General features: G+C 39.6%; 59 protein-coding genes, 1 tRNA gene and 2 other annotated features. Of the genes, 11 read left to right on the top strand and 49 right to left on the bottom strand.

Translation table 11 applies throughout. The annotated features are described in order from the left end of the window. On the bottom strand, nucleotides 1-199 hold a 199-nt coding region (locus tag HMPREF0549_RS05725; RefSeq protein ID WP_003717318.1), incomplete at its 3' end, for a TetR/AcrR family transcriptional regulator. Nucleotides 200-381: 182 nt separating this feature from the next. Here HMPREF0549_RS05725 and HMPREF0549_RS05720 point away from each other — a divergent pair. Both HMPREF0549_RS05720 and HMPREF0549_RS09885 read left to right on the top strand, forming a co-directional pair. Further along, nucleotides 382-455 (top strand) — tRNA-Arg (locus tag HMPREF0549_RS05720). 369 nt (nucleotides 456-824) lie between these two features. Beyond that, nucleotides 825-968 carry a hypothetical protein gene (locus HMPREF0549_RS09885; protein WP_003717317.1) on the top strand — a complete coding sequence of 48 codons (144 nt, stop codon included), beginning with the start codon at nucleotides 825-827 and terminating at the stop codon, nucleotides 966-968. 66 nt (nucleotides 969-1,034) lie between these two features. Here HMPREF0549_RS09885 and HMPREF0549_RS05715 read toward each other — a convergent pair whose 3' ends face one another. From HMPREF0549_RS05715 to HMPREF0549_RS05705, 3 genes are read right to left on the bottom strand one after another with little or no spacing between them, the layout of a single operon-like run. Beyond that, complete coding sequence (locus HMPREF0549_RS05715; protein WP_040531395.1) at nucleotides 1,035-1,562, bottom strand: hypothetical protein; 528 nt, start codon at nucleotides 1,560-1,562, stop codon at nucleotides 1,035-1,037. Next, complete coding sequence (locus HMPREF0549_RS05710) at nucleotides 1,555-2,553, bottom strand: hypothetical protein (protein ID WP_269291067.1); 999 nt, start codon at nucleotides 2,551-2,553, stop codon at nucleotides 1,555-1,557. Before HMPREF0549_RS05710 ends, HMPREF0549_RS05715 begins: the two co-directional genes overlap by 8 nt. Then, nucleotides 2,543-3,430, bottom strand: a complete 888-nt coding sequence (locus HMPREF0549_RS05705; protein ID WP_003717314.1) for a hypothetical protein — start codon at nucleotides 3,428-3,430, stop codon at nucleotides 2,543-2,545. The genes HMPREF0549_RS05710 and HMPREF0549_RS05705 overlap by 11 nt, the downstream gene beginning before the upstream one ends. Before the next feature lie 209 nt (nucleotides 3,431-3,639). Between HMPREF0549_RS05705 and HMPREF0549_RS10130 the strand changes: the two genes are divergently transcribed. Further along, nucleotides 3,640-3,765: a hypothetical protein gene (locus tag HMPREF0549_RS10130; RefSeq protein ID WP_003717313.1), complete on the top strand. Its 126-nt coding sequence runs from the start codon at nucleotides 3,640-3,642 to the stop codon at nucleotides 3,763-3,765. 142 nt (nucleotides 3,766-3,907) lie between these two features. On the opposite strand, the gene HMPREF0549_RS05700 is transcribed toward HMPREF0549_RS10130, so the two are convergent. From HMPREF0549_RS05700 to miaA, 4 genes are all read right to left on the bottom strand, one after another. After that, nucleotides 3,908-5,083 (bottom strand): pyridoxal phosphate-dependent aminotransferase, encoded by a 1,176-nt coding sequence (locus tag HMPREF0549_RS05700; protein WP_003717312.1) that lies wholly within the window; start codon nucleotides 5,081-5,083, stop codon nucleotides 3,908-3,910. Between the two features lie 166 nt (nucleotides 5,084-5,249). After that, complete coding sequence (gltX, locus tag HMPREF0549_RS05695) at nucleotides 5,250-6,752, bottom strand: glutamate--tRNA ligase (protein WP_003717311.1); 1,503 nt, start codon at nucleotides 6,750-6,752, stop codon at nucleotides 5,250-5,252. A 171-nt stretch (nucleotides 6,753-6,923) separates the two neighbouring features. Next, on the bottom strand, nucleotides 6,924-8,267 hold the full coding sequence (gene glnA, locus HMPREF0549_RS05690) for a type I glutamate--ammonia ligase (RefSeq protein WP_003717310.1): 1,344 nt from the start codon (nucleotides 8,265-8,267) through the stop codon (nucleotides 6,924-6,926). Nucleotides 8,268-8,505: 238 nt separating this feature from the next. Further along, nucleotides 8,506-9,429, bottom strand: coding sequence for a tRNA (adenosine(37)-N6)-dimethylallyltransferase MiaA (gene miaA, locus HMPREF0549_RS05685; protein ID WP_003717309.1), 924 nt, complete (start codon nucleotides 9,427-9,429; stop codon nucleotides 8,506-8,508). Between the two features lie 99 nt (nucleotides 9,430-9,528). Here miaA and HMPREF0549_RS09520 point away from each other — a divergent pair, with 99 nt between their 5' ends. After that, complete coding sequence (locus tag HMPREF0549_RS09520) at nucleotides 9,529-9,705, top strand: DUF3042 family protein (RefSeq protein ID WP_003717308.1); 177 nt, start codon at nucleotides 9,529-9,531, stop codon at nucleotides 9,703-9,705. Nucleotides 9,706-9,826: 121 nt separating this feature from the next. Here the strand turns inward: HMPREF0549_RS09520 and HMPREF0549_RS05675 are convergent, their stop codons facing one another. The 7 genes from HMPREF0549_RS05675 to HMPREF0549_RS05645 form a co-directional block, all read right to left on the bottom strand. Further along, the gene (locus tag HMPREF0549_RS05675; RefSeq protein WP_003717307.1) at nucleotides 9,827-10,255 is read right to left on the bottom strand and encodes a rhodanese-like domain-containing protein; all 429 of its coding nucleotides are present in this window, start codon (nucleotides 10,253-10,255) and stop codon (nucleotides 9,827-9,829) included. A 3-nt stretch (nucleotides 10,256-10,258) separates the two neighbouring features. Beyond that, nucleotides 10,259-11,221: an ROK family glucokinase gene (locus tag HMPREF0549_RS05670; RefSeq protein ID WP_003717306.1), complete on the bottom strand. Its 963-nt coding sequence runs from the start codon at nucleotides 11,219-11,221 to the stop codon at nucleotides 10,259-10,261. A gap of 26 nt (nucleotides 11,222-11,247) precedes the next feature. After that, a complete protein-coding gene (locus HMPREF0549_RS05665) occupies nucleotides 11,248-11,484 on the bottom strand; it encodes a YqgQ family protein (RefSeq protein WP_003717305.1) in 237 nt (78 codons plus the stop codon). A gap of 6 nt (nucleotides 11,485-11,490) precedes the next feature. Further along, nucleotides 11,491-12,153, bottom strand: coding sequence for a rhomboid family intramembrane serine protease (locus HMPREF0549_RS05660; protein ID WP_003717304.1), 663 nt, complete (start codon nucleotides 12,151-12,153; stop codon nucleotides 11,491-11,493). After that, a complete protein-coding gene (locus HMPREF0549_RS05655) occupies nucleotides 12,153-12,710 on the bottom strand; it encodes a 5-formyltetrahydrofolate cyclo-ligase (RefSeq protein WP_003717303.1) in 558 nt (185 codons plus the stop codon). The genes HMPREF0549_RS05660 and HMPREF0549_RS05655 overlap by 1 nt, the downstream gene beginning before the upstream one ends. Nucleotides 12,711-12,829: 119 nt before the next feature. After that, nucleotides 12,830-12,979 (bottom strand): 50S ribosomal protein L33, encoded by a 150-nt coding sequence (rpmG, locus tag HMPREF0549_RS05650; RefSeq protein WP_003717302.1) that lies wholly within the window; start codon nucleotides 12,977-12,979, stop codon nucleotides 12,830-12,832. Between the two features lie 136 nt (nucleotides 12,980-13,115). Next, entirely contained in the window at nucleotides 13,116-15,197 is a 2,082-nt protein-coding gene (locus HMPREF0549_RS05645) for a peptidoglycan D,D-transpeptidase FtsI family protein (protein WP_003717301.1), read from the bottom strand. Nucleotides 15,198-15,383: 186 nt separating this feature from the next. Here HMPREF0549_RS05645 and HMPREF0549_RS05640 point away from each other — a divergent pair, with 186 nt between their 5' ends. Then, nucleotides 15,384-18,011, top strand: coding sequence for a YfhO family protein (locus HMPREF0549_RS05640; RefSeq protein WP_003717300.1), 2,628 nt, complete (start codon nucleotides 15,384-15,386; stop codon nucleotides 18,009-18,011). A 78-nt stretch (nucleotides 18,012-18,089) separates the two neighbouring features. Here the strand turns inward: HMPREF0549_RS05640 and HMPREF0549_RS05635 are convergent, their stop codons facing one another. The 8 genes from HMPREF0549_RS05635 to HMPREF0549_RS05600 all read right to left on the bottom strand — a co-directional run bounded on the left by HMPREF0549_RS05635 (nucleotide 18,090) and on the right by HMPREF0549_RS05600 (nucleotide 25,031). Next, the gene (locus tag HMPREF0549_RS05635; protein ID WP_003717299.1) at nucleotides 18,090-18,488 is read right to left on the bottom strand and encodes a HesB/YadR/YfhF family protein; all 399 of its coding nucleotides are present in this window, start codon (nucleotides 18,486-18,488) and stop codon (nucleotides 18,090-18,092) included. Between the two features lie 170 nt (nucleotides 18,489-18,658). Continuing rightward, on the bottom strand, nucleotides 18,659-19,135 hold the full coding sequence (gene greA, locus HMPREF0549_RS05630) for a transcription elongation factor GreA (RefSeq protein ID WP_003717298.1): 477 nt from the start codon (nucleotides 19,133-19,135) through the stop codon (nucleotides 18,659-18,661). 82 nt (nucleotides 19,136-19,217) lie between these two features. Continuing rightward, nucleotides 19,218-19,562 carry an MltG/YceG/YrrL family protein gene (locus HMPREF0549_RS05625; RefSeq protein WP_003717297.1) on the bottom strand — a complete coding sequence of 115 codons (345 nt, stop codon included), beginning with the start codon at nucleotides 19,560-19,562 and terminating at the stop codon, nucleotides 19,218-19,220. Nucleotides 19,563-19,564: 2 nt separating this feature from the next. Continuing rightward, the gene (pheT, locus tag HMPREF0549_RS05620) at nucleotides 19,565-21,982 is read right to left on the bottom strand and encodes a phenylalanine--tRNA ligase subunit beta (RefSeq protein ID WP_003717296.1); all 2,418 of its coding nucleotides are present in this window, start codon (nucleotides 21,980-21,982) and stop codon (nucleotides 19,565-19,567) included. 5 nt (nucleotides 21,983-21,987) lie between these two features. Then, a complete protein-coding gene (gene pheS / locus HMPREF0549_RS05615; protein WP_003717295.1) occupies nucleotides 21,988-23,034 on the bottom strand; it encodes a phenylalanine--tRNA ligase subunit alpha in 1,047 nt (348 codons plus the stop codon). 38 nt (nucleotides 23,035-23,072) lie between these two features. Continuing rightward, nucleotides 23,073-23,271 (bottom strand) — a binding site (T-box leader). Between the two features lie 48 nt (nucleotides 23,272-23,319). After that, entirely contained in the window at nucleotides 23,320-23,658 is a 339-nt protein-coding gene (locus HMPREF0549_RS05610; RefSeq protein ID WP_003717294.1) for a winged helix-turn-helix transcriptional regulator, read from the bottom strand. A gap of 22 nt (nucleotides 23,659-23,680) precedes the next feature. Next, nucleotides 23,681-24,187: an HD domain-containing protein gene (locus HMPREF0549_RS05605; RefSeq protein WP_003717293.1), complete on the bottom strand. Its 507-nt coding sequence runs from the start codon at nucleotides 24,185-24,187 to the stop codon at nucleotides 23,681-23,683. A 67-nt stretch (nucleotides 24,188-24,254) separates the two neighbouring features. Continuing rightward, a complete protein-coding gene (locus HMPREF0549_RS05600; protein WP_003717292.1) occupies nucleotides 24,255-25,031 on the bottom strand; it encodes a TrmH family RNA methyltransferase in 777 nt (258 codons plus the stop codon). Nucleotides 25,032-25,129: 98 nt separating this feature from the next. On the opposite strand from HMPREF0549_RS05600, the gene HMPREF0549_RS05595 reads away from it, so the two are divergent. The 4 genes from HMPREF0549_RS05595 (at nucleotide 25,130) to HMPREF0549_RS05580 (ending at nucleotide 28,398) form a co-directional block, all read left to right on the top strand. Continuing rightward, nucleotides 25,130-25,405 (top strand): acylphosphatase, encoded by a 276-nt coding sequence (locus HMPREF0549_RS05595; RefSeq protein WP_003717291.1) that lies wholly within the window; start codon nucleotides 25,130-25,132, stop codon nucleotides 25,403-25,405. A 98-nt stretch (nucleotides 25,406-25,503) separates the two neighbouring features. Next, nucleotides 25,504-26,472 (top strand): membrane protein insertase YidC, encoded by a 969-nt coding sequence (gene yidC, locus HMPREF0549_RS05590; protein WP_003717290.1) that lies wholly within the window; start codon nucleotides 25,504-25,506, stop codon nucleotides 26,470-26,472. Between the two features lie 53 nt (nucleotides 26,473-26,525). Then, nucleotides 26,526-26,936 carry a peptide deformylase gene (locus HMPREF0549_RS05585; protein WP_003717289.1) on the top strand — a complete coding sequence of 137 codons (411 nt, stop codon included), beginning with the start codon at nucleotides 26,526-26,528 and terminating at the stop codon, nucleotides 26,934-26,936. 205 nt (nucleotides 26,937-27,141) lie between these two features. Next, nucleotides 27,142-28,398 carry an MATE family efflux transporter gene (locus HMPREF0549_RS05580; protein WP_152378565.1) on the top strand — a complete coding sequence of 419 codons (1,257 nt, stop codon included), beginning with the start codon at nucleotides 27,142-27,144 and terminating at the stop codon, nucleotides 28,396-28,398. 55 nt (nucleotides 28,399-28,453) lie between these two features. Here HMPREF0549_RS05580 and yjeM read toward each other — a convergent pair whose 3' ends face one another. From yjeM to polA, 22 genes are all read right to left on the bottom strand, one after another. Beyond that, entirely contained in the window at nucleotides 28,454-29,944 is a 1,491-nt protein-coding gene (yjeM, locus tag HMPREF0549_RS05575) for a glutamate/gamma-aminobutyrate family transporter YjeM (RefSeq protein ID WP_003717287.1), read from the bottom strand. Between the two features lie 225 nt (nucleotides 29,945-30,169). Beyond that, nucleotides 30,170-31,678, bottom strand: coding sequence for a HAMP domain-containing sensor histidine kinase (locus tag HMPREF0549_RS05570; protein ID WP_003717286.1), 1,509 nt, complete (start codon nucleotides 31,676-31,678; stop codon nucleotides 30,170-30,172). A gap of 9 nt (nucleotides 31,679-31,687) precedes the next feature. Beyond that, nucleotides 31,688-32,374 (bottom strand): response regulator transcription factor, encoded by a 687-nt coding sequence (locus HMPREF0549_RS05565; RefSeq protein WP_003717285.1) that lies wholly within the window; start codon nucleotides 32,372-32,374, stop codon nucleotides 31,688-31,690. 194 nt (nucleotides 32,375-32,568) lie between these two features. Then, a complete protein-coding gene (rpmF, locus tag HMPREF0549_RS05560) occupies nucleotides 32,569-32,748 on the bottom strand; it encodes a 50S ribosomal protein L32 (RefSeq protein ID WP_003717284.1) in 180 nt (59 codons plus the stop codon). Between the two features lie 52 nt (nucleotides 32,749-32,800). Then, a complete protein-coding gene (locus HMPREF0549_RS05555) occupies nucleotides 32,801-33,367 on the bottom strand; it encodes a YceD family protein (protein ID WP_003717283.1) in 567 nt (188 codons plus the stop codon). 77 nt (nucleotides 33,368-33,444) lie between these two features. Continuing rightward, nucleotides 33,445-34,587 carry a nucleotidyltransferase gene (locus tag HMPREF0549_RS05550; protein ID WP_040531490.1) on the bottom strand — a complete coding sequence of 381 codons (1,143 nt, stop codon included), beginning with the start codon at nucleotides 34,585-34,587 and terminating at the stop codon, nucleotides 33,445-33,447. An 8-nt stretch (nucleotides 34,588-34,595) separates the two neighbouring features. Beyond that, nucleotides 34,596-35,339, bottom strand: a complete 744-nt coding sequence (locus tag HMPREF0549_RS05545; protein WP_003717281.1) for a class I SAM-dependent DNA methyltransferase — start codon at nucleotides 35,337-35,339, stop codon at nucleotides 34,596-34,598. After that, nucleotides 35,339-35,695, bottom strand: a complete 357-nt coding sequence (gene rsfS, locus HMPREF0549_RS05540) for a ribosome silencing factor (RefSeq protein ID WP_003717280.1) — start codon at nucleotides 35,693-35,695, stop codon at nucleotides 35,339-35,341. Before rsfS ends, HMPREF0549_RS05545 begins: the two co-directional genes overlap by 1 nt. Next, nucleotides 35,696-36,313 (bottom strand): bis(5'-nucleosyl)-tetraphosphatase (symmetrical) YqeK, encoded by a 618-nt coding sequence (yqeK, locus tag HMPREF0549_RS05535; RefSeq protein WP_003717279.1) that lies wholly within the window; start codon nucleotides 36,311-36,313, stop codon nucleotides 35,696-35,698. After that, nucleotides 36,306-36,956 carry a nicotinate-nucleotide adenylyltransferase gene (locus HMPREF0549_RS05530; RefSeq protein ID WP_003717278.1) on the bottom strand — a complete coding sequence of 217 codons (651 nt, stop codon included), beginning with the start codon at nucleotides 36,954-36,956 and terminating at the stop codon, nucleotides 36,306-36,308. The genes yqeK and HMPREF0549_RS05530 overlap by 8 nt, the downstream gene beginning before the upstream one ends. A gap of 15 nt (nucleotides 36,957-36,971) precedes the next feature. After that, on the bottom strand, nucleotides 36,972-37,283 hold the full coding sequence (gene yhbY, locus HMPREF0549_RS05525) for a ribosome assembly RNA-binding protein YhbY (protein WP_003717277.1): 312 nt from the start codon (nucleotides 37,281-37,283) through the stop codon (nucleotides 36,972-36,974). Nucleotides 37,284-37,296: 13 nt separating this feature from the next. Then, nucleotides 37,297-38,424, bottom strand: coding sequence for a ribosome biogenesis GTPase YqeH (yqeH, locus tag HMPREF0549_RS05520; protein WP_003717276.1), 1,128 nt, complete (start codon nucleotides 38,422-38,424; stop codon nucleotides 37,297-37,299). Then, nucleotides 38,417-38,947 (bottom strand): YqeG family HAD IIIA-type phosphatase, encoded by a 531-nt coding sequence (locus HMPREF0549_RS05515; RefSeq protein ID WP_040531383.1) that lies wholly within the window; start codon nucleotides 38,945-38,947, stop codon nucleotides 38,417-38,419. Before HMPREF0549_RS05515 ends, yqeH begins: the two co-directional genes overlap by 8 nt. A gap of 149 nt (nucleotides 38,948-39,096) precedes the next feature. Next, the gene (rplT, locus tag HMPREF0549_RS05510) at nucleotides 39,097-39,450 is read right to left on the bottom strand and encodes a 50S ribosomal protein L20 (protein WP_003717274.1); all 354 of its coding nucleotides are present in this window, start codon (nucleotides 39,448-39,450) and stop codon (nucleotides 39,097-39,099) included. A 41-nt stretch (nucleotides 39,451-39,491) separates the two neighbouring features. Further along, the gene (gene rpmI, locus HMPREF0549_RS05505; protein WP_003715352.1) at nucleotides 39,492-39,689 is read right to left on the bottom strand and encodes a 50S ribosomal protein L35; all 198 of its coding nucleotides are present in this window, start codon (nucleotides 39,687-39,689) and stop codon (nucleotides 39,492-39,494) included. Nucleotides 39,690-39,714: 25 nt separating this feature from the next. Then, complete coding sequence (infC, locus tag HMPREF0549_RS05500) at nucleotides 39,715-40,227, bottom strand: translation initiation factor IF-3 (RefSeq protein WP_003717273.1); 513 nt, start codon at nucleotides 40,225-40,227, stop codon at nucleotides 39,715-39,717. A gap of 41 nt (nucleotides 40,228-40,268) precedes the next feature. Further along, nucleotides 40,269-40,399, bottom strand: a sequence feature (ribosomal protein L20 leader region). 63 nt (nucleotides 40,400-40,462) lie between these two features. Continuing rightward, entirely contained in the window at nucleotides 40,463-41,398 is a 936-nt protein-coding gene (dnaI, locus tag HMPREF0549_RS05495) for a primosomal protein DnaI (protein ID WP_003717272.1), read from the bottom strand. Further along, a complete protein-coding gene (locus tag HMPREF0549_RS05490) occupies nucleotides 41,395-42,774 on the bottom strand; it encodes a replication initiation and membrane attachment family protein (protein WP_003717271.1) in 1,380 nt (459 codons plus the stop codon). Before HMPREF0549_RS05490 ends, dnaI begins: the two co-directional genes overlap by 4 nt. A 17-nt stretch (nucleotides 42,775-42,791) precedes the next feature. Further along, nucleotides 42,792-43,253 (bottom strand): transcriptional regulator NrdR, encoded by a 462-nt coding sequence (gene nrdR / locus HMPREF0549_RS05485; RefSeq protein ID WP_040531378.1) that lies wholly within the window; start codon nucleotides 43,251-43,253, stop codon nucleotides 42,792-42,794. A gap of 42 nt (nucleotides 43,254-43,295) precedes the next feature. Then, nucleotides 43,296-43,901, bottom strand: coding sequence for a dephospho-CoA kinase (gene coaE / locus HMPREF0549_RS05480; RefSeq protein WP_003717269.1), 606 nt, complete (start codon nucleotides 43,899-43,901; stop codon nucleotides 43,296-43,298). Next, the gene (gene mutM, locus HMPREF0549_RS05475; protein WP_003717268.1) at nucleotides 43,894-44,736 is read right to left on the bottom strand and encodes a DNA-formamidopyrimidine glycosylase; all 843 of its coding nucleotides are present in this window, start codon (nucleotides 44,734-44,736) and stop codon (nucleotides 43,894-43,896) included. Before mutM ends, coaE begins: the two co-directional genes overlap by 8 nt. An 18-nt stretch (nucleotides 44,737-44,754) precedes the next feature. Next, nucleotides 44,755-47,415: a DNA polymerase I gene (gene polA, locus HMPREF0549_RS05470; RefSeq protein WP_003717267.1), complete on the bottom strand. Its 2,661-nt coding sequence runs from the start codon at nucleotides 47,413-47,415 to the stop codon at nucleotides 44,755-44,757. A gap of 123 nt (nucleotides 47,416-47,538) precedes the next feature. Here polA and HMPREF0549_RS05465 point away from each other — a divergent pair, with 123 nt between their 5' ends. Then, complete coding sequence (locus tag HMPREF0549_RS05465; RefSeq protein ID WP_003717266.1) at nucleotides 47,539-48,207, top strand: YoaK family protein; 669 nt, start codon at nucleotides 47,539-47,541, stop codon at nucleotides 48,205-48,207. A gap of 61 nt (nucleotides 48,208-48,268) precedes the next feature. Here HMPREF0549_RS05465 and HMPREF0549_RS05460 read toward each other — a convergent pair whose 3' ends face one another. From HMPREF0549_RS05460 to HMPREF0549_RS05445, 4 genes are all read right to left on the bottom strand, one after another. Next, on the bottom strand, nucleotides 48,269-48,982 hold the full coding sequence (locus HMPREF0549_RS05460) for a Bax inhibitor-1/YccA family protein (protein WP_003717265.1): 714 nt from the start codon (nucleotides 48,980-48,982) through the stop codon (nucleotides 48,269-48,271). 80 nt (nucleotides 48,983-49,062) lie between these two features. Continuing rightward, complete coding sequence (gene murC / locus HMPREF0549_RS05455) at nucleotides 49,063-50,370, bottom strand: UDP-N-acetylmuramate--L-alanine ligase (RefSeq protein ID WP_003717264.1); 1,308 nt, start codon at nucleotides 50,368-50,370, stop codon at nucleotides 49,063-49,065. 40 nt (nucleotides 50,371-50,410) lie between these two features. After that, nucleotides 50,411-51,061 (bottom strand): YtpR family tRNA-binding protein, encoded by a 651-nt coding sequence (ytpR, locus tag HMPREF0549_RS05450; protein WP_003717263.1) that lies wholly within the window; start codon nucleotides 51,059-51,061, stop codon nucleotides 50,411-50,413. A gap of 89 nt (nucleotides 51,062-51,150) precedes the next feature. Then, a complete protein-coding gene (locus tag HMPREF0549_RS05445; protein WP_003717262.1) occupies nucleotides 51,151-51,471 on the bottom strand; it encodes a thioredoxin family protein in 321 nt (106 codons plus the stop codon). A gap of 140 nt (nucleotides 51,472-51,611) precedes the next feature. Here HMPREF0549_RS05445 and HMPREF0549_RS05440 point away from each other — a divergent pair. After that, nucleotides 51,612-51,958, top strand: a 347-nt coding sequence (locus tag HMPREF0549_RS05440) for a PepSY domain-containing protein (protein WP_003717261.1), incomplete at its 3' end; no start/stop codon positions are given.

Raw genomic sequence — 51,958 nt, 5'->3', positions numbered from 1 at the left:
CCTCATTAATTGCGGATCTGATGAAGTCCTTTTTATCTTTATAGTGAAGATAGAAAGTTCCCCGGGTGATGTTGGCGGTTTCAGTAATTTTTTGAACACTGATGTCTTCTAATTTTTCTCTTCGCATCAGATAGACTAATGCTTTACGAAGACTATTACGTGTCTTCACTACACGTGGATCCGTCTTATTACCTGCCATAAATCATCATCCCTTCGATTTCAGCTTAAGTTCCCCTCGCTTTCGTACTTCTACTAATTTAAAGTATAGGCTTTGAAAGCGTTTCAGTCAAACGATCAAAGTAATCATTATATAAAAAATGCAATATATAATCAAACTACATTGACAATTATAGATGTAAAATTATATACTATAATCTGTCTGAAACGGTAGCTCAACTGGATAGAGCATCGGTCTTCTAAACCGAGGGTTGAGGGTTCAAGTCCCTCTCGTTTCATTAAATAGTACGTTAGAAGTCTGTTATATCAGGCTTCTTTTTTTATTCTGTGTGCAGGTAGTGTGCAGAGTAAAAAATATTTTCAATATATGATTAATTTATCAATCTATTAGCTATCATTTCAATTAATTAAGCGTTAAATAAATAATCTTCTCACAAATATGCATCTTTCAATAATTTAATAATAATCTCTCGATAACCCAAAAAATACAAAATCAGTCATAATTAGACCTTTTATATTAAATCTTTTAAAATTGATAATATTTTAAACATTTAATAAAGATTAGGTCAGTTTATTAATTATTAATTGCAAAATAATGAAAAAGTCTAATAATAAAAAACAGAGAATGCTTTTTGAGGTGATTTATCATGTTACCATTCTTTGTTATTATAATAATTTTAATTGGTTCAGTTGTTGGTCAAATTATGTTTGGTAACAAAGCCGATAATGATGATCAAGCAGCTGGCAAACATGTTGCTTCTCGTAACAGTTATAATAGTCGAAAAGCATGATCGTTTTCGATTCAACAAATAAGGGACTGGCGTTTTGGCCAGTCCCTTTTTTTGCTATTAACGGGTTTAATCTTTTAACCAATGAGCTCGTTGTTGCTCAATTAATTCTTTATACTTAGTAGTAATTTCTTCGCTACTAAATCCTAAATCAACCATTCCCCATTTTATTAGGAGATGCCAAGCATGTCGAAAACTTTCTTGACGATGATTGTAGTAAGGATCATTAAGGAAGTGTTTAATTGCTAAGTACTGCTTATTAAGATCGGCAAGTTTTGTTGTTGGTTTAGTTCGTTTAATTAAATCCCATTGTTTTTGGTCCATAACAATCAAATGTGTCCACTGCTGCTTAGCACTGAATAGCAACAATAATTCAAGTGATTTCAAGTAGTGCTCAAAGGCTTTTGGGGCATCTTCCGTCGGCTGGTCAAGAACATTAAACCAACCATTGCTATTGGCAAGCTTTGCTAATTCTACATCCAACGCAACAAAGATCGTTTGCTTCCGTGCTTCTGGACCGATCGTCAGCTCCTTTGCCTCGTCCACATCGAGTTCCAAATCGATTACTTGATGAAGTAATGTTGTCCAATTAATCATTTTGCTCATCATCCTCAAGAACTGGCTCATCAGTTATTGTCTCACCCTGTTCAACTTGCTCATCATCGGCAAACATTAACGGATCCGACTTAACTGCTAATTCATCACGATTACTTAAGTACCAATCACGAATCAACTGGTAATGAAGCAATAAATCGAAAAACGAAACCTGGGCGTCAGGATCTTGAACAGAGAAGAACCATTGTTGACTATAGTCATCAGGATCAAACGAAAGATCAAGGTTAACCTGACGTTCAAGCCGCAATTCAGCACCATTATTCTTTGGCAAATTAAATAGCATGTAATCAGTTTCAGCCGTAGCAACAAACAACCGATCGATTACAGTTAATGATAGTTCAGGCTGCGCTAAATCATAGTGCTGTTGGTTACTTGTACCGAGGATCCCCCGATCAATTACAAAGTTCAAATCGTCGTGAAGTGCCTGAGCGAAAAGTAACAACGGTTTAATTGCCGAACGCAAGTCAAGATCAGAATACTTTTTCAACCCATTAATAATAAAGTAGTTTACAAGTGCCTTATTATTAAACCGCAGCATTTGATGCTTGAGGTTTAAAGAAAAAATTGGTTCATTATCATTGACATCCGTAAAAGCAGCATTTCCTTCCGCATCCTTAATAAAATGAAAGAGAACCTTTTCACCTAATGCAGAAATTGTTGCGTAAAAACGGTGACTCGTTGGATCTTCAGTAATTTTGAATTCCGCATTAGAGTGCATTTCTAGCAATCGTCCCATTAACAGCAAATAATAATCAGCAACCTGATAGTGCTGAGGAAACTTAACAAACGCATCCTCTAAATCTAGATTTACTAAATCATTTGTTGCGGTGAGGAGATCATGAGCGTCATCTGTTTGAGCTAGTTTAGTTAAAAGTTTAACGTAATGTTGACCAATTTCTAGACCGTGATCAAAAGAATGGGCCAAGGCATTTAACTGTTCAGATGGTTGATTCAACATTTGTTTATTGTTCATCATCTGTCACCTGCTTTTCTTGGTCATCAGATAAGCTCTTAATGTAGTTAGCATATAAATTGCGATTGGCTAACTCAAAGTCTTCAAAGGAACCAAACGTGTCTAAAATACTCTTTTGCTCATAGCTCAAAATCGTATTTTCTTTTGAAAGCGACAAAACTACCTGCTCATTATCCTTGATTGTTTGAGCAGCTGTTCGTGATTCTTCCTCTTCATCTTCTAATTTTTGAAGAGCATCAATCAGACTTTGTCGACTTTCCTTATTCTTAGTACTTTCCCAAATTCCTGAACGTGAGCTAACATCCTTTAGTTGTTCTTGTAACTTTGTCCGCTGCTCTTCACGTTCACGCTGATGATCGATTAAGTCTTGTAGCCGATCGTTCTCAGCAGAAATCTTATCAATTTTATCACTATTGTACCGCTTATTATCACGGGACAATTCAAATGTCTTCTTCAACTTATCATATTCATCATCATTAAACAGGAAGCGAACATTGAGAACGTCCAATTCACCAAATTCACGGCGATCCCACCAATTACCAAAATAGATCCGGTAATGGCCAGTCTCGTATTCCTCATAATAAAAGAATGGGTACTTCTTTCCTAAATAATCAATTAATTTAATGCTTAAGAAGTTGCTTAAGTAATTAGTAATATCATCAACTAAGCTCATTACGCTTTGGTTATTGGGTTTTTGTTCCCGATGTTCAATCTCCTTAGCATAACGTTGATTATCCAATAACTGATAAATTTTTTTATCATGGTGATCTTTTACTGCTTCATCAACCTGGCGCAGGAAGGAAACCTTTTCAGCGATTCGCTGATTAATAATTCCGCTTACGTCATGAGCAACCTGTTCGTGTCCTGAAATTGCCATTATGCACCGCTCCTCACTTTAATAACTAGTTTTTATCTTAATCGACTTGCTGTAAGATTTAAAGAACTTCATAAATTATTGAAGAGTTTCTTTACATTTACCCACCGATCGTTGAATTTAAAATAAAATAGGTTATAATTATTGTATAGATATAACACATTTGTGTATTATCTATGTTGTTGAAGCGTTTCGGAAAGAGGCGAAGTTAGATGGCACTTAGTAAGCAAGAACGTAAGGAAATGGCACGTAAAGCCATGGAAAAGCGTAGCAACAAGAAGCCAGATGGTTCTGGTTTTGCAAAGATTGATGCTGACGCCAAGAAGCTGAGCGATTAACTTTTTTTGAAGCAATTCACTCTTTATTCAAGAGGCTTACTCCAGAGCCTCTTGAATTCTTTTAAACTATAGAAAAGATCCTAAAACGGCCCATGGTACTTGAGTAACATCAAATACTATGAGTCGTTTTTTGAATTAAATATTACTGACGTGCCTGATTAACGTACTGCTCTAAGCGATCCATTCCCTCTTTAATTTGGTCCATACTAGTTGCATAGCTAAACCGTAAGTAGCCATTGCCACCCTTGCCAAAGTAAGAACCTGCTGTAACCGCAACCCGCGCATTCTTAACAAGATCATAAACAAGCTTAGTATCATCTTGCTCTAAGAAGTCAGGAATTTTAGCAAAAATATAGAATGCTCCCATCGGTCGGCTGCAATCAAACCCCATTGCTGCCAACCGTTTCTTCATATAATCACGCCGTTGAATATATTTTTCGTCCATTTTCTTAGTTGCCGCCGTACCACCCTTTAAGGCCGCTTCAGCAGCATCCTGAGTAAAGGTTGCAACGTCCGTCATTACAAACGAGTGAACCTTAAAAATTTCATTAGTAATTGCTTCTGGTGCACAAAGGTAACCAATCCGCCAACCAGTCATTGCGTATGATTTGGAAAGACCATTTGTTAAAATTGTCTGCTCAGGTAACGCCCGCGCCATCGAAGCATACCCGCCATCATAAATTAGTTCACTATAAATCTCATCACTAATTGCAAAAATTGGTTTACCCTTAATTAATTTAGCAAGAGCATCCAGTTCTTCTTGAGTATAAGCTATTCCGGTTGGGTTTGATGGATTAACGAAAACAACCCCTTTAACTCGGTCACCATACTTATCCAAATAGGACTTCAATAATTCGGGAGTTAATTTAAAATCCGTCTTTGAGGTATCAACCTCAACAGCGGTCCCGCCAGCAATCACCGCATCAGGACTATAGATCGAAAAAGTTGGTGTTGGAACTAAAATTACATCACCGGGATTAGTGATTGCAGTAATTGCTGAATAGACTCCCTCAGTTACCCCGTTAGTAATTAAAATCTCGGTTTGGGGATTATAATGCAAATCATAGTTTTGAGCTAAGAAATTTGCAACCGCTTTTAGAAGGCCTGCAGTCCCTCGTTGCGGTGCATAGTGAGTTCGATTATTCTTAATGCTCTTAATTGCTGCATCTTTAATATATTCTGGCGTATTAAAATCTGGTTCGCCAATTGTAAATTTAATCACATTGTCAAATTGTGAGGCATAATTACTAAATTCAAAAATTTTTAGCTTAGGAACATCATTTAATGATTTCCGCATGTATTGTTTCATCTCAACCATCTTTAACAACCTCGTTTTTAAATTTTATCGTCATTTACTAGGTTACGTCTTTTGTTCAGTAATGGTCAAGTTTCTTAGTTAAGTTTTAAAAATAAAATAGAAGAAGCTATAGTATAGTCTCTCTTAGACCCTACTCATAGTTTCTTCTATCATTTATATTTTAAGATTAAGCTTGAAGTGCCTTGATCATCCGGTCAAGCAATTCAATATCTGTATCACGAGAATAGATATCCATAATCTCATAAATTTGTGGAGCAGAAGTTGAACCAGTAAATGCTAAATTAAGTGGGAAGTACAAACCACGTCCCTTAACACCAGTAGCTTTACCGACTTCCTTAATTGCTTGACTGTAGTCATCCGCACCGTTTTCAAGTTTTTCTTTCAATCCAGTTAAGACAGCTAAAACATCATCATTATTGAAGTCTTCATTGTCCTTAATTAGATCGTAATTGAAGTTTTTATCAAGAACGTTGTAGTAGGACCAAACATATTCAATCACTTCGAGCAACTTATTAACATCACGTTGATGAACATGGATTGTCTTCATAATCAAGTTCTTTAACTGTTCTTCTGGGATTGATTGAAGGCGCTTAGCTTCTTCAGTCTCGCCTTCCTTAACCAATTCCATAGTCCGGTCAGTCAATTCCTCAACAGACATACTCTTAATGTATTGGGCATTCATCCAATCAAGCTTCTTTTGGTCAAAGTAAGCTGGTGCCTTAGACATCCGCTTAGGATCATAAACCTTGATCAATTCGTCCTTGGAGTAGATTTCGCGTTCGCCAACTGGTGACCAACCCAAGAATGCAATGAAGTTAAAGATTGCTTCATGAAGGTAACCGTGCTTCTTGTATTCGCTAATGAATTGCAAAGTATCCTTGTCACGCTTACTCAACTTCTTCCGTGTCTTTGGGTTAAAGATCAATGGAATATGGCAGAAAGTTGGGTGTTCCCAGCCTAATGCTTCATAAATTGCAATTTGCTTTGGTGTGTTTGAAATATGATCAGCACCACGTAATACGTGAGTAATGTCCATCGTGTGATCATCAACAACAACCGCGAAATTGTAAGTAGGCATTCCGTCACTCTTTTCAATGATGAAATCTCCACCAAGATTATCAGAATTGAATGAAACGTGTCCCCGAGCAATATCATTCCATTCGTATTCGTGGTCCTTAGGTAAGTGGAAACGAATAGTTGGCTTTAAGCCCTTTGCTTCGGCAGCCTTTTGTTCTTCTTTACTCTTGCCATACCAACGGCCATCATAATGAGGTGCTTCATTGTTAGCGCGTTGCCGTTCACGCATTTCAGCAAGCTCTTCTTCAGTTGAGTAGTCTTTGTAGGCTAAACCCTTATCAAGAAGTTCTTGAATGTATTTATGGTAAATTCCCTTCTTGTTCCGTTCACTTTGACGGTATGGGGCATACTTTGGATTAGGCTTGTTAGGACCTTCATCCCAATCAATTCCTAACCAATGCAAGTTTTCCCGTTGACTTTCTTCTCCGTCTTTAACGTTTCGCTTGGTATCAGTATCTTCAATCCGTAATACCATTGTGCCGTTAAAGTGACGAGCAAATAAATAATTAAAAAGGGCTGACTGCGCATTACCAATGTGTAAGAAACCTGTTGGACTAGGTGCGTAGCGAACTCTGACCTTCTTGTCATCCATGTTTGCGATTCTCCTTTATATCTGTTTCACGAACGAATTCGTGACTGCAACATGTTTAATTGTATCGGAATGTTGCCATTTGTCAATTTCATTCAAGCACAGATAATGAGGGACCGCAAGCACTATCACTCAGTCCCTCATTATTTGCTATTTTATTATGGCGCGAAACTATTAATATTGTTCCATGTAGCGTTGCCGTTCCCAATCAGAAACATGAGCACGGTAAGCGTCATATTCACGGGTCTTAGCCTCTTCAAAGCTTTGGTATAGGTGTTCACCCATTGAGCCCTTAATCACTTCATCATCAGCTAAGTCCTTTAATGCACTGTGTAAGGTATCAGGTAAGTTAACAATTCCCTTGCTCTTCCGTTCCTTAACAGTCATGTCATAGATATTTTCATCAACATTGTGAACCGGTGGCAAGTTGTTCCGCAGGCCATCAAGTCCCGCTTCAAGAACTGCAGCAATTGCTAAGTATGGGTTAGCTGCAGGATCAGCTGACCGCAATTCAAGCCGTGTTCCCATTCCCCGGTCATTTGGAATCCGGACTAATGGTGAACGATTAGAGGTTGACCAAGCAACATAAACCGGTGCTTCATAACCTGGAACTAACCGCTTATAAGAGTTAACAATTGGGTTGACAATTGCGGTATAACTCCGTGCGTGCTTCATCAAACCGCCTAAGAAATGGTAAGCAGTTTCTGATAATTGGTCCTTATCGTTTTCGTCATAGAATGCATTCTTGCCATCTTGAGTAAAGAGTGACATGTTAAGGTGCATTCCTGAGCCATTAATTCCAGACAATGGTTTTGGCATAAACGTTGCGTGTAAGCCGTACTTCTTGGCAATTGTCTTAACAACCAGCTTGAATGTTTGAATATTATCAGCCGCTTCAAGTGCATTAGAGTACTTGAAATCAACTTCATGCTGACCAGGAGCAACTTCATGGTGCGCTGCTTCAACATCAAAGCCCATCTTTTCTAATGCCAGGACAATATCACGCCGGCAATCTTCACCAATATCTGCTGGTTCCATATCAAAGTAATTTTCAGAATCGTTAACCTTAGTAGTTGGGTTACCGTTATCATCCGTCTTAAAAAGGAAGAATTCTGGTTCAGGGCCAATATTGAATGACTTGAAGCCCATCTTTTGCATTTCTTTTACAACTCGTTTGAGGTTGTTCCGTGGATCACCTGAGAATGGCGTACCATCTGTCATGTGAACACTGCAAATCACCCGAGCAACCTTTCCGTGATCAGCTCCCCAAGGGAAGACTAACCAAGTTGACATATCAGGGTAAAGGTACATGTCACTTTCCTCAATCCGCACAAAACCATCGATTGAAGAACCATCAAACATGATTTTATTATCCATTAACTTATCAAGTTGGCTAACCGGTAAGTCAACACTCTTAATTGTTCCTAACAAATCAGTGAACATCACCCGTAAGAAGCGAATATCCTCATCTTTAACCATTTGACGTATTTCATCTTTGGTATATAAATGTCTAGCCATAAATTCATTCCCTTTCTTGAAGACACCTTGACCAAGTCACTTAATAAAAGAAAGTAAATAATAATTTTGCTGGCCAGTTTCAATTTAAAATTTAGACTAGACCAATCTAAATTAAATAACTTGTTTTCATTAAGCAACCCTGTTTCCTTAGTACTGCTTAAGGATACCAATTGAAAATCATTAAGTCAATTTACTGAAAACGTTTTAACCTGATTATAACCAAATCAGCACAAAAACTTTAATTTTTTAACCATGAAGAAATAAATTGTTTAATTTCGTTAGTATTATTTTGACCGCTTACCAGATCAAACCAGTGAACATCCATCTTATTTCTAAACCAAGTCAGTTGCCGTTTAGCATAATGACGTGAATCTTGTTTAATTTTATTAACAGCATCATCAAGAGAACACTTACCAGCAAAGTAAGGAAATAACTCATGATAGCCAATTCCCTTCCCAGCTGGTAATTCAATTCCGCCCTTATCATATAACCATTTAGCTTCATCAATTAATCCAGATTTCATCATCAGGTCAACCCGGTGATTAATACGGTCATACAATACTGGCCGAGCTGTGGTAAGGCCAATCAGTAGGAAATCATCCATTGATTGTGCCTGATGCTGTTGAGAGAATAGCCGACCACTGGTTTCGATTACTTCCAGTGCGCGAATCACCCTCCGTGAATTATTTTCAGGGATTGCCATTGCTGCCTGGCGGTCCTTCTTTTCCAGTTGTTGCCAGAGGTAATGAGCACCATTTGCTTCTAAAATTTTTTGCCAATGTTGGCGGATTATTGCCGAACGATCATTATCCTGGTGACCACCTAATGAAAGGTTATTCGTTAATGACTGCAAATAAAATCCGGTTCCGCCAACGATTAGTGGTAACCGTTTAGCGTTACTGATCTTTTCAATCCAGGAATTGGCTTCCTGTTTAAACTTAGCAACTGAATATTGCTGTTCAACATCACAAATATCAATCAGGTGATGAGGAATTCCTGCCATTTCTTCAGTCGTTACCTTAGCTGTACCAATATCCAAGTGCTTATACACTTGCATTGAATCACCTGATATTACTTCACCATTAAGGGCGGTTGCTATTTCGATTGATAGGGCAGTTTTACCTACCGCTGTAGGGCCAACAATTGCCACAACTTTAGACATTTTTTATCTCCTTAATATAAATTTTGATCCTTCTGACTGGTAAAAAGGCGCTAAGTCTTGCATAATAGAGGTAACATAGTAACAAGAGGAGGCTATATTATGAAAAACTTTGCTAAGGGTGTCTTAATTGGAACTTTCGGTACTCTCGCCGCAATTGCTAGCGGAGTATTCACCTTCCACAAGACCGTTGTTAAACCAATTGAAGATCAAGAAGAAAAATTTGATGAAAACCGGAAAGCTGCCACTCGAAAGAGTCGTTCAGCTCACCAAGCTTAATCAATTCTATTATAAAAAAGAGGCCGGAAAAAACGAAACGTTTTTTCCGGCCTCTCTCTGTAACTAATAGTTTCCGAACTTAGCGAGCCTAACTCCGAAAACATTAATCTTGAGTTTCTTCTTAGTACTTAGACTTCTTGGTCTTCCCTTTCCAACCATTATAGCCACCCTTAAGGATGTATAGTTGGTGGTAACCATGTTTAGCAAGAAATGCAGCAGCTTGGGTGCTAATTGCAATTCCTTGATCATACATATATACAGGAAGATCAGGACGCAATTCACCATATTGTTGTTTCAGGTAAATATATGGCAAATTCCGTGCCCCTAAGATATGGCCCTTTTTAAAGTCATTGGGCTGCCGAAGGTCGATTACTTGCGCTTTACGCATCCCCTCATGAAAGGCATCTTGATCCAAGACCGTTGCATACTTCTTTCGACGGTAGTATTGGAAAAGCCAAGTAAGACCCCAAGCAATCAAAAGGACAATAATAACAATATTAAAGGTTAACAAACCATTACTAACTCCAAGAATCACGTTAACGCTCCTCATCTTTTACATGAATTGCCGAGCCAAAGAAGCAGCACCGATAACCCCGGCATCATTACCAAGTTCAGCCAACTTTAATTGAGTTGATGTCCGAACAGTTGGGAAAGCAAACTTCTTGAAGTTCTCATTAACCCGCTTCAAAAGGAAGTCACCAGCAGCTGAAACCCCACCACCAATAACAAGGTATTCAGGGTTAAGTGCATTACTTAAGTTAGCAGCAGCTAATCCCAAGTAAAATGCAACTTCATCAACAACTGTGTTTGCTAAATAATCGTTTTGCTTAGCTAAATCAAAGACAATCTTAGCAGTAATTTCGTCACCATTATCAATCATTGCCTTCAGACGACTGTCACCTTCGTATTCTTCAGCCTTATCTTGAGCAATGTGAACAATCCCCGTAGCGGAAGCGTATTGTTCAAGGCAACCACGATTACCACAAGTACAAAGGTAACCATTAGGCTTTACGATCATATGACCAACTTCACCACCGGCACCAACCATACCATGAACTAACTTACCGTTGGAGATTAATCCACCACCAACACCAGTACCAAGAGTAATAAAGGCAACATCATCACCTTCATTACCAGCACCCTTCCAGCGTTCACCAAGGGCAGCAACGTTGGCGTCGTTATCAAGGGAGAACTTCATGCCGGTTCCCTCTTCAATTTGTTCCTTAACCTTTTGAGTAGTCTTCCAGTTAAGGTTATAGGCACCGACAACAGTTCCCTTATCACGGTCAATTGTCCCTGGGGTTCCCATTCCGATACCAACAAATTGATCACGATCCATCTTGTACAAGTCAAGGTGGTGGTTGATTGAATCAATAATATCAGGAACAATATGCGAACCTTCATCTAAAATATTAGTCCGCAAAGACCACTTTTGTTGAATTTCACCATTTTCAGTTAAGATCGCAAACTTAATAGTAGTTCCACCAAGATCAACACCAATTAATTTTTTAGCCATTTTTTCATTTCCTTTCTTATAACAGCTTAAATAGCTGTTCCATTTTTTTCACGTAGTTCTTCTTCACGATGTTCTTTCCGAAGAACGATTTTTGCCTTCATGTAGGTCGCGTTATCAACAACCCCAGCTTGATATAAGTGATCTAGCTCGATCGCAATTAACTCAATATCATATAACCGTTTACCAACATAAACATAAACATTAAATTCTTTTAGTAACTGTTGAACATCATATAGGGTTCGATATTCTCGCGGTCGTGTCACCTTAAATCACCTGCCAATTGCAATTATCATAGCAATAATACCAAAGAACAATACGAGACTGCCAATCATCCGTTTATAAAGACGAACATGCCCAACAAACGGTGCACCAACAACATACGATATTAGGAATCCACCGAGAAGACCACCAATATGGCCAGCAAGATCCACTCCAGGAAGGAAGAAATCCATCACGATATTAATTCCTACTAAAATCAAAAATTGTCGGCTTAAATCCTGAATCAATTCGTTATCGTGAAATGATTCCCCCAACATTAAGAATGCACCAAACAAGCCGAAAAGTGCCGTACTCGCACCAGCTGAAATTGTGTTAGGCAAGAAATAGGCACTTGCCAGGTTACCGGTAAAGGCACTCACTAAATAAATCACTAGCATTCGCCAATGACTAAATAATTCTTCGATATACATTCCCAAGAAATAAAGGGTAATACTATTAATAATTAGGTGGGCAATTCCGATATGGAGAAATACCGGTGTTATCAACCGCCACCACTGACCTTCATGGATCAATGACGTAACCCGTGCACCACACTCTATTAGAACACTAAAATTCGTTGAACCACCTAATAGTGTCATTATGATAAACGCAACTATTTGAATAATCAAGAGGACAACGGTTACTGGTGCTCTTCGCCAAATTTGATCCCTCATTAATCAGTCTCCGGTAAAGAAAGCACTTTATTAACGTGTCTATCGTATTGGTCGCTTTGCCACTCATTTTCATTTGCCAGCTGGGTAGTAAAGGATAGTGAGACCGTATCACCATTATATTTGTCTAAGTAACGATCATAGTAACCCCCGCCAAAACCAATCCGACGACCAGATAGAGTAAATGCAACCCCAGGGACAATCATCAGATCAATCTCATCGGGTTGGTACACTCGACCATCTTTCGGCTCTAAGATACCAAAAGTTGTTTCCACAAATTCGGTATCTTCATTTAACGCCACAAACTCCATTTGACGATCTGGCAAGGTTCGCGGGACAACAATTTGACGGTTTTCATGACGAGCATGAAGTATGATTGGAGAAGTATCCAATTCTAAGGACTGACTTAATGTTGTTGCGATAACCTTAGCATTCATCCACTCAGGTTGGTCAAATAGCAATGAAGTTAATCTTTTTTCTTCATGTAAACGCGTATTAAGATCAAGTTGTTGCAGTCGTGCGATATACGCTTGACGCAACTCCTTCTTTGAATACGTCATTATCCTACAATCTCTCCTTTTAAACGTTTTCAATCTATAATTATCACAGCTCATGACTATTTATGCAAGCGTTTTTTCACTAAGTAATAAAAAAGGCACCTAAAAAGGTGCTTTTTTTATTACTTAGTTTCACGGTGTAAAGTAACCTTACGTTCCCGAGGGCAGTACTTGTTTAATTCAAGACGGTCGGGATTGTGACGACGGTTCTTACTAGTTAAGTAAGTCCGTTCGTGGCATGATGTGCATTCAAGGATAATGTTGACACGCATTGTCATGACCTCCTATTTTTTTATTATTTAACGTGGTTATTAACCCTAACTCGTACAACTATATCATTAATTAACTAGTTTGACCAGTCTTTTGTGATAATTGTTAAGGAAAAATACTTGACAGATAATCTAGTAGCTAGTCATTGCTGGTACTCTTAGAATCCTGAACCATCTTCCAGTAAGCACTGAATATTTGCTTAGCCATGTTCAAGTTAGCACCACCATTTTCATTAGTTACCCCTGGAATTGCAAGAGCAACAACAACTTGCGGGTTCTTTGATGGCGAGTAACCAGCAAAACTAATTGTTGAAGTCTGATGACCATTAGTAACAGTTTCAGCAGTCCCCGTTTTCCCTGAGATTGATGGTTTAGCAGTTCCCAAGGACTTGGCAGTTACATAAGAACTTGTTCCGTGAGTAACCAGATATAGCCCCTGACGTACTAGATCAAAGTCTTCCTTTGAAGCAGGAATTGTAAACTGAACTTGTGGTTGGGTTGTGTATTCAACTCTTCCCAACTTACCATTAGACTTACTGCCACGGATCTCTTTAACTACATACGGCCGCATCCGGTTTCCACCGTTAGCAATCGTTGACATATATTGAGCCAACTGAATAACAGTATAACCATCATAGTTCCCATAAGATAAGTCAAGTGCTGATCCAATATGCTTCTGAGTAGATGGCCCATTATAACCAGCCGTTTCTCCGGGAAGATCAATCCCAGTCTTTTGCCCCAAACCAAACATGTTAAAGTACTGACGTTCCTTAGCAAAGATGCTTGGCTTCAATGTTAACTGAGCACCTGATTTATAATTCATTCCACCCTCCTTCATGATTAACTGCATCATGTAAGAGTTTGATGAAACTTCCAGTGCCATTGGAGCACTTAAAGCCATGTTGGCAGAACCGGTTTTGTTAAACCATGAACTCTTCGATGAAGTTCCTGCAACCTTAATCGGCTGATCGGTTAAGGTATTATTGGTTGGTGTAATAACACCACTCATTAAACCACCCATGATAGTGGCACCCTTAACAACGGACCCCATTGTAATTGGGTGGTTAATCGCACCAATTTCATCGACAGTTTGCTTACCGGTCTTAATATTCCGGTCGATTCCAGCCATAGCATAAATTGCCCCGGTATGTGGATTCATAACTACCGCATAAACACCCGATGAATATGAGATTCCTGCAGAAGAATAATTCTGTTTCAAAATTTCCTGAACACGCTTTTGGAACTTAGAATTAATCGTTAAGACAAGGTTATCCCCCTTCTTACCAGGATACTTAACTACCTCATCAGTTACCTTATTTCCACTAGTAGTTACCTGTGTTTGTGACTTAGAACCAGCTAAAGTTCCCTGGAACATCTTTTCCAAGTAACTTTGACCAACACTATCACTTCTGGAATAACCCTGAGAAAGCAAACTATTAATCTGGTCACTCGGCAACCCAGTTGTTGAAACAGTCCCAGTTAGTGATTGAAAATCCTTCCCTTGTGGATAGTTTCTTGTCCAAGCCGTTCCAATTTTGACACCAGGCATTTGGTTTAGGTGCTCACCAACTTCGGCAAGCTCTTTACTAGTAACTCCGGATTTTTTAATGTAAGTTGTTGATAGTGAATATGCCCCGGTCATCGCAGCATATATCCGGGCATTGCTCTTTTCGTGATCTGACAACCGCAATTCATTCGGATGACTCTTTAAATACTTTAGTGCAGCATTATATTGGTCGTCATCACTAGCATCTTTAGAGAGGTTTAGCTTTTTAGTAATCCGCTTAAGATTATCCTTATTTGCTAAGTAGTAATCTTCTTCATTCCGGACTGTTAACCGCGTATCACTGTTACTTACGGTAATGTATTTTCCTAAGCGATTGGCAATCTGATAAAGCTGAGCCGTCGTTACGTCAGAACTCTTAGTATAGGTAATTGCTTGGTGAGTCTGGTTACCAACTATTACCTTACCGCGACTATCGTAAATCATTCCCCGTTGAACATTATTTGTTTGAATCGTAGTATCCGATCGTTTAACCTCTGCCTTATAGGATGACCCGTTAAGGACTTGCAAGTAAAACAAACGACCAGCAAGCATTAATAGCAAAATTCCGACAATCCAAAGCAACAAGTTCAACCGTGAGGGGATTATAGATTGAGCATTCTTATGTTTTCCTTTGTTTGAACTAAAATAGTTCGTAATTCGATCAAAAAACTTCACAGTATTAAACTTCTCCTTTTACCGTGATGAATTCTATTGTAGCAAATTTTACTTCATTTGACAGTTAAAGCTGACTTACCAAAATGAAATCATACACTTTATTGATACAAAAATGAATACGTAAATCGGCAAATCACGGAAACTTAACAGAACCTTCATATTCATTGGGGATTAATTCGGTATATAATGACAAGGATATTTTATTTAGGAGGACATTTTGTGCAATTTCGTTCTCAATTTAAAAAACAGCATATTTTATTAATCAGTTTTCTCCTTCCCGTAATTATAATGGGGAGCTATTTTGCCTATCGCTCAATGGCGCCTTTTGGGCAAAACAGTTTGCTAACCGTCGACCTTGGGCAGCAATATATTGATTTTTTCTCGTACTTTCGACGAACCTTGCTGCATCACCCAAGTGAGTTTATCTATTCATTTAGCAAGGGGCTCGGTGGAGAGATGTGGGGGACAAACGCTTACTATCTTTGGAGCCCTTTAAACCTAATTCTCATTTTCTTCCCGGCCGCCCATCTTTCTAGTGGCGTCTTGGTGTTAACCCTATTAAAGTATGGTCTCTCCGGTCTTGCATTTGCTTGGCTGCTAACAAAGACTAAACTGCAAACCGGAATTCGTATTCTTGCATTTAGTACCGCCTATGCTCTCAATGGTTGGATCGTTGCTAATCAGCTAAACTTACTCTGGCTTGATGCAATGATCATTTTACCGCTAGTTGTCTGGGGACTTCACCAGGTTATTTTTGCCCGTAAATTTGCTTGTTATATTTGCTGGCTTACCGTGATGATGCTCGATAACTACTATATGGCTTGGATGATCTGCATCTTTACAATTCTTCTTTTTATCTGGCAGCTTCCATTAATTAATAATTGGCGGGAACGGTTGTGGGCTTTTAGTCGTTACATAATTGCTTCATTAATCGCTACAGGCATCAGTTGCATTGTCTTATTGCCAACCATCTATACCCTTCTTCAAAGCAAGGGAACTTATACTAACAACCATATTCGAAACCGCTTCGAATATAATCCGCTAAAACTGCTTGCTAAGCTTGTTCCCGGATCATTTAATTTCAATCAAATGCCTAGTGGTCAAGCAAATATTTATGTGGGAATGCTAATGATGTTTGGCTTGGGATTATACGTTTTAAACCACCATATCAACTTGCGTCAGCGAATTCTCGCTCTGCTCATTACGATCTTTTTCATTCTTTCATTCTGTTATGAACCGCTTGATCTTCTTTGGCATATCGGCCAATTTCCTGTATGGTACCCTTCACGATTTTCATTTATCTTTTGTTTTTGGACGATTCTTCTTGCTGCTACTTGTCTGCAAAAAGATTTTCAACCAGAAAAATGGCAACTTGCAACCTTACTGATAATCACGTTAGCAATTTTTGCATATGTTGAAACCCTAACTGTTTCTTATATTAATAACAGTCAGAAATTGATCGGACTGGGTATCGCGATTATCAGTATTATCTTTTTGGCGATCCCTCACGCGGCTTCCCCCAACCTAAACAACCTTTTACTAGTGCTGATCACGGTTTGTGATGTTTCAACCAGCACCTATACTGCCCTCAACCAAATATCATACGTTAGTCAAACCGAATTTGGGCAATATACCACGGCACTTAATAACGCTACTACAAAAATCAAAAATAGTGATCATGGCTTTTATCGGATTGCTAAAACCTTCATGCGAACTAAAGATGACCCAATGCAAAGCGGCTTTAACGGTGGTGACCACTTCGGCTCAACGATTGTTCCTAGTCTTCCAACGTTTATGGGAGCAATTGGACAACCGGCCGGCGATGGTTTCGTATCATACGATAATGGCACTCAAGTAACGGATTCGTTATTAGGTTTCCGCTATACAATGGCGGTTATTGATCCAAATCGTTCAACGCCATTTCTCCCCTTATCAGGGTATCGTCCTGATTGGAATACTCAGGTTCCTGTAGCGGTAACTAATAATATTGGAATACGAAAGAACAAGGATACCTTACCAATTGCGTTTGGTGCTAATTCACGAATTCTCAGCTTAAGTCATGATACTTATGACCCTGTGGCTTATCAGTCTGAAATTTTCCAAGACTTAGCTAACTCTCCACAACCACTATTTGAAATTCAGAACTTTAACCAAGTCGATTTTCAAAACGTTCAAAGCGCAAAACAAATTACCGGAACCGTTTTTCAAAAAGAGCAAAAATCTGCCGGAGCGACCGTCAAATTAGAATTCACCCCTAACAGTAATGATTCATACTATTTAACCGTTGGGCCGAATGTTAAGGATGATGCGTCAATCACGGTAAATAACCGGCACTTTAGCCAATATCAAACTTATCGGGATACAATCGTTATGAACGTTGCCCATCACCAAAAAGGGCAAAAAGTTGTAATTACCTTCCATTTGAAACACGCAGAATTATGGATGCAAAATGTGAGTCTATATCGCCTTAACCAGCAAGCATTTAATCACGATCTCAAAACGTTGCAACGATCGCCATTAAAGCTCAGTCATGCTAGTGCAACAACCCTTAAAGGAAAAGTTAATATTAAAAAGGATCAAGGAGTACTGATGACAACGATTCCTTATGATCGCGGCTGGCATGCTAAAATTGATGGTCATCCGGTAAAATGTCAAAAAGCTATTAGTACATTCCTAGCACTGAAGATTAAACCAGGAACCCATCAGGTAACCCTTCATTACCGACCACCATACTTAATTACCGGAATGATTATTAGTGCGCTAAGCTTATTAGCAGCATTTTTCTTGATTAAATTTAACGTTCGCCATCAATAAAAGAAAAAAGCAGAGACGTAAATCAGAGGCTAAATTAACCTCTGTAATCGTTTCTGCTTTTTCTTCACCTTAAATTATTTATTTCCATTGTGCAGAAGCACCAGTCGAAGCATCAGCCTTACTATCCGCATGATCATCAGAATCTTTATCTAACCCAGCAACATCAGGCGTTGAGTCACCGTCTTCATGCTTGAAATGAAAAACTGGGCCATCAGACTTTTTATCATAATCAATAGTCATTATTAATCCCTTGAAAAACCATTCATCAAGGTTATCAATATGATAATTAACGTTTCCCTTTTTTACTTCCAGGATTGGTGAAACCGGAACATCCTCACGCGTAAAACCCTGTGAAAATCCGTGGTGAACTTCTGTTGAGCCATAAGTCTTTCCGTAGAATTTTACTCCACCACCATTTTCCAAGCCTAGGTTAGTTCTAAACCAATTATCTGCAGCATCGGTTATAATCATCTTCATTAACTTCACATCCCTTCGATTACTATACTTTATGATAGCACTTTCATTAGGGAGAAAGATATGATTTTCGGTTAATAAAGCTAAAACTTAATAGATTAGACAATTGATCATAAAAGGTCCAAACTCCACTTGCGGAATTTGGACCTTTAATCATACTGAGATTAGTTTGATTATTCTACACTCAAAATTTTAACCTTCATCGTACCATTAGGGATTTCAATCTCGACTTCTTCGCCGACCTTGTGTCCAAGGAGACCCTTTGCCATTGGTGACTCATTAGAAATCTTACCGTTAAATGGATCAGATTCTGATTCCCCAACGATTTGGTAACTTTCAGGTTCTTCATCGGGAAGTTCCTTGATCGTTACTTTTCGTCCCATTGATACTTCATCTTTGTCAACATCATCATTATCAATGATTTCAGCATATTGAAGCATATTTTCAATTTGTGAAATTCGTCCTTCAACAAAGGCTTGTTCATCCTTTGCTGACTCATATTCAGAGTTTTCAGAAAGGTCACCATAGCTTCGCGCAATTTTAATTCGCTTGATAACTTCTGGACGACGCTTCATTTTAAGGTCTTCAAGTTCTTGTTCAAGTTTTTGTTTTCCTTCCAGCGTCATTGGAAAAGTTTTTTCTTCAGCCATTTAATTACACACTCCTATCTTATATCCATTGGTAAATTACCATTTGTTTAGATAAATGTAAATAATTATTCTAAAAATATTTTTAATGACTTTCACGGGATTCTTGCAAAAGACTAACAATCTGCGGTGTCGAGTACGAAGCTTTTAGTTTAAATGTTCCGGCCTTTACTCCCGATTCCTTATGAGTTTGCAAATAGTAATCACAGACGAAACTACTCCGCACTAATCGTTTTCTTTTTAAAATCACACCCACTTGATGATCAGTCGCACTCTGCGGTATTTTAACGCTTATTACTTGATTTGCTGAAGAATCAACTGGTCTTAAAGCATAGTTAAAATATTGGTGAATCCCTAAGCCACAACAAATTAAAAGAATTAGGATAATCAGAACAACCCGATTTTGCCGACGTAATTTTTCGTTAGTCATTATTAACGAATCTCAGCATTTAATTGTTCTTGAAGGTGTTTTGTTACCTTATCAAATGCCTGGTTAACCTGATCCTCAGTCAAGGTTGCATTGGTATCCTGGTAAGTTAATGTGTATGCCAATGACTTCTTTCCAGAAGAAAGGTGGGCACCGCTATAAACATCAAACAAGTGGACATCTTTCAAGAAGGCACCCCCGCGCTTCTTAATTAAATCAACAATCTCTTCATTTGTAACGTTGGTATCAACTAATAGAGCAATATCACGCGTGATTGTTGGGAACTTGCTAATTGGCGTGTATTCATTTTCGATCTTCTTAGCCTTCATTAGCTGTTCAAGGTTTAATTCAAAGACGTAGGTTTCGGGAACCTTATATTCTTTTGCTGTTTGTGGATGAACCTGACCAACAAAACCGACTAACTCGCCATCAATTAGGATATTAGCTGTCCGTCCAGGATGCATCTCTTCTCGAGAATGATCAGCAACGTATTCAATCTTCCCTGCAATTCCCATGTTGTGAAGATAGCGTTCCACCATTCCTTTTACTTGGAAGAAATCAACAGGCTGATCAGTAATGTGCCAGCTATTATTCAATAATTGACCAGTGATTGCTCCTGCGACGTGTTCCTGCTCTTCTGGCCGTTCTCCACCACGCGGAATAAATACTCGGCCCTCTTCATAAAGGGCAACATTATTAACGTTACGAGCAACATTATAAGCAATATCAATCAATAAGCCACTAATAATGCTCATCCGCGTTGCTACATGATCAGAACTCATTGGGAAGTCTAGTTTCATTGGTTCAGCTACTGGATCAATTTGGAATTGCTTAGCCTTGTCAACAGTGGTCAATGAATAACTGATGGCTTGGTTCAACCCCATCCCCTCAAAATCATGTCGAGTGGCCCGAATAAATCGTTGCCGAGGAGATAAACCACCATGATTACGAGTCATTACCGGTAAACTTTCGGGTAAATTGTCATAGCCATAGATCCGGGCAACTTCTTCATAAAGGTCGGCTGGTAAGCTGATGTCCCAACGCCGAGCAGGAACCGTAACTAGAACCGTATCATTGCTAGTTAACTTGTTAGGAAAGGCTAACTGATCAAAAACACTAGTAACATCTTCCATCTTCAGATTAGTTCCTAAAACGTGGTTGATCTTCGTTAATGAGAGCTCGATATCCTTAGATTCTGCTGGTTTTTCACTGCCAGTAACGATTCCCTTGGTAACTGTTCCACCTGCTAATTGAGAAATTAATTGGGCAGCTTCATTAAGAGCAGTTTCAACAGTTGCCGGATTAATTCCCCGTTCAAAGCGCATTGAGGATTCGCTATGAAGATCGAGGCGACGAGCTTGTTTCCGTACCATTACCGAATCAAAAATTGCTGCTTCAAGTGCCACGGTAGTAGTATTCTCTGATACAGCAGTAGCTTGACCACCCATTGTTCCGGCAAGGGCAACTGGTTGATCACCACTTACAACGACAATATCATTTGCGTTTAGTGTTTGTTCTTCATCATCAAGAGTAACGAATTTTTCGTCTGCTCGAGCGTGGCGGACGCTAATATCATGACTTGGCAGCTTATCGTAGTCATAGCTGTGTAGTGGTTGACCATACTTGAGCAGAACATAGTTAGTAACATCCACAACATTATTAATTGGACGAATACCAGAATTCCATAGGCGGATTTGGAGCCACAATGGACTATCTTCAATCTTAACGCCCTTAATTACCCGCAACTTATATGTTGGTGCAATCTTTTTATCACTAATTTCAGCGTTAATGAGATCAGCAGTTGCCTGATCATCATTTTCTTCTACTGCAACTTCTTTAAAGTGCGGCTTCAGGTTATAGAATGCGGCAATGTCATTAACATTGCCATAGATACTCAACATATCACCACGGTTAGGAGTAACATCGGTATCAATAATCGTGTCATCCATTCCCAGGTAGCTGAATACTGATTCACCCGGTTTAGCATCATCAGGCAGAATGTAAATGCCGTCTTCATAAGCCTTTGGAGCAATGCGGTCACTGAAACCAATCTCCTGTAAGGCACAAAGCATCCCGTTGGATTCAACTCCGCGAATCTTGCCACGCTTGATTTTTTGATTATTTGCAATCCGGGCGCCATTTAAAGCAACGATTACTTTTTGCCCGGCCGCAACATTGGGTGCTCCACAAACAATTTGAAGTGGTTCTTCTTCGCCAACATTTACGGAACATACATGCAAATGATCCGAATCAGGATGAGGTTCACAAGTTTCTACTTCCCCCACCACTAACTTTTTCAAGCCATCACTTAATGAATAAACATCATTAATATCAACAGACGTCCGCGCAATCTTTTCGGCAAGATCGCGTGGTTCAACGTCAAGGTCTAAATATTCATTTAACCAATCGTATGAAACTTTCATTGCCGTTATCCTTTCCGATCAAATTGAGTTAAGAAACGAACATCATTTTGGTAGAAGTTCCGAATATCGGTAACCCCGTACTTCAACATTGCAAATCGGTCGGGTCCTAATCCAAAGGCAAAGCCACCAAACTTCTCTGGATCAACACCAGACATCCGCAAGACGTTTGGATGAACCATTCCGGCACCAAGGACTTCAATCCAGCCGGTATGCTTACAGATGGAACAGCCCTTTCCCATACAATTAAAACATGTAATATCAGCTTCTACTGATGGTTCAGTAAATGGGAAGTAACTTGGCCGTAAACGAACATCTAACTTATCACCAAAAAGTGATTGAGCAACGACCTTCAATGTTCCCTTTAGATCAGCCATTGTGATGTGTTTACCGACAACCATTCCTTCAATTTGATTAAATTGATGACTATGGGTAGCATCATCCGTATCACGCCGATAAACTTTCCCTGGCGAAATCATCTTCAATGGTCCCTGGCTAAAGTCATGCTTCTCCAACATCCGTGCCTGCATTGGGGAAGTTTGGGTCCGCATTAGGACAGACGGCGTAACGTAGAAAGTATCCTGCATATCCCGTGCTGGGTGATCCTTTGGCAGGTTTAATTTTTCAAAGTTATAAACTTCTTGTTCTACTTCGTCACCAACAGCAACCTCGTACCCCATTGAAACAAATAGGTCAACCACTTGGTCAATAATTTGTTGGATAACGTGTGGTTCACCCTGAGCCACTGGTGTTCCGGGTAAAGTAACATCAACTGTTTCTGCCTCTAGTTCTGCATTCATTGCAGCTTGTTCTAGTTCTGCTCGCTTGCTTTCAATTGCAGCAGTAAGTTCATCACGAACCTTGTTTGCAAATTGACCAACTTTTGGCCGTTCTTCAGCGCTTAAGTCACGCATCCCACGAAGGACATTGGTAATTGGGCCCTTCTTTCCGAGCATTTTTACCCGAACTTGATTAATCTTTTTCAGGTCTTCAGATTCCCTGATTTCTTGCAATCCTTCTTCACGAAGTTCAGCAAGTCGTTCTTTTAATCCCATAATTTCACTCCTTTTAGTAAACAAAAAAGCCCCGTCCGATTAGGGACGAGGCTTCGCGGTACCACCCTAGTTTGCAAAAAATGCACACTCAAAATCAATAACGGCGATCAACCGGAATATCATTACATATCGGCTCCGGAAATGAAATTCCCCGAATATTACTGACCGTTAATTACAGAATTATAACAGCTCTCTGACAATAAGAATCCAGGTACTAGTTTCCATCAACACTTTTAATATCACAGACTATTGTAGCTAAGCACCGTTAGCAGGTCAAGGAAAAAATTAATTCCACTTGTCACTCCACCGGTGAACGGTACTCATAACTTCCCGAAGTTCTTGTCCTCGTTCCGTTAATGAGTAATCAATCCGATTCTCACCTTCGTAGGTATTCCGGACAACAATGTGCTCGTCTTCCAGTTCCTTAAGACGTTCACATAAAACCCGATCACTACATCCATTAATACTTGCTGAAAGATCCTTAAAACGCATCGTATCCTTAACTAAAAGGGCTTCGATGATTAAGCCATTCCATTTTTTGCCAAGGATCGAAAAGGTATGAGTGAATTTCGGACAAAGTTTACAGCCACCAGCATTAGCCGACTTCTCAGCTAATTGTTGCATAGTAACAACTCCCTTCCACAAACTACCATACAGACTTCATACGACGCTTACGGATCTTCCGTGCCAACTTAGCCCGAAGCGGGGTAAAGAATTCATGTTCAGCTTCAAAGTCATCCACAAGGGAAACAATCCAGCTCTCACGATACTTCGGCAACGCTAATGTTGCACCAAACATATGCTTAAGGATAATATCTTTTTCCTTTGCATTCAATTTTGTTAATTTTTCAGCATTACGCAAAGCTACCCGTGGATGAATAAACGCATGTGTCCCCAAGTCAAATTTGGTAGTTCGCCAATCATAATAAAAGAGATCATGTAATAAGCCAGCGCGGGCAACACTCCGATAATCAAGATGCATCCGTTTGGCAATCCTGTAACTATCGAATGAAACCGCAATCGAATGTTGGAGACGGTTCGAGTGATGGTGTTGTGTATACTGAGCTAACTTCTGAACAGCTGGCTGAGCTAATAAATCACTAACAATAGAAACATACTCCGAATCGGTTCGCCATTCATTAATTGACTTCATATAATCCCCCTTTTCAATTCTTAAGGATATTTTACAAGATCTATCCCAACAAATAAATCATTAAGCATTATAAATTTTTATTTAACTGAAACATAAGAATTCCCGCAGAAACAGCAACGTTCAGTGACTCTGCCTGCCCCCGCATTGGAATGTAAAGGTTGGCTGTTGTTTGACTGAGAAGCTGGTCGCTCATCCCTTGGCCTTCATTCCCCATAATTAAAGCAAAGGTTTTTCCTGGTTCAGCATCACGAAAACTTTTTGCCTGCGGATTAAGCTGAGTCCCGTAAATCGGTGCATTAACCGTCTTAAAATCTTCAATCCACTTTGCTAGATCGCCTTCGTACAGCTTCAAATGAAATTGAGACCCTTGCATTGACCGAATCACTTTCGGGCTGAAAATATCTGCTGAGCGGTGACTAACCACTACACCAGCAAATCCAGCAGCATCAGCAGTTCGTACCATTGTACCAACATTGCCTGGATCCTGAACACGATCAAGAAATAACCAGCCACCATGAAGGCTTTCCATATCTGGAACCTTGTGTGCATCTGGCAACGGAACCACCGCTGCAATTCCCTGTGGAGTAACCGTATCAGTAATATGCTGCATTACCTCTTCAGTAACTTCATATACCTCATTAGTAAGCGAATTTAAATCTGAGTGAGCAGCAAGCTGTTCACTTGTTCCAATTAATTGCAAAATTTGAACACCTGATTGAACCGCTTCATTCACCAAGTGCCAGCCGTCAAGTAAGTACGTCCCCGTTTGTCGACGGTATTTCTTTGTTTGAAGTTTTTTCCAATTTTTTACGTGTTGATTATGAATCGACGTAAGTTTTTCCATTTAATTATCGACTCCTCTTTTGATTAATTATACCATGGTTATAGCGTACAATGATGTTAATAATTTCTATGATTTTATTAAGAGAAGGAGTGACCTAAATGGGACTTCAATGTTTAAAGATAATTGTCCATGGTCAGGTTCAAGGGGTCGGCTTTCGTTACGGGACACTGCAAATTGCTAATCGTCTCACCATTACGGGAACTGTCCAGAATTTATCAGACGGAACAGTCAAAATCATCGCTGAAGGTAACCACTCAAGTTTGGAAAAATTTATTCACCTAATTAAAACTGAGCCAACCCCATTTGCCCGGGTTGCCGACCTGCAAATTGAGGAGCTACCACCCTATCATTATCAGCTTTTTATGATTAAATAGCGTTAAATCGGTAGAATTGCTAATGGATTTAATGTTAATATATGTACTGTTTTATACTATTTAATAACTATACTTAACTACACTAAGGGAGAATATTGATGAAACGAAAACGACTTTCGGTTGCGGGACTATTAACCGTTGCCCTACTACTCCTGACTGGTTGTGTACGAACGACAAAGTCAGGAAAGCCATACGGACTAACATATACGTACCTTGCAAAACCAATGCAGCATTTAATGGAATGGCTTGCTAGTCATTTAGGCAATAATTACGGTTGGGCAATTATCGTAATTGTTGTTGTTGTCCGGACAATCTTGCTACCAGTGATGTTTTCACAAATGAAGAAATCGACCATCATGCAAGAAAAAATGGCTAAAATCCAGCCATTGCTTAAAGACCTCCAAAAAAAGCAACGAGAAGCGAAAACTCCAGAAGAGCAAGCTGCCGTTGGTGCACAAATGATGGCTGTTTACCGGGAAAATAATGTTAGCCTGACTGGGGGAATCGGCTGTTTACCACTACTAATTCAGTTCCCAGTTTTTGCTGCCCTCTATGCAGCAATCCGTTATTCCCCAGACCTTTATCATGCAACTTTCATGGGAATTGCACTAGGAAAGCCAAGCATTCTTTTCGCAATTCTTTCCTTCGTTGCATATGCTGTACAAAGCTATCTTGGATTAGTGGGAGTGCCGGAAGAACAAAAGAAGCAAATGAAAATGGCAATTTGGATGAGTCCATTTATGACCTTCTTTATCTCATTAACCTCATCAGCCGGGCTAGGACTTTACTTCTTTATTGGTGGGCTATTCGCCATTCTTCAAACCTTAATGATTAATGCATATCGGCCACGGATTCGCCGACAAATTGCAGAAGAAAACAAAAAAAATCCAGTTAAGGTTCCTGATGCTTTGACAACAAATAATTCAGCATCTAAAGCAACCGATAATGTTTCTGCAACGATTGATCAATTAAAGGAATCTGCTGCACCGGTTTCTTCAGCTACACCAAAGCCAAGTAATCGTCAGCGAAATGCTGGTAAGCAGCACCATCATAAAAACAATAATTAAAAAACTAGGACTATGGGAATCACTATAGCCCTTTTATTTTAGGAGACAGGATAATGATTAAACCAATTAACCACGATCAAATACTTTTACAACAACGTGCCATCCCCGCAACAAGACAAGATCTTAATGTTGGTATTGATCTCAAAGACACCTTAAATGCACACCATGCAGAATGCATTGGGATGGCAGCAAATATGATTAGCATCAACAAGGCAATTATTATTGCAAGTCTTGGACCAATTAACATGGTAATGTACAATCCCCAAATAACCCAAAAGCAAGAGCCATATCAAACCGCTGAAGGCTGTCTTTCACTTCCCGGAAAAAGAACGGTTACGCGTTATCGTCAAATTAAGGTTACCTTCCGTGACCAAAATTGGCATTTACAAACCTTACAACTTTCGGATATAGCTGCAGAGATCATCCAACACGAGATCGACCACCTTAATGGAATTCTGATTTAAGGTTCGCCTCTTTTACCGCTGCATTTGATTTGCTAAGATAAGGTTAATGAAATAAGAGCCACAAAATCGCCGGGTTTTGTTTATAAATTATCTTTACTTTCCAAACAGGCGTCCAAATTTCTGGAGGATGGGAAGCTAATCTGGAGGTTTTATCTTGCCAATCACTAAAGAAGTTTTTCATTATGTTAGTCGAAACATTGTTGCCATGCTTGGAACATCAATTTATGTTTTGATTGATACCCTCTTCATTTCGATTGCCGCTGGCGCATTAGGGCTAACTGCCCTCAACCTTGCTCTTCCCATCTTTAATCTCTTTAACGCCCTTGGGTTATTACTCGGTGTTGGTGGGGCAACAATCTTTTCACTAAATAAAATTCTCCACCCTGAGCGAATTGAATCCCTGTATAGCTCGTTAATGATCTCCGCAGCAATTTTGGGAATCACACTTGCGATTCTGATTGATATTTTTTCAGTCGGAATTGTGGACTTTCTTGGCGCCAATAATGCTACGCGGGCTCTCGCAATTACCTATGTACGAATAGTGGCATGGTGCGGTCCATTTGTAATGTGTAATTATGTCAGCATCAACTTTATTCGTAATGATGGCAACCCAACCCTAACCATGTTGGCAACCGTTATCGAAACATCATCAGTAATTATCATTGACTGGTTCTTCATTTTTGGTCTCGGTTTAAAAATGGAAGGAGCAGCGTTGGCAGTAATCTTTTCACCAGCAATCAGTCTGGTAATTTTATCATTTCACCGTCAGTTTAAGAATCGGCGGCTTCATTTTCACCTTGTCCGCCCCTCCTTTAAGCCGCTTATTGAGTCAGCACGATTAGGCTCTGCAGCAGCACTAAATGAACTAAGCAGCGGCGTTAGCGTATTCTTCTTTAACCATGTTCTTTTAATACTAGCAAATAACTATGCCGTTGCTGCTTATGGTGTAATTTCAAACATTGCAATTGTGGTTCTAGCAATTGCTAACGGGGTTGCCCTCGGGGTTCAGCCAGTTGCTAGTCGTGAATATGGTGAGCATCATTTTAATAACGTATCTCACGCATTAAGAGTTGGGATCATCATTACGCTTGCGTTAGCACTTACTGAATTTATCATCTTAACTACATTTAAGTACCCAATCATCAGTCTTTTTAATACTCAGAACTCACTTCAGCTCGTTCATTACGCTGCTGTGGGATTGCCGATTTACTTCACGAGTGCTTTCTTTAGTGCCTTAAATTACCTCTTCATTTTGTTCTTGACGGCAACTAATTCAGCCCGTGCATCGTTCGCCCTATCACTTCTCCGCGGTTACCTAGTTCTCCTGCCATTAATATTTATCCTGCCATTTTTCTTTGGTCTTGAGGGAGTCTGGGCAGCGGTTCCGTTAACTGAATTTATTGTTACGGGAATTGGATTCATCTTAATTCATCAACGGATTAATCAATATAATAATATTTAAAATTAAAACAACCTAAGATTAGTTCAGAACGAAAATAATCTTAGGTTGTTTTTAGTTATGCTCGGGCGTGCTTAGAAGCATAATCATAAAGCACCCACGCAACGATTCCGAAGAAGATTGGTCCAATGGCTGTCCAAAAGGCTGTTTGATAATCATGATCCAAAATTGGTTGGATACAAGTAAAGATGATTCCTAAACAAACAATAATTTCAACAAACCATACCAGAACCATAGTCCAAAACCGGTTCTTAAATGCTATAAATTCACGTGGAATATCTTTTCGCTGGAATGCCGGAAATGCTCCAACTAAGAAAATATATGGCGCACAAGTAGAAACATTCCCCATGTCAGTTAAGATTTGGTAAAAGCTGGCAGCTGCAGAACCACCAAAGGCTACTAAGAAGATAATTACCGAAACGATAACTGCTTGAACCCACATTGCAAAGGCAGGCATTCCATGTCGATTCAACTTAGTAACTCGTGCTGGCCATAAGTCAGGGTTTGATCCCATAATAAAGGACTTAATTGGAGTATAAACAAGGATAAACATTGCACCAAGCATCCCCATTAAACCGGCAAGAGCAATCAAGCGGGTAAATAAATCACCTAAGAAAAGATTTACTCCGTGACTTAACCCCAGGGAAACTCCCATCATGTAACCTAAACGGTGGAAAACAACATACGTTACATTCCCCAGGTTAACACTTAATTTAGCAATTACTTGGTTATAATTTACGCTAAATCCAGTCATAACAATCATTAATACGTAACTACCAATGGTTAAGACAGCACCGATAGTCAACCCTTTAGGAAAAGTCTTTGAAGGGTTCTTCATACTGTCAGTAACCCCACCAAGGTTTTCCATTCCTGCATATGCAAAGATCGCATAAACAACAAATGAAATAATTGCAATCGGCGTTTGAAATGATGGATTAGGTGATACAAAGAATGTCTTAATTCCGTCAATTGGCTGTGCCGGAACACCATGATTTGCAACAATCGTAATTAGGCTGGCAAAAATAAAGATAAAGTTCATTATGATCATGAACGCACCACCAAATGAGCTAATCTTGGTAATCCCATTAATTCCCCGCGAGCTTAACCAGGTAACAACGATCACAAAAATAATTGCCAAAATACCAATTAATTGCGTCGAACCCAAAGAACCAATGTGCCAACTTTGAGTAGTGTCGCGCCCAAAGAGTAACGCTGATAATGTAATCCAAAGACGTGAAGCACTTGAAACAATCCAGAGAACCCAACTAGCAAGCCAGATAAACGTCCCAATGAATGCTAGCTTTTCACCAATTGAACCTGCTAACCAGGAATAAATTCCCCCCTTTGCTTCGTTAAATGCTGAACCATATTCGGCCATCATTAAACAACACGGGAAGAAGAAACAAATTCCTCCTATAATATACCAAAACATTCCTGCATACGACATCTGAGCATAGGCAATAGAAACATTTCCAAACCCATAGATGGTTGAAATGATCATCAAGACCAGCGTTGGTGTCGTGATTAATTTTTTCTTTTCCGTCGCCACGGATCTTCAACTCCTTATTCCAATTCCTTAAAAATATTAAGTTATCCGCTTACATTATAAGCCTAATTTAGTCACTTTTGTACAGGTGACATTAATTTTGTAAATTGTTGAACAATAATTCGAAAGATAATGGCAAATAGTCTTTTAATAATCATTCCTAGTTAACGATTACTATGACAAAAGCACCAAATACTGAATGAAATTCAGATATTTGGTGCCTACCATCTAATTATTATCTTGTTGATCAGTTTTTGCTTGGTCGTCTTCTATATCGTCATCTTCAACGATTGGTAAGATTATCCGAAAGATCGAGCCAGCCCCCAACGAACTTTCAAGGGTAATTGAACCGTGATAGCCTTCAATCAATCGCTTGGCAATAGAAAGTCCTAAACCATTACCACCCTTTTTGCGACTGCGAGCCTTATCAACCCGGTAGAAGCGGTCAAAGACCTTCTTAATATCTTCTGGAGCAATCCCCTCACCAAAGTCCTGAACACCAATTTCAACAGTGTTCATTCCGCGAGAAAGCGAAATATGGATCTCTTTCCGATCCTGCGAATACTTAATCGCGTTATCGCAGAGAATTACTAGCACTTGTTCAAGATGATCACGGTAAACGTCGCTAATAACTGGCGAATGAAGATCGTCATCCAAAGTAAAAGTAAACTCTGGATACAGCATTTTAAAGTTATTAAATACTTGATGAACCACATCATTAACAACCGTTCGTTGGTTACGGAAATTAATTTCAACCTGTTCCGCACGACTCAGATCGAGCATCTCTTGAACCAGGTTCTTCATCCTCTTTGTTTCAGCAAGAGAAGCATTTAATGACTCTGCCAACACTTGAGGATCATCCTTTCCCCAACGTTGAAGCATTTCTAGGTGCCCCTGGATAATTGCTACCGGTGTTCGTAACTCATGGCTCACATCGCCAACAAATTGCGATTGCTGATCGATATACCGTTGCATTCGGTCCAGCATTTCATTAAACATTGCAGTCAATTCTGCTAACTCATCATTTCTTCCCGTTACGGGTACCCGAATATTCTTTGTTGGGTCCTTACTAATTTCTTTTACCGTATCGTGAATGTCACCTAATGGTTGAAGAAGGAAGTAGGATAAGAAATAACCTAGTAACCCACTTGTTAAGATCACCAGTAACATTGCAAAGAAGCAAACTAATTTGAACTGATTATAGCTCTTATAGTAAGCATTTAGACTATTTTCTACTTTCAAGTAACCAATTAACTTGTGACCCCTATTAGAGTATATTGCCTGTGTTCCAGCAAGAACATTATGTTCAGGACCAGAAACCTCTCTAATCCGTTTACTCTGTGAGAATTGAGCGTGACTTAGCGGTTTTCCGGTACTAAAGATATTCTGCTTATTAGGAGTATAGATATTAACAATCAGATGCGAGTCACTTAATTCTTGAATGATTGGCCGTCGATAACGCTGACCATTGACAAAATCATCTCGTTCATGTTCAGGGATAATAATGTTATTAATCCCCGTCTTGTTTAAAGTTGTATTACTGCGTCCTAACTGCTGATTGATCACGTTCATTCCTGAATTCAGCAACTCACGCTCAGAATTTAAGAGGTTTTGGGTAAAAGCGCTAAACAGCGACATCGCTACCATACAAAAAATCAAGAAAGAACCAATAGAAGTTCCTAGCGCCCATTTTAATTTTAGCGAGAAAAATTTCTTTTGTTTTTGTGATTTTTCCATCAGTCAATCCTAGGAACGAATAACGTATCCTGTACCCCGAACCGTTTGAATGTAGCTCTTTTCACCAGGTCGGTCAATTTTATTCCGTAAATAACGAATATAAACATCAACCACGTTAGTTTCAACCTTAGAATCGTAGCCCCAAACTTTACTCAGTAGTTCTTTCCGTGACATTACAACATTAATGTTTTCCATTAGGATCAGAAGAAGTTCATATTCTCGCTTAGTAAGGTTGATTACCTCATCGCCACGACGAACAACCCGATTCTCCTTTTCAATTGTTAAATCCTTATATTGGACAGTCGTCTGGTGTTCCTTGTTGCTGCTATCTTCAATATTGATTCGCCGTAACAAAGCACGAACACGGGCCAAAAGTTCTTCGATTGCAAATGGCTTTACAATGTAATCATCTGCACCATGGTCAAAGCCAGATACCCGATCGATCACGGAGTCCCGAGCAGTCATGATAATAATTGGTGTATTCTTTAATTCACGAACCCGTCGAGCAACTTCTATCCCGTTTAACTCTGGCAACATTAAATCAAGTAAAATTAGATCAAAGTCCTGGTTGAGAGCTGCTTGTAGTCCTGCACGACCGTCTAATTCAACATCAGTCTCATAACCTTCGTGCTTAAGCTCCATTTCAACAAACTTTGCTAAGTTTTCTTCATCCTCAATAATTAAAATTCGACTCATTGCTTTCACCTACACAATTAATTCTTATTTCGTACATTAATAAAACACAATAATTTTATCACAATTCTCTAATAAACCCCAGCCTTAATATGATGATGTTTGAAGTAATTCTCACGTAATAAATTAAATTTTAAAAATAAAAAAAGACCCTTTAAGGTCCGGCGCCTAGAAAAGGATCTTTCTTAATATTGATGTTAGTTGTTAGTATCAACAACTTGCTTGCCATCGTAGTAGCCACAATTTGGACATACCATGTGTGACTTGCGAAGTTCACCGCAGTTTGGGCAAGGTGCAAGACCAGGTACACTCAACTTAATGTGACCCCGACGCATACGCTTCTTAGTCTTTGAAGTCTTCCGTGCTGGAACAGCCATGTTTGACACCTCCTAAGAAATTAATTATCCACAAATGGTTGTTAACCGTCCGCTACTTTTTTTCATCCTGATCAGGAAATAGTTTTTTCAACTTAGCGAGACGTGGATCAACTTTTTTAGCATTCTGCTGATTAGCTTTATAGTCATCTTCAGTGATAACTTCCCAGCCTTTCCCGTTTGGTAATGACTTACCATCACGTTCATCATCAGAAAGAACTCGTAGCGGGATCTGCTCAACAATGTTTTCGGCCACGGCTTCATCAAAATCAATCTTTTCACCGTGCTTTAAGACAAAGACAATCGCATCATTATCCTCATCATCTTCATAACGAGAAAGGTGTGCAGGATCATCTACATATGTCTCAGTAAACGAAAAATCAAGCGGCAATGCTACGGGTGTTAATGATCGACTAGAAGGCACAGTTACCGTTGTCTGTACATGAGTACTAATGGTAACATCCCCCTGATCATAACTAACATATCCATCAACCTTAACTGGTTGAACAGCCAAGATGGTGTCCGGAAATGATGTTGTTAAGATCTGGTTTAAATCGAGGGTTGTCTGAATGTGTAGCGGTTCATCTGAATAACGATGTAACTCTACTATTGACCATTTCATCGTATTAACCTCCTAATGCAACAAGCACAATTATACTAGTCACAAATTTGCTTGTCAATGTTTTATCCTTGACACTTTTAATTCCCTTTGCGAACAATAATTGGTGCATGTTTAACGTCTTGTTCCACGTCCGTAAACATTTGATATAGTTTTCCTGCCCGGTAGTCTAAATTAACTAAACCATCATGTTCGTCCTGTCCAATCTTAGTTAACAAAGGATACTCCACCTGCTTTTTAACCTGGTGTAAGTATTCTTGTCCTCGTTCTGTAAATCCCAAAACATGAAGATATGGATGAACATTGGCCTGAGCTATTTGAGAATTTGTAATTTCCATCACAGCATATAAGCATACACGGAGTAACCGTGAATAAGTATATCGTTTTGTTTTTACGTGATGAATAAAACCTGAGAATGTCAATTCCCGTTCTGCAGCCTCACGATAACGATATTCTAATCCTTCAGCCATTTGATAAATCTGGTGAAGACTTTCTACTGGAGTTTGGATTAGAAAATTTCTTAATAACGGGTATAGTTGCTCCCAGTTTGGCAGTTTCCTTAATTTGGCTAGTGCAGTCACAGTTGCTGCAGGCGCAACCTGATCAATTGCCTCATGAAGTTCAACTGCTCTGCGAATTGCACTCGCACTAGCAATTGTGCCAGTGATTCTTTGATCATGATACTGACTCCCTAAACGATTAATTGGGTGAAGGGCAATCGGGTAACTATTTTCAAGTGCCGCTTTGTAATAAGCAAATGCCAGAATATCATTTGGATCTGTCAACTGATGCCCTGTTAATTCATTTAATTGTTGGTTAAATTGCGTTGCATAGGTTGCGTTAAATTGCTCAAAGGACTCCTCATTAAAGTGTTGTTCTGCCATGACCAGTTTTGAAAAATCCCACGATGGGTGTTCTGCACCAAAAACCACATCGGGTACCTGTAAATCATTTAGTAATTGTAGTGCTCCCGCTGCAAAACGGTGAGAAGGCTGAACAGCCATAAAAATAGGCAATTCTACTACTAGATCAACCCCATTTTTCAACGCTGCTCGTGTTCGCTGCCATTTATCAAGAATTGCCGGCTCTCCACGTTGAGTAAAATTACCACTCATCACCGCAATTACTACATCAGCATTCGTAATTTTTTTTGCCTGCTCAATATGGTAAATGTGCCCATTGTGAAACGGGTTATACTCGGTAACCAACCCCACTGCATGCATCTTAGTTCTTATTTCTGACATCTAAAGAACCACCGCTCATCCTTATCAGTTACTTTATTTTGCCCAAAGTTACTGTAAACTTCAACCTGTTTAAAACCAGCCTGATCTAACGCTGCTTTCAATTCTGCCAACTGGTAAGCTCGTTCAAAGTGAGTTTCTCCAACTCGTTGATACTCACCATTACTTAATTGATTGAAGAAAGCTAACTCATGAATTACCCCATGATTAACCTCATCATCCATAAAACTTCGCCACATAAATGCATGGCGGTGATCCTCGTCTTCATAGTTATACATATAGCCAGGATAGACAACATCAGTTTTATAGGGGCTTATCATATCAAATAAAAACATACCATCAGTGGTTAAATGCTCATAAACTTGTCGAAAAGTCATCTGTACATCAGTTAAGTCATCTAGGTAATTCAGCGAATCAGCATAGCATGTTACCAAATTATACTGCGGTAAATTAGTGAGGTCCCGCATGTCAGCCTCAATAATTTTCAAATTAACTCCTGCCTCATCAGCATGTTGACTTGCAAGACTTAACATTTCAGAAGAAAAATCGGCAACCGTAACATCATAGTGACGTTGAGCTAACATTACAGCAAGGCGACCAGCGCCACCAGCAAGCTCTAAGCACTTACTTCCCGTAGCAGCTCGTCCGTAATTCAAGGTAAAATCAAGCCAGCGCTTATACAGCTCCTGGTCAAATAATTGATCGTAAAGTTGGGCAAAGCTCTGGTAAATCATTAATCATTAACCCATTTGCTAATATTAACCATTGGTGCATCTGACCATAACTTCTCAAGGTTATAAAAAGCCCGCGTTTCTTCACGGAAAACGTGAACAACCACGTCACCAAGATCAATTAGTACCCATTGAGCATGATTTTTTCCTTCGACGCTTCCAATATTAACTTTTTCTTCATGAGCTTTTTCGATAATCGCGTTGGCAATTGCTTGTACTTGACGGTCAGAGCCACCAGTCATAATCACAAAGTAATCTGCCATTGGACTAATTTGGTTGACTTTCAAAGCAACAATATCCTCAGCCCGACGACCGTCACCGGCTTTAACTGCCATTTCTAATAGTTGTTTACTATCCATCTAGTTTATCTTCCTTTCATATTTTGGTACCCAAGCATTATAGGTTTCAATTGTCTTTGGGTAAACGGGTTTATTATTTGCAATCAAATATTGAAGAGTATGTTTAGTCTGATATGCAACCCCAGCACCAAGATCATCAGCAGTAATTTTTCGTGCTGTTTGAACTCCATCAAAATCACGTGCTGGTTCAATATAGTCTGCCATATAAATTACTTGTTCTAGCTTACTCATTATTGCAGCCCCAGTAGTATGATGCCGAACCGCATTTAGAATATCCTCATCCCAAATACCGAGCTCGTCTTTTAACAACTCAGCCCCAACAACACCGTGCCAAATTGCATTCCCGTAGTTTAATAATTCTGGTGACATTTTTTTATCCTTAATTACTTGGATAAAAACATCATCCGGGCGTTGCTTTGCATAATCATGACAGAGTCCAGCAATACTTGCCTTTTCTGGATCAACACCATTAGTCTTTGCCAATTTAATTGCTGTTTTCTCAACTCGCAGCACATGATTAAATCGTTTAGGACGCAATGCCAAATGCAGGCGTTCTACTAATTCATCCCGAGTTAATGGAATATAGTGTTTTTGATATTTAATTTGCTCTTCACTCATGATAAAGTTGGTGCTCCTTTATATATTGTGCAACCTTTTCTGGAACCATGTACCTAATTGACTGCCCCGTCGAAATTCGATGACGAATATCAGTTGAACTAAAAGCAACTAGCGGGACATCAACCCAAATTACCGGATAGTTGGTTTCATTTTTGGCCCCCTGGCGACGAACCCCCACAAAATGAAAGCGGGGTAGCTTTACCAGGTCATTAATTCGGTGCCATTTTGGCAAGTAATCCACCATATCGCCACCAATGATAAAGTAATATTCCGTTAGCGGGTTCTGTTCTAACAATTGTTTCATTGTGTCATAAGTATAACTGACTCCGCCACGTTTTAGCTCTGCCATTTCAATCCCAAAACGACTATTATCACTAGTTGCTAACTTTAGCATAGCAACCCGATCTTGAGCATCAATAGCACCTTTATGATCAATATGCGGAGGAATAAAATCCGGCATAAAATCAACCCGGTTTAAACACAATAAAGTTTGAACCTGATCCGCCACTAGTAAATGAGCATTATGAACTGGATTAAACGTTCCGCCATATAGCCCGATCCGTTGACGCTTCTGATTAGGGGCAAGTTGGGGTTGCGGTTTAGTAATTGTTTTCGTACTTGTTAAAACTCCACACTGTTGCAAAAAGCTTCACCTCAACTAGATCTTCTTTACCCGTGATGATAATTCCCGAGCATCCTTGTTTGCAGATACCTTAAAAAGAACTAGTACCCGACCAATTATTTGGACAACTTGAATTTCCGTTTGACTTTCAATGAAATGCTGAACCTCTTTAGGCGTCACATCAGAGTTTTGAAGAATATTAACCTTGATTAATTCTCGACGATCTAATGCCCCATCCAATTGATCAACCCAATTTTGAGTCAATCCTTCCTTACCAACCGCAAAAATTGGTTGAAGATGATTAGCTTGTGCTCTTAAAAAACGTTTTTGCTTTCCTCTTAATTTCATTCTGTACCTCTTCTTAAATCATTGCTCGCCGTACTAAACTTGAAACACCTTTTGGAACCCAGGCAGCAACAGTGGTCCCTGCTGGAACGGTAATCCAACCCAAGCCTTCAAAAACAACATCACTCTTCTCAGATAAGTGAAACTCTTGACGCTCTAACGGTGGAAATTCCTTTAATTCGTCCTTCGTTGGTGGTGTTAATAATTCACCAAGATGCTTTTCATAAAAACGATCAGCATTGCCTAGCTTAGTTCGATGAAGGGGAAGGTTATTGTCAAAGTAAGCAATGATTCCTGCGTGATGCCCTGTTAAGTAATCAAAACGCGCTACGCCACCAATAAAGATTGTCTGCTCCGGATCCAATTGGTAAGTCCGTGGCTTAATTTCTTTTTGTGGTGAAACGTACTTTAGATCCTTAGCTGATAAAACATGAGCCATTTGATGCTGGTGAATAATTCCTGGGGTATCGATTAACTGATGACCATCATCAAGCGGAATTTCAATTTTATCTAAGGTTGTTCCCGGAAATTTAGACGTTGTGATAAGTTCTTTAATCCCTGTTTGCCGTTTAATTATTTGGTTAACCAGCGTTGATTTACCAACGTTAGTTACCCCAACAAAATAGACATCTCGTCCTTGACGATACTTATCAATTACTTCTAACAAGTAATCAATTTGATGGTTCTTTTTTGCAGATACAAGAACCGTATCAATTGGCCGTAACCCAGCTAAATTAGCCTGTTGGCGTAACCAATCACGGAGTTTTGGACGTCTTAACGAACGGGGTAACAAGTCTTCTTTATTACCGACTAGCAAAACTGGATTTGAACCAACAAAACGATGCAATCCCGGAATTATGCTACCGTTAAAGTCAAAAATATCAACAACATAAACGATTAGCGCATCATCATTCCGAATTTGACTAAGAAGACGAAGAAAATCATCATCACTTAAGGAAACTGGAGCAATTTCATTATAATGGCGGAGTCTAAAACACCGTTGACAATATAGTTCATTGTTCTTCAATCCCTTTTCAAGCGCTGATTGAGGAGTATAGCCAGGTTCTTTGGGATCAGTCGTTTGAATCTTTGCTCCACAACCAATACATCTTAAATCATCACGATTTTGTTGTTCTTCAGTCATTCAAATCCTCCTGCCATTTTAAATTCGGGTAATGCCGACGCAGTTCACGCCAGACATACTTTTCTATCAACCGATTCATTCTGGTGGTCCACTTATCAGTTTGAAGGATTGGCTTAACCAGGATGCTGCGAACCCCAGCTTGGTGGGCAGCTAGCATATCCGTCATTAGCTGATCCCCAACCATTACCACCTCATTTTTAGCTAAGCCTAGCTTTTTACGTGCCCGGGTAATCCCAAAACTTAGCGGTTTTAAGGAACGTGACATGAATGGTAGTTTTAAATTAGCAACAGCTTTGGCAACCCGTTTCTTGTTATTATTGGAAATAACGATTAACGGAATTCCTGCTTCCTTTAGTTCTGCCATCCATTGATGTAATTCCGGTGTTCCCTCCGGATTATTCCAAGCGATCAAAGTATTGTCTAAATCACTAAAAACAGCACGAATGCCATGAGCCTTTAATTGTTCAGGAGAAACTGAATAAATACTCTTTACCATCCATGTTGGTTTAAACTCTTCTAACAAAGTTATACCTCTCAAATAATTACTATTATTCTAATTATAACGATTGTTGCTTCCAACCGCTACTCTTAACGGTCTAATTAATCTGGGAAAATAAAAAAGCAACGATCCACTGGCTGCTCACCAATGACCGTTGCTTCATTTAAGGACTCTTAGTTAAGAGCCTTCTTTGCTTCGTCAACGATAGCCTTGAATGCTTCAGCATCGTTAACAGCCAAGTCAGCTAACATCTTCCGGTTAATGTCAATGTTAGCTAACTTCAAGCCATGCATTAACTTGCTGTAGCTAATATCGTTCATGCGTGCAGCAGCGTTAATCCGGGCAATCCAAAGTTCACGGAACTTACGCTTATTAACCTTCCGGTCACGGAAAGCATAAGTGTAGCTCTTCATTACTTGATCCTTAGCAGTCTTAAAAAGACGGTGCTTTGAACCACGGTAACCCTTTGCTAATTTCATAATGCGCTTACGACGTGCGCGCGTAACAGTTCCACCTTTAACTCGCATGTTGAATTCCTCCTACGTGTTTTTCTTATTTCGAACGAAGTTTACTTAAATGGGAGTAACTTCTTGTAACGTTTTACGTTGGACTTGTCCATCATGCTCAAGCCACGTAATTGTCGACGTTGCTTCTTGGTCTTACCGTGGAAACGGTGACTGGTGAATGAATTACCACTCTTGAATCCACCATTAGCAGTACGCTTAAAACGCTTTGCAGCGGCACGGTTAGTCTTCATCTTTGGCATAAGAAAAATTCCCTACTTTCTTAAATTAGTTTTTTGCTTTATCAGCAGCTGGGGCAAGAGTTAAGAAAATACTCCGCCCTTCCATCTTTGGTCGTTGTACAACTGTTGCAATGTCCTCAGTTTCTTTGGCCATTCTTTCAATCATGTCACGACCGATATCCTTATGGGTGATAGCACGACCACGGAATCGTAAGGAAACGCGAACTTTATCGCCCTTTTCAATAAATTTACGAACACGCTTTAGTTTGACATTAAAGTCATTCGTATCGATTGAAGGACTCAACCGAATTTCCTTAACCGTTACAGTCTTTTGCTTCTTTCGAGCTTCACGCTCTTTCTTTTGCATTTCGTAACGGTACTTTCCGTAATCCATGATCCGGGCAACAGCTGGTCGAGCCTTTGGGGCAACCAGAACCAAATCAAGGTTAGCATCTTCAGCTAATTGTAACGCCTCGCGCTTTGACTTAATTCCTAACTGTTCGCCATCTTGACCAATTAGCCGTACTTCACGAGCACGAATACCGTTATTGACAATCATATCTTGAGCTATGGCAACGCACCTCCAATTTTATTAGCGAAAGATCAAGCAAAAAGCGGGGTGTATTCCACACCCCGCTAATAATAAACAATACTATTATTGTTCTTATTTAACTCGTCAGCCCGGCAATCCTTATCACCTAGGCGAGAAGCGGGTGCTCCTGCTTTTTCTTTCAACGTTATCTAGGATACTAAAGCGATCATTCAATGTCAAGGGAAAGCATTAAATATTTCTATCATTTATCACGAAGATTGGCACCGGCCATTTCATATTGACGAGAAAGAAACTTGATCCGTTCCATAATTCGACTTGCCTTAACCGGCTCCTCTTCTCCCTTTACATTTACCGTCAAGTGACCTTGAAGCTCGTCCATTGAGAAGTTGGAACTAAAGAATGTTGGAAGCTCTTCTTGCATTCGGTATTCCAAGATAACACCTAGAATATCATCTCTGGCCCAAGTGGTCATCGCATCAGCACCAATATCATCAAGTACTAATACTGGGGCCTTCTTTACCGCATCAAGTTTTGAGCCTATATTATTCGTCTTAATCGAATTACGCATCTCAACAACAAAGCTTGGGAAGTGCATCATCGTTGTTGCAACACCCTTTTGTTGGGCTAATTCATTGGCAATTGCTCCCAAAAGATAAGTCTTTCCAACACCAAATCGACCGTAAAGATATAATCCGGGATGAAATTCATTTGGAGAGTATTGATCAACAAAATCAAGCGCTGCATTTAAAGCAATATTTCGTGTTTCTGTTTGGTACGGTTCTTCAGTATAAAAATGGTCAAAGGAGGCGCCATGAATAAACTTAGGCATATTAATTGAAGAAACCAGTTGCTTAATATGTGCTTGCCGTTGTTGCTCAATCAGTTTTTTGGTTGGCACATAAGTTACGTCAATTTGTCCCGCATTAACAATTAATTGCGGAGAATAGCCTGGTGCTACCGTAGCCGTTCCCTTACTGATTAATTGCTTTTCATGAAAGTATTCATAAAGCTTAGCTTCGCCTCGCTCAATTGCTTGTGGTGAAAGTTTTTGAGCATTATTCTTCAGGAAGGCGGCAACTTCCGGATCATTCAGGACCTGATTAATCATTTGCTCATAAGCAGAACCAAAATTTTGGCTTTTCATAATCTCTTTCATTGTTTTACTCAATGATTTCATTTACTTTCATCCCCTTCAGAACCGACCGATTTCTTTCGCCTTGCTAACCGCTGACGAAGCCGATCTAATTGTTCTGGTGTTGACTTCTTGATTTGCTGTTCATCCTCATTAGCCCATGCTGGCATCTTTTCACGAACAGTGGTGGTTCGCTGGCGGTAATAGTTTGCGTGGCGACTAGTACGTTTCTGGGCTTTTTTATCGTTAAACTCATGGATATGGGCAAGCGCTTCTTCAGCGGTCGCCACTCCTGCACGCATCCAGTTATTAGCAATAGCATTCACATAATTCGCTTGCAGTGTTGGCCGTTTAAGCGAAGCAATCACATACCATGAAAGAATATTAACAACTCCAGCATCTAGTTGCTGTTCCTGAATTAGGCTCCGAATAATTGCCCGTTCTCCTGAAGTCACGAAGCCACCCATCTGTTGTTTTAACTGTTGAAGAAATGTAACCGGTGCATAGTACTTACATGTTTCAATTAACTGCTGTTCTTCCTGCGAAAGTGTAGTTTTACTTTTTTCTTCACTAACTTTTTCTTTGACAGGTTGTTTAGCATCTACCCGGTATTTCCCAGCTATAATTTGTTTAAGTCGCTGTGGACGAATTTTACTTGTTGTCAAATCAGTTGATTGAGTAATCAGTCGGGCCATTGTTGGCTCATCAATCCCATAAAGCTGGTGCTCAACTTCTATTAAGTCACGGTTACTACTCAGATCTTTTTCGGTGATGGGCTGATTTTTCAAGAATTGCACTAGCGTCGGCCAGTCAAAATCAACATTAACTAACTCTCCTTTTGCCTTCTTCTCACTAACTATTTTTTCACGAGTAGTGGTAATTTCTGTCGGCAAACGTGTAATCCGCTGATCATCAACATGAAAAGCATCAAAGAAGTTATGGGTAATTTCTTTGAGTGCTGCTGGGTGACCTACTAAGGTAAAACGATTAGCAAACTCACCAAGCTCCTTAAAGCGCGCCTCACCAACAGCCTCTAACAACAGAATACTAAGGAGATTATCATCAATAAACTCAGCTGGTGTAAGCGTTGGCTGAAGTTCATAAACGAATAAATCACCAAGCTGATCAGTTTGGGTAAAAGTCCGCAGCATTCCCGTGGCTTCCAATCGTTGAATACCTTCTTCAGCTGTCTGCTGTCCCGCATTAAGCTGAACTAGCAATTGAGACTGGAGGCGCCGGTCACTAATTGCTGGTTTTTCGTTTAATTGCGTTCTCAAGGCATGAAACATCGCAAATGCAGCGGTTCCTAATATTGGTTGATAAAAAAGTTCAAAAACATCTTCATTGAAATTCGACCATTGGTGGCTAGCAGTAACAATATATCCAGCCCCTGGATCAAATATTGATTTGCTTTTAGTCATTATGGCCTCGTTCCCCTTTACTTCTTATTATTTTTCATCATGGATTCCAACTCGTTCATAAACGCATCAACATCCTTGAATTGACGGTAAACACTTGCAAAACGAATGTAGGCAATTTCGTCAACATCTTTTAATTCTTGCATGACAAATTTACCGATTACCTGACTGGAAACCTCATTTTCGCCAAGGCTACGAACCTCTTTTTCAATTTTATCAGTTACTTTTGTTAGCCGTTCCATGCTAACAGGACGTTTTTCCGCTGATCTAACAATCCCGTTTAAAATCTTTTGACGACTAAATTCTTGTCGTGTTCCGTCTTTCTTTATCACTAATAATGGAGTTTCTTCATACCGTTCAAAAGTGGTAAAACGGAAACCACAGTGAATGCATTCCCGACGTCGTCTAATAAAAGTGCCATCTTCACTTGGCCGACTATCAACAACACGCGAACCGTTTTTATGACAGTGTGGACAACGCATCTGGCCTTCCTCCTTGCTTACTATTAAATAGTTTTCATTTTATCATAACCTATTATTATGCATCTGATCAATTAATCCAGCAACTTGGCGCTTTAATTCTTCCTTACTCCCGTTATTATCAATTACAATATCAGCCAATCGTTTTTTCTCTGCTAATGGCATCTGAGAGTCAATACGCTGCTCTGCCTCAGCTTGCGAATAACCATTTCGTTTCATCAGCCGTTGAACCTGAATTTGATGATCAGTAGCAACAACTACAACCAGGTCGCATTCATCAGCATAGTTTTCCTCAAACAGGAGCGGGGCATCTAAAATGACATACGGGATTTGTTGCTTTTGGTAGTTCTTTACCTGTCGCCAAATCTCATCACGAATCAGTGGCTGCATTACCATATTCAACTTAGCTAGTTTAGTTTGATCACTGAAGACAAGGGAACCCAGTGCCTGTCGATTTAACGTCTGGTCAGCATTCAGAATTCCACTACCAAACACTGCTGTCAACCGTTCTAATCCTTTTGAATGTGCCGTTTGCAGCTGACGAACAAGTTGATCCGCGTCAATTACCGGATACCCGCTCAGCCTTAGCAAAGTACTAACGGTTGATTTACCAGTTGCAATTCCACCGGTTAGTCCAATTAACTTAGTCATTTTCACTCTCCAATAGCGGTTGGCAATGTGGACAAAATGTGGTTCCCCGTTGATTAACTTTTATTTTCACCATTTTGGTACCACATCGCGGACAGAGATCGCCACCATGACCATATGCGTTTAACTGCTCCTGAAATGCTCCAGCATCGCCAAACGCATTCTTAAAGGTATGAACAGTTGTCCCTTTGTATTCAATTGCCCTTGATAATTCTTGAATAATGTTGTCATGCAGAGTTTGAATCTGCTTATCAGTAAGGGTATTAGCCGGTTGTTCAGGATTAATTTTGCTCATCCAAAGGACTTCATCAACATAAATATTTCCTAAACCAGCAATGTGTCGCTGATTAAGTAAAAAAGGCTTTATTTTCCCGCGGCTCCGTTGCAAAATTCTCTTAAAATAATCAATCTTAAAATCAGCCGCAGTCGGCTCGGGACCAATTGTCTTTAACCCGCCAACAGTCATCTCATCCCCTGTTTTTACCAGTGTCATCCGGCCGAATTTTCGGGTATCGCGATAGCAGAGTTCTGTGCCGTCAGTAAATTTAAAAACAACGTGGGTATGCTTATCAATTGGAGCATCGACTGGCTGTGTGTAATAGCTGCCCTCCATTCGCAAATGTGAAACCATTGTTAAGTGATTGCTAAAACGAAAAAGAAGGTATTTGCCACGACGGTCAACAGTTTCGATCGTCTGACCAATCAACGACTGCCGAAATTGTTCAACATCATTAGTGATTGTCTTACCATAGTGAACATCAATCCCATTGATCTTCCGCCCTGCAGCGATCTTTAATAATCCACGACGAACCGTTTCAACTTCTGGTAATTCTGGCATTTGAGTTTCCTCCCCAAATTATTTCTTCAAATCATACCACGTGTCGCCATATTTACTATCGACCTTTAACGGAACAGACAGCTTAACCGCTGAATCCATTACATCAGGAACCAGTTTACTCAATACTGGGATCTCTTCTTTTGGCGCTTCAAAAACCAATTCGTCATGAATTTGGAGAAGCATCTTAGCCTTTAACTGACGCTTTTCTAATTCATCCTGCATCTTAATCATTGCAATTTTAATGATATCTGCTGCACTTCCCTGAATTGGCGTATTCATAGCAGTTCGTTCAGCAAATGAACGCCGACTAAAGCTCTTTGAGTTAATATCCGGCAAGTAGCGGCGACGATGAGTTATCGTTTCAACATAACCATTCTGCCGTGCAAATTCGATCGTGTCATGGATATAATCTTTGACCTTTGGAAATTCCTTAAAGTAATTTTGAATAAATTCGTGAGCTTGACTTCGGCTAACGTGAATTCGTTGGGCTAACCCATAGTCACTAATTCCATAAACAATTCCAAAATTAACCGCTTTTGCCCGACGACGCATATTACGGTCGATTTCTTGGTCCGGTTTCAAATGGAAAATCCGACGAGCCGTGCTGGCATGAATATCTTCACCGTTCTTAAAATCTTCTTGAAGGTTATGATCACCTGTAATATGAGCAAGAACCCGCAATTCAACCTGTGAATAATCAGAAGAGAATATCTGCCAGCCCTCATGACTCGGAACAAACGCCTGGCGAATAAGCCGTCCTTCTGGTAATCGTACTGGGATATTCTGTAAATTAGGATCAACCGATGACAAGCGTCCTGTTTGAGTTAACGTTTGTAGGTAACGGGTATGAATCTTTTGATCACTCGAATGAATAACCTTTAGTAGCCCCTTAATATACGTCGATTGAAGCTTTGAGATCTGGCGATATTGAAGAATGTTTTCAACGATCGGTGCCTGAGGGGCTAATTTTTCGAGAACATCAACAGCTGTTGAATACCCCGTCTTCGTTTTCTTAATAACAGGCAACTTTAGCTTTTCAAAGAGAATTTTACCAAGCTGTTTAGTGGAATTAATATTAAACTCTTCACCAGCTTCTTGATAAATCTGTTCCTCAATCTCCGTTAACCGTTCAGTTAACTTGCTCCCCATATTTTTTAACGTTTGTGCGTCAACATGAACACCAGTAATTTCCATTTTGGCTAAAACATGAGTTAATGGTAATTCAATATCGGTATAAAGAGGTAACTGTTCATTCTTTTCTAACTGCTCAAATAGCTGGGGACGTAATTGCTCAATTGCCCGTGCTTTATTGGCAAGGTGCTGGAAGAATAGCTGATCGTCATCAGGAATTGTCCTCTTAGCTCCCTTTCCATAAACCTCTTCATCCGTTTGCACATCGTCATACCCATGCTCATGAGCTAATTTTCCCAGATCATTGCTATTATCATTGGTATTTAAAAGATAGGATGCCAAAAGAAGATCAAAATCAATTCCGTCAAGGGAAATTCCTAATCGATTTAAGCCAACAATCTGCGCTTTAGCATTAAAAACATCCTTTTTAATCTTAGAATTAGTTAGCCAGTTTTGGACTTCAGGCGCCTTCAGTAACTCAGGATCACGACTTACTAACCATTGCTCATCATTACCCAAAGCAAAGCCGGCAAATGGCGAGGTATGGTAGTTAGGATCTGGCATCTCTAAATAAAAGCTTCCCCGATCACCTAATTTAGCAATAAGATCCAGGTTGTCAGCAGTTAATTCCGTATACTTAATCGGCGCAATTTCGGGTTCCTGATCATCTGGCGAAACAGCCATTTTCTTCAAGAATGACTGAAAGTCCATCTTCTGGTAGAAATCAATTAACTTTTCTGTTTGTGGGCCATGATATTCAAGATCGGCTAGCTTAACTTCAATTGGTGCATCACGCAGAATCGTAGCTAACGTCTTGCATTGCCGGGCAATCTCCTCCTCTTCTACTAGATGCTCCTTCATCTTGCTCTTTTTCAATTCATCAATATTTTCATAAATACCTTCGACAGAGCCAAATTGTTTTACCAGCTTAATGGCAGTCTTTTCCCCGATTTTAGTAACCCCAGGATAATTATCAGAGGTATCACCCATCAAGGCCTTCATATCGATAATTTGAGCCGGTGTGATCCCAAGTTTTTCTTGAACATGTTCTGGCGTATAATGTTCAGTGTCGGTAACTCCCTTGTGGGTAACTGCTACCGTAGTGTGCTCACTGGCGAGTTGAGTTAAATCACGATCACCTGTAACAATCAATGTCTCATAGCCAGCGGCATCGCCTTCTTTAGCAAGAGTTCCAATAATATCGTCAGCTTCATAACCCTTTAATTCATAACTATGTAGTCCAGAATCTTTTACTAGTTCACGAACATACGGAAGTTGCTCGGTTAATTCTTCGGGAGTCTTGCTTCGACCACCCTTGTAGTCACCGTACATTTTAGTTCGAAAAGTAACCTTACCAGCATCAAAAGCTACTAATGCTGCATCCGGATGAAAGTTTTCTAAAACATGATCAAGCATCAATTTGAAGCCATAAATAGCTGCCGTATGTAAGCCATCTTTGTTAGTGAACTTATCAATCTGGTTGTGCATCGCAAAAAATGCCCGAAAAACAATGCTGTTACCATCAATTAATAATAGTTGCTTTGCCATTTAATTACCGCTCCTTCTCTTATTCTTAATAATTGTACCAAAGATTGGAAGGCTCCGTTAGTTTCCTGTTCACGAATTTAATGAGATCGTTAGAGGTTTATCATCAGTTAAAGAAGGGATCTTTTGAACAAATTACTTAATACCCATCACGTCGAAGAAGCACGGCTGTTTGCCATCGTCATGACTTTTTGCGGTGGCTTTCTCGATGCATTTACCTATATTCAATGTGGTCATACGCTTGCCGCAGCACAAACTGGAAATATCGTGTTTCTCGCCGCAGCATTAGTTAATCATAACGTTATTGGAATTATTGACCGGTGTGGCGCAATCATCCTCTACGTTCTTGGTATTATCGTTGCCATTACCTTCCAGGCTCATATCAAATACTGGCGAATCTTCTGTCTTTTCCCAATCCTAATCATTGGCGGATTTGTGGGCGCTATGCCTGAAAACTTTCCTACATATCTTTCAGTTGGTCTGGTTTCCTTTGGGCTTGCTTTACTAAATACCGCCTTCAGTAAAATTGAGGGGCTCGGTTATAGCAGTGTTTTTACTACCGGTAACATTAAAAAATCAGTGGTTTTCGGTACTGAATACATCTACCATCATCGTCAACAAGACTTAAAAATTGCTGTCAATTACTTCATCGTCGTTTTAGCATTTACCCTTGGTGCAATTTCATCGGCAATCATTCAGCCGTTTTCCCGGATGAAAACGATTTGGGTTGCAGTCGCAATTATTCTTTTAACTGATATATTTTATTATTATCAAAAAGTCCATGAATCTAATTAAAATAACTACTAAAAAAGGAAGTCAGGAAAAAGCAAATTGCTTTTTCCTGACTTCCTTTTGCTTAATTTCGATCACTCATTCCGAAAATTTGAAGAAGTGAAATGAAGAGGTTAACAAAGTCTAAGTACAATTGAAGTGCACCTAAAACTGCTAATCCAGTCACTGAAACTTGATCACCATGATTAACATAAATCTGCTTCATTTTCTGTGCATCCCAGCCAGTTAACACTGTAAAAATAATTACTGCGATGAAAGAGAAAATGTAAGCAATCGCAGGACTTTGCAGGAACATGTTAATAATGTAAGCAATGATCAAAGCAATTAGTGCTGCCATTGCATGTGATCCAAACTTAGTTAAGTCCCGTTTAGTTACGGTCCCGTAAATTGCCATTACAATAAAGATTACTGATGATGAAACAAAAGCTGAAGCAATGCTTGCACCAGTATAAACACCGGCAATCAATGCAAACTCAACACCATAAATGATTGATATCAGCATCAGCATTACAAAAGCACCAACAGGATTTCTGGTAGCACTGAAACTAATTCCCATTGATAAGGCAATTGGCAACAGTAAGATAAGCCAGATCATTGCTGGATGGGCGCCAAAGTAACCGAAAACTTCACGACGAAATGTGTTCATCGTTAAATAGGCGGAGAATGCAGAAACCAAAATTGCAACCACCATGTTACCGTACATCCGCGTCAAGAACCGATTCAATCCAGCAGAATCGGTAACAATCCGGCGATCCGGTTGTTCAGAAAAGTTATTCATTTATATCATTCCTTTTAATTTGACTTTCTCTGACCTTTACAAAATAATAACAAATCTAATAGCAGTCTTCAACTTTCCAACTACTTGTTCAGTAGCTCTTTATACTTATCTTCATATTTTTCAATATCTCCGGCACCCATGAAGACAATCACAGCATCATGATAATGAAGGAGTTTAGTCATCGTATCCATATCAATTCCTTCACTATCAGGAATCTTTGCTTCAAGGTCTTCACTTGAAACATGGCCAGCTTGCTCACGAATAGAACCAAAGATTGGCGTAACAAAAACCTTATCTGCCTTTCTTAATGATTCTGCAAAGCCATCAATATAAGCTGCTAAACGTGAGTAAGTATGTGGTTGGAAAACAGCGATCACTTGGCGATCCGGATACTTTTGCCGAGCTGCATCAATGGTTGCCTTAATTTCGCTTGGGTGGTGAGCATAGTCATCAATCAATGTTTCGTCGGCAATGTCGGTCTCGCTAAACCGCCGCTTAACACCAGTAAAGTTTGCCAATTCACGTTTAATATCAGCCATATCGACATGTTCCATGTAAGCAACGGCAATTACTGCTAAGCTGTTAAGAACGCTATGTTCACCATAAAGATGAATGGTAAACGTTCCTAATTTTTGGTCTTTAAAGTAAGCATCATAGGTCGAACCAGCTGGTGTTCGTTGAATATTTTCTGCACGGAAATCGTCCTTGTCATTTGTTCCGTAGTAGTATACAGGAACATCAACATCGAGCTTCCGAAGATTCTCATCATCACCCCAAGCAAAGATCGCTTTTTTAACTTGCTTTCCGTACGTTTCAAAGGAATTGCGAACATCATCAATATCCTTAAAAAAGTCAGGGTGATCAAAATCAATATTCGTCATGATGGCATAGTCAGGATGATATGCTAAGAAGTGGTCACGGTATTCATCCGCTTCAAATACAAAGAAGCGGTCCTTAGCATTTCCCTTACCAACACCATCACCTATTAAGTAGCTAGTAGGTTCAACACCGTCAAGAACATGAGCCAAGAGGGCTGTTGTACTGGTCTTACCGTGCGCACCAGCAATCCCAATACTGGTATGGCTAGCGACTTCGTTTTCTACCGCTTCAGGGTAGCTCATAACCGTTAAGCCAAGCTCATGAGCCTTCTTTACTTCTGGATGATCTTCACCAAAAGCATTTCCTTGAATAACAATCATCCCCGGCTTCAAGTTGGCCGGATCAAACGGTAAAATCTTAATACCATTCTTCAATAATGGTCCCTGAGTAAAGGTTTCTTTTTCGATGTCTGAACCTAAAACCTCATTTCCCTTATCATGAAGAATTCGGGCGAGTGATGCCATCCCTGTTCCTTTAATTCCAATAAAATAGTAAGTTTTCTTATCCATCAGTCTGGTTCCTTTCACAAATAATTGTCAAATTAGCAGTCTAGTTTTGGGCTGGGAAGTAAGTATTGGCCCGTTCAAAGTCAACTGCCTCACCAGTTTCCTGCCAATCATCAGGAATTATCCATAGCCCTTTCTTATCAGGAGCATTTTTTAAACGAAGCTCGCGAAAACCGCAAAGCATCCCTTCACTTTTGACTCCCATTAATTCACCAGGCCAGATAATTTTACCGCTCGGCATCATTGCACCAGGACGTGCTGCAACAACTTTAATATGCTCTTTAACGTTAGGGGATCCACAAACAATTTGAACAGTCTTGCCGTCTTCTACTCGTGTTTGGGTAATTTTAAGGTGATCTGACTTAGGATGATCCTCAATTTTTTCAACATAACCAACAACAAACTTAGGTGTATGGTCAGCCGTTAATTCATCAGTAAAACCTGCTTGAGTCAATACCTTATTTAACTTAGCAACCTGTTCATCGCTTAAAAATACTTGTCCCCGTTCACTCTTCAACTCTGGCAACACTTCACTCGCATTAAAGAAGTTATAGCCAAGAAGGCTTCCATCTTTAGCAGCAGTAATTTGTGTAACGTTGCCCTTAGAATTTACAATCTGGTCAGCTACATCAGGGCCAGTAATAACAACTAAAACATCACCCATCTCTTGAGGGTTATAACTAGAAATTAACATCAGATTTTCCTTTCTCCATCAAAATAACAATGAAGGGAATCGTGATTAACAATTCACCGACCCCTTCATTCTTTTTACCGTTTACCATTTTACTTCAAATCATTTAAAAAATCTTCTACTTGTTGCTTAGTTTTTCGATCTTTGTTCACAAAGCGACCAATTTCTTTGCCATCACTGTAAACAACAAAGCTAGGAATACCAAAAATATTTAATTCAGCAGCAAGGTCAATGTTCTCATCACGATCGACCTCAATGAAGGTGTATTCTGGAAAATCTTTTTCAATCTCTGGCATTGCCGGCTTAATAAAATGACAGTCGGGACACCACCCAGCATCAAAAAATAGGACGTATTTCCCCTTACTAATCTTTTCTAATAACTGATCTTCTTGCATTTGCGGTAATTTTTCCATGTTTTTACCTCCATGATAAATCTGAAATAATTATATCATTATGCTATCACATTAGCTCTTAATTAGCTTTTTCTATCCGTTAATGTTAAAATTAACATTATTAATTTTGATACTAACTGACAAAGGAAGCAATTAATTAAATGAATGATTCTAATAATTCACTCAATCCTTGGTTATTACCAGTAACACTCGGTGCATCTGGGGTGGTTGGGTTCCTTGCTGGAAAGTTGTTTGGTCAACGACGAATTTCAGCTGACCAAATTCTCAAAATGATTCGCGATGATTTCAAGCGTGAGGGAGAAGTTACCGGTAGTTGGATTAACCAACGGCGGATCCCCTATCAACGTTTCGCAGTTAAAACCGAAGCCTACGAAGGCGGTGTTACCCGTTTAGAAGATGATCAGCCAGTTGATTATCAATTTATTGCTGACGCAAAAACAGGGAGTCTTCTTTCATTAAAACGGGTTGAGCGATCATTGAACAACCC

The sequence above is a fragment of the Limosilactobacillus vaginalis DSM 5837 = ATCC 49540 genome, from assembly GCF_000159435.1.
GTDB classification, from domain to species: Bacteria; Bacillota; Bacilli; order Lactobacillales; family Lactobacillaceae; genus Limosilactobacillus; species Limosilactobacillus vaginalis.
The sequence above is the reverse complement of the archived record's forward strand: the minus strand, read 5'-3'. Positions and strand labels throughout refer to the sequence as shown.

Coding starts and splice junctions, on each gene's coding strand:
- HMPREF0549_RS10130 (WP_003717313.1), top strand. CDS start 3,640: ATGGCACTTAGTAAGCAAGAACGTAAGGAAATGGCACGTAAAGCCATG.
- yqeK (WP_003717279.1), bottom strand. CDS start 36,313: ATGAGTGAAGAGCAAATTAAATATCAAAAACACTATATTCCATTAACT.
- rpmI (WP_003715352.1), bottom strand. CDS start 39,689: ATGCCAAAGATGAAGACTAACCGTGCCGCTGCAAAGCGTTTTAAGCGT.
- coaE (WP_003717269.1), bottom strand. CDS start 43,901: ATGACTAAGTTAATTGGACTAACCGGTGGAATTGCAACTGGTAAATCA.
- pheS (WP_003717295.1), bottom strand. CDS start 23,034: ATGGGATTAAAAGAACGACTTGCTGAACTTCGTGAAGAAGGATTGCAA.
- infC (WP_003717273.1), bottom strand. CDS start 40,227: ATGATTGTCAATAACGGTATTCGTGCTCGTGAAGTACGGCTAATTGGT.
- HMPREF0549_RS05605 (WP_003717293.1), bottom strand. CDS start 24,187: ATGAAGTCAATTAATGAATGGCGAACCGATTCGGAGTATGTTTCTATT.
- ytpR (WP_003717263.1), bottom strand. CDS start 51,061: ATGTTAATTTCTAGTTATAACCCTCAAGAGATGGGTGATGTTTTAGTT.
- yidC (WP_003717290.1), top strand. CDS start 25,504: ATGAAACGAAAACGACTTTCGGTTGCGGGACTATTAACCGTTGCCCTA.
- dnaI (WP_003717272.1), bottom strand. CDS start 41,398: ATGAAATCATTGAGTAAAACAATGAAAGAGATTATGAAAAGCCAAAAT.
- HMPREF0549_RS05570 (WP_003717286.1), bottom strand. CDS start 31,678: ATGGAAAAATCACAAAAACAAAAGAAATTTTTCTCGCTAAAATTAAAA.
- gltX (WP_003717311.1), bottom strand. CDS start 6,752: ATGGATGACAAGAAGGTCAGAGTTCGCTACGCACCTAGTCCAACAGGT.
- miaA (WP_003717309.1), bottom strand. CDS start 9,429: ATGTCTAAAGTTGTGGCAATTGTTGGCCCTACAGCGGTAGGTAAAACT.
- murC (WP_003717264.1), bottom strand. CDS start 50,370: ATGGATAAGAAAACTTACTATTTTATTGGAATTAAAGGAACAGGGATG.
- HMPREF0549_RS05710 (WP_269291067.1), bottom strand. CDS start 2,553: ATGAACAATAAACAAATGTTGAATCAACCATCTGAACAGTTAAATGCC.
- HMPREF0549_RS05705 (WP_003717314.1), bottom strand. CDS start 3,430: ATGGCAATTTCAGGACACGAACAGGTTGCTCATGACGTAAGCGGAATT.
- HMPREF0549_RS05700 (WP_003717312.1), bottom strand. CDS start 5,083: ATGGTTGAGATGAAACAATACATGCGGAAATCATTAAATGATGTTCCT.
- rpmG (WP_003717302.1), bottom strand. CDS start 12,979: ATGCGTGTCAACATTATCCTTGAATGCACATCATGCCACGAACGGACT.
- rplT (WP_003717274.1), bottom strand. CDS start 39,450: ATGCGAGTTAAAGGTGGAACTGTTACGCGCGCACGTCGTAAGCGCATT.
- HMPREF0549_RS05610 (WP_003717294.1), bottom strand. CDS start 23,658: ATGCAACAATTAGCTGAGAAGTCGGCTAATGCTGGTGGCTGTAAACTT.
- yhbY (WP_003717277.1), bottom strand. CDS start 37,283: ATGAAATTAAGAGGAAAGCAAAAACGTTTTTTAAGAGCACAAGCTAAT.
- HMPREF0549_RS05490 (WP_003717271.1), bottom strand. CDS start 42,774: ATGACTAAAAGCAAATCAATATTTGATCCAGGGGCTGGATATATTGTT.
- HMPREF0549_RS05545 (WP_003717281.1), bottom strand. CDS start 35,339: ATGATTTACCAGAGCTTTGCCCAACTTTACGATCAATTATTTGACCAG.
- HMPREF0549_RS05460 (WP_003717265.1), bottom strand. CDS start 48,982: ATGAATAACTTTTCTGAACAACCGGATCGCCGGATTGTTACCGATTCT.
- HMPREF0549_RS05640 (WP_003717300.1), top strand. CDS start 15,384: ATGACAAGGATATTTTATTTAGGAGGACATTTTGTGCAATTTCGTTCT.
- HMPREF0549_RS05555 (WP_003717283.1), bottom strand. CDS start 33,367: ATGAAATGGTCAATAGTAGAGTTACATCGTTATTCAGATGAACCGCTA.
- HMPREF0549_RS05715 (WP_040531395.1), bottom strand. CDS start 1,562: ATGATTAATTGGACAACATTACTTCATCAAGTAATCGATTTGGAACTC.
- HMPREF0549_RS05675 (WP_003717307.1), bottom strand. CDS start 10,255: ATGAGGAGCGTTAACGTGATTCTTGGAGTTAGTAATGGTTTGTTAACC.
- rsfS (WP_003717280.1), bottom strand. CDS start 35,695: ATGGATAGTAAACAACTATTAGAAATGGCAGTTAAAGCCGGTGACGGT.
- HMPREF0549_RS09885 (WP_003717317.1), top strand. CDS start 825: ATGTTACCATTCTTTGTTATTATAATAATTTTAATTGGTTCAGTTGTT.
- HMPREF0549_RS05445 (WP_003717262.1), bottom strand. CDS start 51,471: ATGGAAAAATTACCGCAAATGCAAGAAGATCAGTTATTAGAAAAGATT.
- HMPREF0549_RS09520 (WP_003717308.1), top strand. CDS start 9,529: ATGAAAAACTTTGCTAAGGGTGTCTTAATTGGAACTTTCGGTACTCTC.
- rpmF (WP_003717284.1), bottom strand. CDS start 32,748: ATGGCTGTTCCAGCACGGAAGACTTCAAAGACTAAGAAGCGTATGCGT.
- pheT (WP_003717296.1), bottom strand. CDS start 21,982: ATGAAAGTTTCATACGATTGGTTAAATGAATATTTAGACCTTGACGTT.
- HMPREF0549_RS05670 (WP_003717306.1), bottom strand. CDS start 11,221: ATGGCTAAAAAATTAATTGGTGTTGATCTTGGTGGAACTACTATTAAG.
- glnA (WP_003717310.1), bottom strand. CDS start 8,267: ATGGCTAGACATTTATATACCAAAGATGAAATACGTCAAATGGTTAAA.
- polA (WP_003717267.1), bottom strand. CDS start 47,415: ATGGCAAAGCAACTATTATTAATTGATGGTAACAGCATTGTTTTTCGG.
- HMPREF0549_RS05550 (WP_040531490.1), bottom strand. CDS start 34,587: ATGCATGCAGTGGGGTTGGTTACCGAGTATAACCCGTTTCACAATGGG.
- HMPREF0549_RS05595 (WP_003717291.1), top strand. CDS start 25,130: ATGGGACTTCAATGTTTAAAGATAATTGTCCATGGTCAGGTTCAAGGG.
- HMPREF0549_RS05625 (WP_003717297.1), bottom strand. CDS start 19,562: ATGACTAACGAAAAATTACGTCGGCAAAATCGGGTTGTTCTGATTATC.
- mutM (WP_003717268.1), bottom strand. CDS start 44,736: ATGCCAGAATTACCAGAAGTTGAAACGGTTCGTCGTGGATTATTAAAG.
- HMPREF0549_RS05565 (WP_003717285.1), bottom strand. CDS start 32,374: ATGAGTCGAATTTTAATTATTGAGGATGAAGAAAACTTAGCAAAGTTT.
- HMPREF0549_RS05635 (WP_003717299.1), bottom strand. CDS start 18,488: ATGAAGATGATTATAACCGATGCTGCAGATAATTGGTTTAGAACTAAC.
- nrdR (WP_040531378.1), bottom strand. CDS start 43,253: ATGCGTTGTCCACACTGTCATAAAAACGGTTCGCGTGTTGTTGATAGT.
- greA (WP_003717298.1), bottom strand. CDS start 19,135: ATGGCTGAAGAAAAAACTTTTCCAATGACGCTGGAAGGAAAACAAAAA.
- HMPREF0549_RS05600 (WP_003717292.1), bottom strand. CDS start 25,031: ATGGAAAAACTTACGTCGATTCATAATCAACACGTAAAAAATTGGAAA.
- HMPREF0549_RS05585 (WP_003717289.1), top strand. CDS start 26,526: ATGATTAAACCAATTAACCACGATCAAATACTTTTACAACAACGTGCC.
- HMPREF0549_RS05655 (WP_003717303.1), bottom strand. CDS start 12,710: ATGACGTATTCAAAGAAGGAGTTGCGTCAAGCGTATATCGCACGACTG.
- yqeH (WP_003717276.1), bottom strand. CDS start 38,424: ATGACTGAAGAACAACAAAATCGTGATGATTTAAGATGTATTGGTTGT.
- HMPREF0549_RS05580 (WP_152378565.1), top strand. CDS start 27,142: ATGCTTGGAACATCAATTTATGTTTTGATTGATACCCTCTTCATTTCG.
- HMPREF0549_RS05660 (WP_003717304.1), bottom strand. CDS start 12,153: ATGAGGGATCAAATTTGGCGAAGAGCACCAGTAACCGTTGTCCTCTTG.